General features: G+C 38.4%; 57 protein-coding genes and 1 pseudogene (2 of these 58 only partly in view). 55 read left to right on the forward strand and 3 right to left on the reverse strand.

Annotated elements, in window-relative coordinates:
- From KHA95_RS09390 to KHA95_RS09530, 30 genes and pseudogenes are all read left to right on the forward strand, one after another.
- A protein-coding gene (locus tag KHA95_RS09390) for a hypothetical protein (RefSeq protein ID WP_213137237.1) crosses the window boundary here: on the forward strand, nt 1–1,880 show its 3' portion. It extends 112 nt beyond the left edge of the window; the window shows 1,880 of its 1,992 coding nt (coding positions 113–1,992); its start codon lies off the left edge, out of view; it ends in the stop codon at nt 1,878–1,880.
- Complete coding sequence (locus KHA95_RS09395) at nt 1,877–2,167, forward strand: EscU/YscU/HrcU family type III secretion system export apparatus switch protein (protein WP_213137238.1); 291 nt, start codon at nt 1,877–1,879, stop codon at nt 2,165–2,167. Before KHA95_RS09390 ends, KHA95_RS09395 begins: the two co-directional genes overlap by 4 nt.
- A gap of 69 nt (nt 2,168–2,236) precedes the next feature.
- Entirely contained in the window at nt 2,237–2,665 is a 429-nt protein-coding gene (gene fliS, locus KHA95_RS09400) for a flagellar export chaperone FliS (protein ID WP_213137239.1), read from the forward strand.
- 16 nt (nt 2,666–2,681) lie between these two features.
- On the forward strand, nt 2,682–3,536 hold the full coding sequence (locus KHA95_RS09405; RefSeq protein WP_213137240.1) for a flagellin N-terminal helical domain-containing protein: 855 nt from the start codon (nt 2,682–2,684) through the stop codon (nt 3,534–3,536).
- A gap of 138 nt (nt 3,537–3,674) precedes the next feature.
- Nucleotides 3,675–4,112 carry a YaaR family protein gene (locus KHA95_RS09410; RefSeq protein WP_213137241.1) on the forward strand — a complete coding sequence of 146 codons (438 nt, stop codon included), beginning with the start codon at nt 3,675–3,677 and terminating at the stop codon, nt 4,110–4,112.
- Nucleotides 4,113–4,133: 21 nt separating this feature from the next.
- A complete protein-coding gene (locus tag KHA95_RS09415; protein ID WP_213137242.1) occupies nt 4,134–4,604 on the forward strand; it encodes a flagellar protein FlgN in 471 nt (156 codons plus the stop codon).
- An 11-nt stretch (nt 4,605–4,615) separates the two neighbouring features.
- Nucleotides 4,616–6,124 carry a flagellar hook-associated protein FlgK gene (gene flgK / locus KHA95_RS09420; RefSeq protein ID WP_213137243.1) on the forward strand — a complete coding sequence of 503 codons (1,509 nt, stop codon included), beginning with the start codon at nt 4,616–4,618 and terminating at the stop codon, nt 6,122–6,124.
- 12 nt (nt 6,125–6,136) lie between these two features.
- Complete coding sequence (gene flgL, locus KHA95_RS09425; protein ID WP_213137244.1) at nt 6,137–7,024, forward strand: flagellar hook-associated protein FlgL; 888 nt, start codon at nt 6,137–6,139, stop codon at nt 7,022–7,024.
- 49 nt (nt 7,025–7,073) lie between these two features.
- Nucleotides 7,074–7,637 (forward strand): DUF6470 family protein, encoded by a 564-nt coding sequence (locus tag KHA95_RS09430; protein WP_349305461.1) that lies wholly within the window; start codon nt 7,074–7,076, stop codon nt 7,635–7,637.
- A gap of 16 nt (nt 7,638–7,653) precedes the next feature.
- On the forward strand, nt 7,654–8,091 hold the full coding sequence (fliW, locus tag KHA95_RS09435; RefSeq protein ID WP_213137246.1) for a flagellar assembly protein FliW: 438 nt from the start codon (nt 7,654–7,656) through the stop codon (nt 8,089–8,091).
- Between the two features lie 4 nt (nt 8,092–8,095).
- Nucleotides 8,096–8,320: a carbon storage regulator CsrA gene (gene csrA, locus KHA95_RS09440; protein WP_213137247.1), complete on the forward strand. Its 225-nt coding sequence runs from the start codon at nt 8,096–8,098 to the stop codon at nt 8,318–8,320.
- Between the two features lie 206 nt (nt 8,321–8,526).
- Nucleotides 8,527–9,339 carry a flagellin N-terminal helical domain-containing protein gene (locus KHA95_RS09445; RefSeq protein ID WP_213137248.1) on the forward strand — a complete coding sequence of 271 codons (813 nt, stop codon included), beginning with the start codon at nt 8,527–8,529 and terminating at the stop codon, nt 9,337–9,339.
- A gap of 111 nt (nt 9,340–9,450) precedes the next feature.
- A complete protein-coding gene (locus KHA95_RS09450) occupies nt 9,451–12,525 on the forward strand; it encodes a glycosyltransferase (protein ID WP_213137249.1) in 3,075 nt (1,024 codons plus the stop codon).
- Nucleotides 12,526–12,642: 117 nt separating this feature from the next.
- A complete protein-coding gene (locus tag KHA95_RS23265; RefSeq protein ID WP_349305462.1) occupies nt 12,643–13,671 on the forward strand; it encodes a Gfo/Idh/MocA family oxidoreductase in 1,029 nt (342 codons plus the stop codon).
- A gap of 25 nt (nt 13,672–13,696) precedes the next feature.
- Nucleotides 13,697–14,269, forward strand: coding sequence for an acyltransferase (locus KHA95_RS09460; protein WP_213137251.1), 573 nt, complete (start codon nt 13,697–13,699; stop codon nt 14,267–14,269).
- Complete coding sequence (locus KHA95_RS09465; RefSeq protein WP_213137252.1) at nt 14,269–15,357, forward strand: DegT/DnrJ/EryC1/StrS family aminotransferase; 1,089 nt, start codon at nt 14,269–14,271, stop codon at nt 15,355–15,357. Before KHA95_RS09460 ends, KHA95_RS09465 begins: the two co-directional genes overlap by 1 nt.
- A gap of 422 nt (nt 15,358–15,779) precedes the next feature.
- Complete coding sequence (gene aepY / locus KHA95_RS09470) at nt 15,780–16,910, forward strand: phosphonopyruvate decarboxylase (RefSeq protein ID WP_213137253.1); 1,131 nt, start codon at nt 15,780–15,782, stop codon at nt 16,908–16,910.
- Nucleotides 16,911–17,627: a phosphocholine cytidylyltransferase family protein gene (locus KHA95_RS09475; protein ID WP_213137254.1), complete on the forward strand. Its 717-nt coding sequence runs from the start codon at nt 16,911–16,913 to the stop codon at nt 17,625–17,627.
- A 19-nt stretch (nt 17,628–17,646) separates the two neighbouring features.
- Nucleotides 17,647–18,951: a phosphoenolpyruvate mutase gene (gene aepX / locus KHA95_RS09480; protein WP_213137255.1), complete on the forward strand. Its 1,305-nt coding sequence runs from the start codon at nt 17,647–17,649 to the stop codon at nt 18,949–18,951.
- An 83-nt stretch (nt 18,952–19,034) separates the two neighbouring features.
- Nucleotides 19,035–20,177, forward strand: a complete 1,143-nt coding sequence (locus tag KHA95_RS09485) for a phosphonoacetaldehyde reductase (RefSeq protein ID WP_213137256.1) — start codon at nt 19,035–19,037, stop codon at nt 20,175–20,177.
- A gap of 446 nt (nt 20,178–20,623) precedes the next feature.
- A complete protein-coding gene (locus KHA95_RS09490) occupies nt 20,624–21,391 on the forward strand; it encodes a DeoR/GlpR family DNA-binding transcription regulator (RefSeq protein ID WP_213137257.1) in 768 nt (255 codons plus the stop codon).
- Nucleotides 21,392–21,511: 120 nt separating this feature from the next.
- Complete coding sequence (locus KHA95_RS09495) at nt 21,512–22,468, forward strand: sugar ABC transporter substrate-binding protein (protein ID WP_213137258.1); 957 nt, start codon at nt 21,512–21,514, stop codon at nt 22,466–22,468.
- 147 nt (nt 22,469–22,615) lie between these two features.
- Complete coding sequence (locus KHA95_RS09500; RefSeq protein WP_213137259.1) at nt 22,616–24,106, forward strand: sugar ABC transporter ATP-binding protein; 1,491 nt, start codon at nt 22,616–22,618, stop codon at nt 24,104–24,106.
- Between the two features lies 1 nt (nt 24,107).
- Nucleotides 24,108–25,103, forward strand: a complete 996-nt coding sequence (locus KHA95_RS09505; RefSeq protein WP_213137260.1) for an ABC transporter permease — start codon at nt 24,108–24,110, stop codon at nt 25,101–25,103.
- A gap of 30 nt (nt 25,104–25,133) precedes the next feature.
- Nucleotides 25,134–26,171: a carbohydrate kinase family protein gene (locus KHA95_RS09510; RefSeq protein ID WP_213137261.1), complete on the forward strand. Its 1,038-nt coding sequence runs from the start codon at nt 25,134–25,136 to the stop codon at nt 26,169–26,171.
- The gene (locus tag KHA95_RS09515) at nt 26,165–27,043 is read left to right on the forward strand and encodes a class II fructose-bisphosphate aldolase (protein WP_213137262.1); all 879 of its coding nucleotides are present in this window, start codon (nt 26,165–26,167) and stop codon (nt 27,041–27,043) included. The genes KHA95_RS09510 and KHA95_RS09515 overlap by 7 nt, the downstream gene beginning before the upstream one ends.
- Before the next feature lie 14 nt (nt 27,044–27,057).
- The gene (locus KHA95_RS09520) at nt 27,058–27,597 is read left to right on the forward strand and encodes a D-lyxose/D-mannose family sugar isomerase (protein ID WP_213137263.1); all 540 of its coding nucleotides are present in this window, start codon (nt 27,058–27,060) and stop codon (nt 27,595–27,597) included.
- A 371-nt stretch (nt 27,598–27,968) separates the two neighbouring features.
- A pseudogene (locus tag KHA95_RS23350) lies at nt 27,969–28,949 on the forward strand (HAMP domain-containing protein); the annotation flags it as partial.
- A complete protein-coding gene (locus KHA95_RS23355) occupies nt 28,944–29,891 on the forward strand; it encodes a methyl-accepting chemotaxis protein (protein ID WP_481748433.1) in 948 nt (315 codons plus the stop codon). The pseudogene KHA95_RS23350 and the gene KHA95_RS23355, both read left to right, overlap by 6 nt.
- Nucleotides 29,892–30,017: 126 nt before the next feature.
- Entirely contained in the window at nt 30,018–30,332 is a 315-nt protein-coding gene (locus KHA95_RS09530; RefSeq protein ID WP_213137265.1) for a hypothetical protein, read from the forward strand.
- 238 nt (nt 30,333–30,570) lie between these two features.
- Here KHA95_RS09530 and KHA95_RS09535 read toward each other — a convergent pair whose 3' ends face one another.
- The 3 genes from KHA95_RS09535 to KHA95_RS09545 all read right to left on the reverse strand — a co-directional run bounded on the left by KHA95_RS09535 (nt 30,571) and on the right by KHA95_RS09545 (nt 33,938).
- Nucleotides 30,571–32,064, reverse strand: coding sequence for an aldehyde dehydrogenase family protein (locus tag KHA95_RS09535; RefSeq protein WP_213137266.1), 1,494 nt, complete (start codon nt 32,062–32,064; stop codon nt 30,571–30,573).
- 138 nt (nt 32,065–32,202) lie between these two features.
- A complete protein-coding gene (locus KHA95_RS09540) occupies nt 32,203–33,141 on the reverse strand; it encodes an amidohydrolase family protein (protein ID WP_213137530.1) in 939 nt (312 codons plus the stop codon).
- 20 nt (nt 33,142–33,161) lie between these two features.
- Nucleotides 33,162–33,938 (reverse strand): IclR family transcriptional regulator, encoded by a 777-nt coding sequence (locus tag KHA95_RS09545; RefSeq protein WP_249316742.1) that lies wholly within the window; start codon nt 33,936–33,938, stop codon nt 33,162–33,164.
- A 307-nt stretch (nt 33,939–34,245) separates the two neighbouring features.
- Between KHA95_RS09545 and KHA95_RS09550 the strand changes: the two genes are divergently transcribed.
- The 25 genes from KHA95_RS09550 to KHA95_RS09670 form a co-directional block, all read left to right on the forward strand.
- Nucleotides 34,246–36,006 (forward strand): CocE/NonD family hydrolase, encoded by a 1,761-nt coding sequence (locus KHA95_RS09550; RefSeq protein ID WP_213137267.1) that lies wholly within the window; start codon nt 34,246–34,248, stop codon nt 36,004–36,006.
- A gap of 54 nt (nt 36,007–36,060) precedes the next feature.
- A complete protein-coding gene (locus KHA95_RS09555; protein WP_481748425.1) occupies nt 36,061–37,092 on the forward strand; it encodes a catechol 2,3-dioxygenase in 1,032 nt (343 codons plus the stop codon).
- Between the two features lie 51 nt (nt 37,093–37,143).
- Nucleotides 37,144–38,427 carry an MFS transporter gene (locus tag KHA95_RS09560; RefSeq protein WP_213137268.1) on the forward strand — a complete coding sequence of 428 codons (1,284 nt, stop codon included), beginning with the start codon at nt 37,144–37,146 and terminating at the stop codon, nt 38,425–38,427.
- 222 nt (nt 38,428–38,649) lie between these two features.
- A complete protein-coding gene (locus tag KHA95_RS09565) occupies nt 38,650–39,291 on the forward strand; it encodes an isochorismatase family protein (RefSeq protein WP_213137269.1) in 642 nt (213 codons plus the stop codon).
- A gap of 162 nt (nt 39,292–39,453) precedes the next feature.
- The gene (locus tag KHA95_RS09570) at nt 39,454–40,917 is read left to right on the forward strand and encodes an aldehyde dehydrogenase (RefSeq protein WP_213137270.1); all 1,464 of its coding nucleotides are present in this window, start codon (nt 39,454–39,456) and stop codon (nt 40,915–40,917) included.
- Nucleotides 40,918–40,997: 80 nt separating this feature from the next.
- Nucleotides 40,998–41,711, forward strand: a complete 714-nt coding sequence (locus KHA95_RS09575) for a 2-keto-4-pentenoate hydratase (protein ID WP_213137533.1) — start codon at nt 40,998–41,000, stop codon at nt 41,709–41,711.
- Nucleotides 41,712–41,730: 19 nt separating this feature from the next.
- Nucleotides 41,731–42,615: an acetaldehyde dehydrogenase (acetylating) gene (locus KHA95_RS09580; RefSeq protein WP_213137271.1), complete on the forward strand. Its 885-nt coding sequence runs from the start codon at nt 41,731–41,733 to the stop codon at nt 42,613–42,615.
- Nucleotides 42,616–42,631: 16 nt separating this feature from the next.
- Complete coding sequence (gene dmpG / locus KHA95_RS09585; protein WP_213137272.1) at nt 42,632–43,657, forward strand: 4-hydroxy-2-oxovalerate aldolase; 1,026 nt, start codon at nt 42,632–42,634, stop codon at nt 43,655–43,657.
- 11 nt (nt 43,658–43,668) lie between these two features.
- Complete coding sequence (locus tag KHA95_RS09590; RefSeq protein WP_481748434.1) at nt 43,669–44,460, forward strand: 2-keto-4-pentenoate hydratase; 792 nt, start codon at nt 43,669–43,671, stop codon at nt 44,458–44,460.
- The gene (locus KHA95_RS09595; RefSeq protein ID WP_349305463.1) at nt 44,457–44,699 is read left to right on the forward strand and encodes a 4-oxalocrotonate tautomerase; all 243 of its coding nucleotides are present in this window, start codon (nt 44,457–44,459) and stop codon (nt 44,697–44,699) included. The genes KHA95_RS09590 and KHA95_RS09595 overlap by 4 nt, the downstream gene beginning before the upstream one ends.
- Before the next feature lie 25 nt (nt 44,700–44,724).
- On the forward strand, nt 44,725–45,573 hold the full coding sequence (locus KHA95_RS09600) for a DODA-type extradiol aromatic ring-opening family dioxygenase (protein WP_213137275.1): 849 nt from the start codon (nt 44,725–44,727) through the stop codon (nt 45,571–45,573).
- A 37-nt stretch (nt 45,574–45,610) separates the two neighbouring features.
- Nucleotides 45,611–46,840: a 4-hydroxybenzoate 3-monooxygenase gene (pobA, locus tag KHA95_RS09605; protein WP_213137276.1), complete on the forward strand. Its 1,230-nt coding sequence runs from the start codon at nt 45,611–45,613 to the stop codon at nt 46,838–46,840.
- Nucleotides 46,841–47,029: 189 nt separating this feature from the next.
- On the forward strand, nt 47,030–48,094 hold the full coding sequence (locus KHA95_RS09610) for a TRAP transporter substrate-binding protein (RefSeq protein WP_213137277.1): 1,065 nt from the start codon (nt 47,030–47,032) through the stop codon (nt 48,092–48,094).
- A 26-nt stretch (nt 48,095–48,120) separates the two neighbouring features.
- On the forward strand, nt 48,121–48,705 hold the full coding sequence (locus KHA95_RS09615) for a TRAP transporter small permease (RefSeq protein WP_213137278.1): 585 nt from the start codon (nt 48,121–48,123) through the stop codon (nt 48,703–48,705).
- Entirely contained in the window at nt 48,695–49,999 is a 1,305-nt protein-coding gene (locus tag KHA95_RS09620) for a TRAP transporter large permease (RefSeq protein ID WP_213137279.1), read from the forward strand. Before KHA95_RS09615 ends, KHA95_RS09620 begins: the two co-directional genes overlap by 11 nt.
- A gap of 27 nt (nt 50,000–50,026) precedes the next feature.
- Nucleotides 50,027–51,379, forward strand: coding sequence for an aromatic ring-hydroxylating oxygenase subunit alpha (locus KHA95_RS09625; protein ID WP_213137280.1), 1,353 nt, complete (start codon nt 50,027–50,029; stop codon nt 51,377–51,379).
- Nucleotides 51,376–51,900, forward strand: a complete 525-nt coding sequence (locus KHA95_RS09630) for an aromatic-ring-hydroxylating dioxygenase subunit beta (RefSeq protein WP_213137281.1) — start codon at nt 51,376–51,378, stop codon at nt 51,898–51,900. Before KHA95_RS09625 ends, KHA95_RS09630 begins: the two co-directional genes overlap by 4 nt.
- A gap of 134 nt (nt 51,901–52,034) precedes the next feature.
- Nucleotides 52,035–52,193, forward strand: a complete 159-nt coding sequence (locus tag KHA95_RS09635; RefSeq protein ID WP_213137558.1) for a glycine zipper domain-containing protein — start codon at nt 52,035–52,037, stop codon at nt 52,191–52,193.
- A 182-nt stretch (nt 52,194–52,375) separates the two neighbouring features.
- Entirely contained in the window at nt 52,376–54,454 is a 2,079-nt protein-coding gene (locus tag KHA95_RS09640; protein ID WP_213137282.1) for an ATP-binding protein, read from the forward strand.
- Nucleotides 54,441–55,034, forward strand: coding sequence for a response regulator transcription factor (locus KHA95_RS09645; protein ID WP_213137283.1), 594 nt, complete (start codon nt 54,441–54,443; stop codon nt 55,032–55,034). Before KHA95_RS09640 ends, KHA95_RS09645 begins: the two co-directional genes overlap by 14 nt.
- A 174-nt stretch (nt 55,035–55,208) precedes the next feature.
- Nucleotides 55,209–55,412, forward strand: coding sequence for an anti-repressor SinI family protein (locus tag KHA95_RS09650; protein WP_213137284.1), 204 nt, complete (start codon nt 55,209–55,211; stop codon nt 55,410–55,412).
- A gap of 236 nt (nt 55,413–55,648) precedes the next feature.
- The gene (locus KHA95_RS09655) at nt 55,649–56,164 is read left to right on the forward strand and encodes a DoxX family protein (protein ID WP_213137285.1); all 516 of its coding nucleotides are present in this window, start codon (nt 55,649–55,651) and stop codon (nt 56,162–56,164) included.
- A 118-nt stretch (nt 56,165–56,282) separates the two neighbouring features.
- On the forward strand, nt 56,283–56,675 hold the full coding sequence (locus tag KHA95_RS09660; RefSeq protein ID WP_213137286.1) for a globin domain-containing protein: 393 nt from the start codon (nt 56,283–56,285) through the stop codon (nt 56,673–56,675).
- Between the two features lie 42 nt (nt 56,676–56,717).
- Nucleotides 56,718–57,167, forward strand: coding sequence for a DUF2269 family protein (locus KHA95_RS09665; protein ID WP_349305455.1), 450 nt, complete (start codon nt 56,718–56,720; stop codon nt 57,165–57,167).
- Between the two features lie 82 nt (nt 57,168–57,249).
- Nucleotides 57,250–57,671, forward strand: the 5' portion of a protein-coding gene (locus KHA95_RS09670; protein ID WP_213137288.1) for a hypothetical protein. Its footprint extends 319 nt past the window's final position; 422 of the gene's 741 nt are visible here — the first part of the coding sequence; its start codon is at nt 57,250–57,252; its stop codon lies beyond the right edge, outside the window.

The following is a 57,671-nucleotide window of genomic DNA, read 5'->3' on the forward strand; positions in this document are numbered from 1 at the left end:
ATGAAGCGCTCATCCAAATTAAAGGAGAAGAGCGAGTGGTGAAGATCGAAGGAAATGTTCCGCAAAGTGGAAAAGTAACACTGCAAATGATGGATATGAAACAAAAACCTCCAGTTGCTAAGGTTGTTATGAATGAAAGTCCGTCTGCGAGTCATTCTTCATCACCTAGCTTTCCTGATGGTTTGAAACAAGCGGTCAAGCTTCTTCAAGATCAGAAAACACCGATTACGAGGGATATGCTTCATCAATTGAAAACCTATTTTGAGAAAAGCCCAGGTACAATCGAACAAAAGCTAGAGACGATTGCCAAAATGGTCGCTAAAAAGCTAGATTTTACACCGGCACAAATCAAAGCCGTACATGAAGCATTGCAAGGAAAGCCATTAGGACATGTGTTGCACGAGCTTGTTGAAAATGAATTATTCACAAATCAACATGAACGAATCAAAGATGTAACCATCGAGCTCATAAGACAAGCCGAACAAGCGTCGACGCAATCAAGTCAATCGGATTTGCAATCACTTATCTCCCAAGCAATGAAGCAAGTGAGAACTGCTCCAGATATTGCTAGTGTTATTCAACTAATTAAAGAAAGTGATTGGCTATCTATATCAAGAACAACAATCGATGAAGCGATTCGTAAGGCTGAACAATTTCTGGAAGCTGGAAAGGAACTTGCGGCTCGACAGGAACTGGCTGCTGCCCTAAATGGAATGGCAGTTGAAGCTCCGGCGGAGGAACAAGAAGCAATGTATCGCATTCAAAGTGAAGCATTAACGGCACTTCCGATTGAGTCACGCAATTTTATTGTCACAACAGTTACGAAAAAACTTTCTCAAGCAGCACTTGATTTTAAAGTAGTCAAGCGTGAACTTGCAAATGCATTACAGACAACAGAATCGGTGATCAAACAGATGCCATTACAGGCCCGTCCATCATTGGAAGCAGCCATTAAACAGTTAGACCATGCAATTTTAAAAAGTGATTTCATGCTTTATACCGATATGGGAACGGAAAAAAAGCTTCTGCAAGCGAGCTCACAGCTTCATGAGGCAAGGAAGCTATTAGCAAAAGGTGAATTTTCACGAGCAAGTGAAATCGTTCATCAAGTAAAAACAACGGTAGATCGCTTAATTTTTCAACCGTCCGATGTACGTGTAAAGCATTTCGTTGCTAAAGAGATGCTTCAGCTTGACCAGCCGACACTAAGTAAGCAAATCGCTCATGTACTAGAGGAGCCGTTGCAATTACTTAGGCAGGAGCCAACCCCTAGGCATGCACTTGAATATTTACGCAGCCTTGGAATGATGCATGACAGTGATCTTGCTCACCGCCTTGTTGCTGGTGGAGAAACAAATGAGAATTTGAAAAACCTTTTAATGAAACTTGCACAAACAGAAGCGAATCATTCATTGGGGCAAAAGGCAGAACAAGCATTGCAACATGTAACGGGTCAGCAATTAATGAGCAAGGCGGACTCTTCGGGTTTGCAAACGATGTTATTTTCATTGCCGATTCTGTTAAAAGACCAAGTTGAAAATGTCAAAGTATTTATGAAATCAAACAGTGCAAATCAAAAAATGGATTGGGAAAATTGCAGCTTGTACTTTTTGCTCGAAACAAAAAAAATGGGCGACGTTGGAATCATGCTCACTGCTGTCAATCGCACCCTTTCATTGACGTTCAAGAATGATACGCACGGATTTAAGGAGCGAATAGAACCACTTGTAGACAAAGCAAAGGAACGTCTAGAAGAGATCGGCTATCAAATTGGAACGATGCAATTTTCTGCCTTAACGACGCAAGCTGAGCCGGAAAAGCAGTCTGAAAAAGTGAAACAGCCTGCTTTTACAGAAAGAGGGTATGATTTTAGCGTATGAGACAGCATTACTATAATCAGAAAAATCGCCGCCATCAAAACGGTCCATCCGCCGCAGTCATCCGTTATGACGAAACAGCTGGTGGTGCACCACAGGTTGTTGCCCAGGGGACAGGTGCGCTTGCGGTAAAGATGATGGAACTGGCGAAGCAACACGGCGTTCATATGCAGGAAGACCCATCTTTGGTTGGTCAACTTTTAGATATGGACCTTGGTGAAAACGTTCCGCCCCAATTATATTCGGTCATTGCTGAAATCTTAATCTTATTAGAGGAAATTGATCGCTGAAAATGTGTAAGAAAACCTTAATAAATGATAAAAGAAACCGATATGTAAACTGAACGGAGGCGAAAGCCAGTGGATTTTTTAACGAAAGAATTAATTTATCAAATGACCCCACAAAAAATAACCGGACTTTTATATGAAGTGTGCATTGACCAGTTGGAAGCAGCGATTCAAGCGATTGAGGCGGGGCACCTATTGGAAGCAAACACGAAATGTCAAAAAGTAAATGATATTCTTGAGCGACTCGGCGTTGGCCTAAATTACGAGGCGGGAATTATCGCTGATCAGCTTGATACATTATACAATTATATGGCAAACCAAGTGATTATCGGCAATATGAGGAAGGATCCAGTCGTCCTAAAAGAAGTGCTTGACATTTGCAACCGACTGGCAAGTTCATGGAATGAAGCGATGAGCATGGGAGATGTCGAGGCGCAGCGCCTTCACTATCAGAAAACGAGCGCTTATGACAAAAATGTCATGGTGTTGAATCGCGACTAGAAAGGGGAACAAATATATGAGAATCAACCATAATATTCAAGCATTAAATGCATATAGAAACTTATCACAAACAATGGCAAGCACATCGAAAAGTCTTGAAAAGCTTTCGTCAGGTTTACGGATTAACCGCGCTGCGGACGATGCAGCTGGCCTAGCAATCTCTGAAAAAATGCGTTCGCAAATTCGCGGTCTTGGCATGGCTGAGCGTAATGCACTTGATGCAATCTCATTGATCCAAACGGCCGAAGGTGCATTAAACGAAACGCATGCGATCTTACAAAGAATGCGTGAGCTAAGTGTGCAGGCGGCGAATGGAACGCTTGAAGACGAAGATAGGGTTGCAATCCAAGCGGAAATTAATCAGTTGAATGAGGAAATTGACCGGATCGCAGACACAACTCAATTTAATCAGAAAAAATTGTTGGACGGAGCAAGCGGTGGAAGTGATTTACTATTGCAATTCCAGGTTGGCGCGAATACTGGGGAAACATTGACTGTTGAAATAACAAAACTGGATTCAGTAAGTCTTGGGATTGCGACTTTAGGGGCACCAGGGACACCTAATATCGCTACGAGTGTTAAAACTGCCGCCGATGCAGATGAGGCAATTCAAATATTTGAAAATGCAATTCAAAAAGTTTCCGAACAACGATCCAAACTAGGTGCATACCAAAACCGTTTGGAACACACAGTGACGAATTTACAAACAGCAAACGAAAACTTAACCGCTGCTGAATCACGAATTCGCGACCTTGATATGGCGCTTGAAATGACAAACTTCACTAGAAATAATATTCTAAACCAAGCAGGACAAGCAATGCTCGCTCAAGCAAATCAGTTGCCACAGGGAATCTTGCAATTGTTGCAATAATAAACAGATCGGTAGTAATTAGCAGCTAATCGGTAGTATTTGCTCTACAATCGATAGTAAACTAATTAAAATCGGTAGTAAATCACCAATAATCGGTAGTAAACTTCTACCACGTCACATCACACAGGGGTGATCAATATGGATGTGCGCAGAATTGTAAGTACTGGCGTGCATGCTGCTCGAAATAAGACGCAGCAAGCGACGGAATCGGTTCACTTTACCGAAGTTATGGCAAAAAAACGGGAAAACATCATTTTTGAACGAATGGATAAGCTGCGCCAAGAGATTGAACAACAAGGAGAAAAGCTCGCCAAATCACAGACGATTGAAGACTTTCGAAAATATAAGCAGCTTGTGAAGTCGTTCATGGAAGACGCGGTGAACAACGGTCTGCAGCTGCAGGAGCAACGCGGCTTTGACTGGCGCGGACGCACGAAAGTATACAAGATTGTGAAAGAAGTCGATAAAAAACTAATCGATTTAGCAAATTCGGTGCTCGATAAAGAGAAAAAAGGCTTAGACTTGCTCGGGTTAATTGGTGAAATCGAAGGACTTTTAATTAATATATATACTTGATAGATAGAGGAGGCTCCAACTATGGCGGCCCAATCGCTCATCGAAACAATGAAAGAGTTGCTTCGTTTCCATGAAGCATTGCTTGAATCAGCAGCGGAAAAAGCAGAAGCAATTACACAAAATGATACACAAAAGCTTAGTCATATTTTACGGGAAGAACAAAAGCAGGTGACGGCAATTCAGGTGGCAGAACAGCGCTGTCAAAAAATTACAGCTTCGCTAGCAAGCAAAGAGGCTACGCTATCTGACGTATTATCAATTATCGATGAGCCGGAGCGGCCTCAGCTTCTTTTTTTACAAAAACAGCTTGAACAAGTGATTGACGAATTGAAAAATAAAAATGCATTGAATCAACAGCTGCTTACATATTCATTACAGTTCGTTCATATGAATCTTGATTTGCTCGCACCGGAGCCTGAGCTACCAAACTATTCAAAAGCACGGAATGAAGCAAGTGAACAGAGTCGTTCATTTTTTGATTCCAAAGCATAGGAGGGGAAAATATGCGATCTACTTTTATGGGACTTGAAACGGCCAAGCGTGGCATGTACGCACAGCAAAGCGCAATTTACGTAACCGGCCATAATATTGCTAATAAAAACACACCCGGCTATACACGTCAGCGCGTTAATTTTGTTCCGACCGAGCCATATCCAGCCGCATCGATGAACCGCCCGCAAATTCCTGGTCAGCTAGGGACAGGTGTTAAGGATGGTACGATCCAGAGAATCCGCGAATCGTTCATTGATGAACAATATCGTGGGGAAAATAATAAGTTTGGCTATTATCAAACACTGGCAAGTTCAATTAGTAAAATGGAAGATATTATGAATGAGCCTAGTGATCACGGGTTATCAAAGGCAATGGCGCAATTTTGGCAATCGCTACAAGATTTAAGTACGAACGGGGATAATGAAGGAGCAAGAAGAGTCGTCCTTCAGCGTGGGATTGCTGTGGCGGAGACGTTTAAATATTTGCATACGTCTCTTACGACTGTTCGAAATGATATTAAAAAAGAACTAGACGCATCGGTTACTGAAATTAACTCGCTAGCAACGCAGCTTGCTTCGATTAATCGTCAAATTAGCGAAATTGAACCGCATGGCTATTTGCCGAATGATTTGTACGATGAGCGTGATCGACTACTAGACCAATTATCGAATATCGTCCCGATCGAAATTACGACAATTCCGTATGGCGGAAATTCACTGCCTATTGCTGAAGGTGGTCGAAAAGTCGAGATTGTCCTTGGAGATCAACGTCTTACGCTTGTTGATGAAACGGGCGCACAAGAGGTAGAAATCGAAGGAAATCAATTAAGTGGGATTACATTTGATGAAGGAGCGGAAGGAAAAGGAAGGCTCGCCGCGCTAATTTATGCATATGGCGATCTTGAAGCCGAGACAGGCTTATTTCCTTCGATGCTTGCTGATTTGGATAAATATGCTCATTCCTTTGCGAAAGTCTTTAATGCGGTCCATCAATCTGGTTTTGATCTAAACGAACAATCAGGCGCGTTGTTTTTTAATATCGGTGATCCTGACTCCGATGAATCGTACAAAGGCGCAGCCGGCATGATCAAAGTTGCGATTACTAATCCATCAGAGATTGCGGCTTCTTTAAAAGCAACACATAAAGGTAATGGTGAAAATGCGTTACATTTAGCTGAGATCAAAGACTTAGTTATTGCAGGTGGAACGGTCACGTTACCATCTGGAGCAACACTTTCCGACTTAGACATTGATTCAGGGACATTGCAATCCTTTTTCGAAGGGGTGATCGGTAAAATGGCGGTTGAAGGTCAGCAGGCAAATCGTCTCTATTATAATACCGAAGTGCTCCTGAACTCGGTTGATAACGCACGGAGATCGGTGAGTGAGGTATCATTGGATGAGGAGTTTTCCAATCTCATTCAATATCAACATGCGTACTCAGCCTCAGCAAGGATGATTACAGTCATTGATGAAATGCTTGATAAAATTATTAATGGCATGGGAATTGCCGGAAGGTAAGAGGTGTAATACATGCGTGTAACTGACGGAATGATTGCAAGAAATGTCATGTTTAACATTAACCAAAGTTACTCAAGACTCGATTCGTTATTTGAACAAGTACAAACACAGAAAAAGATTTCGCGTCCTTCTGATGATCCAGTCGTCGCTATGAAAGGGATGTACTATCGAACAAATGTTATAGAAGTCGAACAGTTTAAACGAAATTACTCTGAAGCGCGCAATTGGATCGAAACGACGGACTCGGCAATCGATGAAGCAACCCAGGCGATTCAACGGATTCGCGAGCTTACAGCCCAAGCAAGTAATGAAACGTATGATGAAGGTCAGCTTCAATCCGTTGCGAAAGAAATTGGTCAATTAAAAGAACATTTAAAAACGATTGCTAATGCTAAAGTTGGGGATAAATATATTTTCAACGGAACAAATACATTAAAAGCACCATTTGAAAATATCAATGATGCTTTGCCTACATTCGATACCGATGATGTTACATTTGAATTAGCGAAAGGGATTTACGTTCCTGTTAATATGCAAGGCGCTTCTGTTTTTGGTTCTCCAGATGGCGATAATGTTTTTTCGATGCTTGACCAACTTGAAGCGTCATTGAATGAAGGAAATACAGAAGTGTTAAGCGGGTTCCTCGATGAAATCGATACAAGCATGAATCGATTTTTAGCTTCGCGTTCGGAAATTGGAGCTCGGACGAATCGTCTTGATTTCATGGAAGAGCGGATCGATAACCAAGAAATTATCGCGAAACGAATCATGTCTGACAATGAAGACATTGAATTTGAAAAAGTTGTCATGGAATTTAAAGCACAGGAAGCCGTTCATAACGCCGCCATGGCTGTGGGGGCACGTATTATCCAGCCAACATTGATGGATTACTTAAGATAAACAGCTATATAAAGTGCCTGGCTCCTTGGATGCCTGGCACTTTTTAGGAGTGATACTATTGCAAATTCCACAAATTAGAATGCAATCACAGTCCGCACAAATTGCGATTCAATCACGACCAGCTAATCAGTCGATTCAACAGCCAAATGCAAATCTGCAAATTGAACAGCCGTTAGCTGAAATGAACATTCGCACGACTCCGGGAAAATTAACGATTGATCAATCGCAGGCATGGGAAGATATGGATATAAAGAGTATTTTTAAGCGGGTTGAAGAGAACACGTATCGAGCACAGCAAGCTGTGATGGAAGGAATTGCTCGCGTTGTCCGTGAGGGCGATGAAATGCTTGATATTCGTTCAGGCCGCAACATCATCGTCGAACAAGCGAAACGAAAAGCGAATCCACGACCTGTTCAAACAAACATCGCATGGGTTCCGTCACCATTTTCTGTAAAAACACATTACACCCGCGGGAGTATAGACATCCAATTCCAAGCGAAGAAGCCGAAGATTGACGTACAAATCCGAAAGCCGATCATCTCCTATCATCGTGGCGACGTCGACATTTCTTTACAGCAACGCAATAGCCTAAAGATTGATTTTGTAAAATAAAACGGAGTGTGAACAGATGAACATTCAAACGAAATATCACGGAGAAGTCAACATTAGCGAAGACTCAATCATCACATTTGCCAAAGGCATCCCAGGATTTCCCGATGAAAAACGCTTTACAATGCTGCCACTGCCTGAACAAACATCGATTTCCGTCATGCAATCACTCGATACACCAACACTAGCATTCATCGTTGCCGACCCGTACAGTTTTTTCAAATCGTATGAATTTTCCTTGGATGAACATACCGTTGACCTGCTTGGAATCGAAGGAACCGATGACGTTAGTGCTTTGGTGATCTTAACTGTACAAGACCCGTTCGAAAAGAGCACTGCGAATCTACAAGCGCCTATCGTCATCAATATAAAAACAAACGAAGCAAAACAAGTCATCCTAAACGACGAAAAATACAAAACAAAGCAACCGCTATTTGCGGAAATGGCCACGAGGTGATGAGATGCTCGTACTAACTAGAAAAAAAGGCGAATCAATCCAAATAGGCGAAGACATCGAAATTACCATCACAGGGATTAAAGGCGACCAAGTCAAAATCGGCATTAACGCACCGAAAAATGTGGAAATCCATCGGAAGGAAGTATGGCTTGATATTCGAAACGAAAACACAGCTGCATCCGAAGAAGTCACAAACCTATTTACCATTCTGTCAAAAGCAAACAAATAAATGTACGTGGAAACTGTCAATTGACACGCAAATTGGCAGTTTTTATTTTATTTTGGTGAAAAATAATCAAAAACTATTAAACTTTCCCGAACCATGTCGATATTACTAGTGTAAGCGAAAGCAAGGGGCGGCCGACCTCTGCAATCGCTAAAAATCAAACACGATTCACAAGGACGTGAATCGCAAATTCAGGGAGGAAAATAAACATGATTATCAATCATAATATCGCGGCGTTGAATACGCACCGTCAATTGGCTTCTGCAACAAACGCACAATCAAAATCAATGGAAAAATTAGCTTCAGGTCTTCGCATTAACCGTGCTGGTGACGATGCGGCTGGTTTGGCTATTTCTGAGAAAATGCGTGGTCAAGTTCGCGGATTAGACATGGCGGCTAAAAACTCACAAGATGGTATTTCTCTTATCCAAACAGCTGAAGGTGCATTAAACGAAACACATGCAATCCTTCAACGTATGCGTGAACTAGCTGTACAAGGCGGAAACGATACTAATACAGAGGCAGATCGTAACCAAATTCAAACGGAATTAAACCAATTAATGTCCGAAATTGATCGTATTGCAAATACTACAGAATTTAATACTCAAAACTTATTGAAAGGTAGCTTCTCCGCTACACTTCAAGTCGGTGCAAATGCTGGCCAAGTTATTAACTTTGGAATCAGTGCAATGGGTGCATCTGCTTTATCTTTAGGTTCAAATATTAGTATTTCTTCCAATGCTGCTGCAAGTACTTCAATTTCTACTTTAGATGCAGCAATTGAAAAAGTTTCAACTCAAAGAGCAAACTTAGGTGCTCTACAAAACCGTCTTGAGCATACGATCAACAATTTAAGCACAGCTTCTGAAAACTTAACAGCTGCAGAATCTCGTATTAGAGACGTTGATATGGCGAAAGAAATGATGGAACAAACGAAGAACTCAATTCTTGCACAAGCATCACAAGCAATGCTTGCACAAGCTAACCAAGCTCCACAAGGAGTATTGCAGCTACTTCGTTAAATTATAAGTTTCTCCCTCGATTGAGGGAGATTCAAAAAAATATCCTGATACCTGTAATAATAGGCCAGGATATTTTTTTGAATTTATTGAAACAAAAATGAGGTGTTGAGGATGAATCCTTTTATTTCCTTATGTATGATAGTTAAAAATGAGGAAAAGGTTCTAGAAAGATGTTTAGAATCCGTTAAAGATGCGGTAGATGAAATTGTCATTGTAGATACAGGTTCAACAGATAATACGGTAGAAATCGCTACAAAATATGTTGATGAGGTTTATTTCTTTGAGTGGACGAATAGTTTTGCAGACGCTCGTAACTTTGCACAGTCAAAAGCGACTGGCAGTTGGATTTTAGTATTGGATGCAGATGAATATGTAGACACAAATAATCTTAAAGAGATTATTAATTATATTAAGGACAGTAAGCAAACAGTAGATGGCTATGAGATAAAAGTATATAACTTCACCGGGAATTATGGGGAACGGATAGTTGAACATGTAAGTATAAGGATTTATAGAAATGATGAGAAAATTGGATATTTTAGAGGGATTCATGAGCAAGTAACTAAAAAAGATTCAGCACTTACAACGGATTCAGCAAATTTAATTGTATATCATTCAGGTTATATATCTCATGTAGTGCAAGAAAAAAATAAGTCGGAAAGAAATAAGGCTTTGCTAGAAGTTGAAATGGAACGATCAGGAAACACGGCTTTTGACTATTTTAATTTAGGAAATGAACTATTAGGGATTGGGGAGAAAGAAAAGGCATTAGAAGCCTATGTGAATGCTTATAATAAGAAGCCTGATTTCAAATATAGCTGGGTTTCATTATGTATTATCCAAATTATTAATTGTTTAATTTCTTTGAAAAGGTATCGAGAAGCTTTGCAGGTTATAAATGATGCTGAACAAATTTATGTTCAGTCTCCAGACTTTAAATATTTGAAGGCAAATATTTACTATTTACAGCATCGTTATGATGATGCAATGGAACCATTAATTGAAGTATTAGGAAACGAGGACTTCTATTCAAATTGTATTGCAAGTGTAGATTATAAAAATTATCTTCCACATCAAATGTTAGGGCATTTATATAAAGAACAAGTGAAAAACGAAGAAGCTGTTTTTCACTTAGTAAATGCTTTAAATATTAACCAATATTGTATGAGGTCTTTATATGATTTAATGAACATTTTAGTATCTAAATGTACAGTGGATGAAGTTGATTCATTTATTAAAGATAACGGATTAATTAAAGATACTCGTGATATACGAAAATTTATTCAAACCTTTATCTCGCTTTCACAATTTGAACTTGCAAATACATATATTCAGTTGCTAAATGATGATCCGATGGTGAAAAAAGGTTTTGAACTAAAGGTAGACCTTATTCAAAATGGCGGAACATTACTTGCTGATTTTATTAAAACAGCTACAGTGGAACAATTAAATGAAATCATCGGCTTTGGTTGTTTAAATATTTATGATTTAATTATCTTTTGCATTTCTAATGAAGAGGAACAATTTTTACAGTTGCTTTCGAATTTAATAAAGGAAGAAAAGGAAAAACAATTACTTCTCTTTTTATTAAATGAAAAGGCTGTTACATTAGAAACATCTGAATTTCAAGAGCAGTATTTAACGTTACTTGATAAAGCGTTGCAACAAAATAAATATCAACTTTTTGAAAGCTTGTTTGTAAAGTCACAGGCTTTTGATAATTTATACATACAAATAGGTCAAATATTGTTTGAAAATGATTATAAAGATCAAGCTGTGGCACTTTATGAAAAAATTCAGCCTAGATACTATGATGAACAAACGATCGTTCATTTACTTAAGTTTTATTATGGAAAAGAGGAATTCAAATTAGCATCCAAGCTGATTGAAGAAGCTATTACCCTAGAAAAATATAACTATAAGGTTTTCGAATATGCGTTAGATTTATTGATAAAGAACGAGTTCGATTCAACATTAGATGTTGAAGAAATAATGAATATTGCTTTCAGCTTGTATCCAAACAGTAATAGACTCATTCAACTATATAATCAAATTCCAAAACAAGAATTGGCAAATGGAAGCCAAAGTGAATCAAGTTTGATTGTAGGCTTTTTTGTTGAAACAACATTTCATTACTATGTGTATGAATCCATTATTGATGAATTAGTGAAAAAAGGCGTCAGATGTCATCTTGTCATCAATGATAGTTACAAAGAAAATTCTGAAACGAGTTATATGTATGATGATTTATTGGAATTCATCCAGAATTTAGAGCGTAATGACATCGAAGCTTACACAATATCTACAATTAGAGAAAATCATTTTATTTATGATTGTATGGTTAGTTGTTATTATACGGCATGGCTGCAAGATATAGCTAAGAAACAAGTTCGTGCGATGTATAGCCTGGCCAAAGATTACTGGGCTTATTCTTGGTGGAACGTCTTTTATGATAAAATTCTTTGCTATGGTGAATATGACTATGCAAAATTAAATATATATAATAACTGTTCTGTTGTTGGCATTCCAAAATTCGATTATTGGTATCGAAATGAAATAAAAAATATTAATGAAGTAAAAGAAAAGTTTATTTTAGATAGTAGCAAACAGACAATTCTATACGCCCCAACGTATGGAAACTTAAGTTCAATCGACGAATGGATTGAAGATATAAATAAAATACAAGATGATTTTAATGTTGTTATTAAGTTACACAATGGTACAGCATATCGCGAAAGTGAGCAATATAGAAGAGATTTATTAAATCGAAACTTTCATAATATAACTGGTGACCCGGATGATTTATTTGCACTTCTTTCAATAGCTGATTTTGTCATTACAGATAACAGTGGCATGATATTTGATGCTATGTTGGCAGAACAGAACATTTTGTTGTTAAATCTTGAAAATCAATCTGGTATAGAAAAAAATAGGGTTGAACAACTTGTAAGGGAAAATTTAATAAATATTGATAAAGGAACAGATTTAAAAGAATATTTAAAGAATAGCAAGTTGTTTGATGAGCAGAGAAAAGTTACATCAGAACTAGTAAGACATTATTATAAATGGACGGACGGAAATTCAGGAAAACTTGCTGCAGATGAAATAATACAATTACTAGAGAATGAAGAAAGCGATGAGAACACGTTTTTATTATCACTTAGAAAACAAATCTTTGGTAATTAATCATAGATTCAACAAACGGTCTTCTTTTATGGGAGACCGTTTTGAGAGTTAAGCCGATGATATGCAGTGAGAATTCACTAGAGATTCGTTTATAAGTTAATAAGCAGATTCTTTTCTATACATAGCAAGCAGAAAGAAGGAATATCATTGGGTCTATTAAAAGTTGGGGTTGTTGGAACTGGCACTATGGGTAGACATCATGTAAGAATTTACGATAGTTTACACTATCAAGTCAAGTTAGTAGGTATTTACGATATTGATAAATATTTAGCTAATGATATAGCTAAAAATTATAATATAAAATCGTTCGATAACTTAACTGAGTTATTAAATGAATGTGATGCTATATCAATAGCTGTTCCCTCCGTATATCATTATGAAGTTGCAATGAAAGCATTAGAATTAGGTAAGAATATTTTAATTGAAAAGCCAATCGCCTCCTCGATTGTTGAAGCTAAAAACATAATGGCTCTGGCAAAATCTAAAGGGTTAATTGTGCAAGTGGGACATATTGAAAGGTTTAATCCTGCGATAGTTGAACTTCGTAAGTTGCTTATTGATCAAAAATCAGTAGGGATTGATATAAAAAGACTAAGTCCATTCGATGGAAGAATTGTTGATGTCGATGTCGTACAGGATCTGATGATTCATGATATAGATATTGTGTTGGATTTATTTGGTCACGATATTAAAGAAATAAATGCGTTTGGTAAATCGGTATTTTCGGACAAAGATCTTATTGATTATGCTGTTGCTTCAATACAATTTAATAACGGGATAATAGCTAATTTAACAGCTAGCAGAGTAACTCAGGAGAAAATTAGAAAGCTGGGCTTAACTACAGAAAGTTCGTATATTGATTTAGATTACATGGATAAAAAAATAAGTATTTATCAATGGACAAATATGCTAGAAAACTTAAACTCTAAGGAAGCAACATACAAACAAGAGAGTGTTGTCAGTAGAGTATTTGTTCCAAATGAGGAACCTTTATTAAATGAATTAAAAAGTTTTATTTCAAGTGTGAGAAATAGACAAGAGCCAGTGGTAACGGCATATGATGGATTAAAGTCATTAGAAATTTGTGAAAAGATTCGAGGGAACATTTATAATAAGGAAGATATGAAAAATCTTATTTCGTTATAAGTTTAAGATAAATATGGAGGAAATTATGCAATCCTATGAATACTATTGCCATCCAACAGCAGAAGTAAACCCCAACTCTAAAATTGGTAAAGGGGCAAAAATATGGAATAATGTTCAAATAAGGGAAAATACGTCAATTGGTGAAGGATGTATTTTATCCAAAGATGTGTATGTTGATGAAGGAGTAAGTATCGGCAATTTTTGTAAAATCCAAAATGGGGTTTCAATTTATAAAGGAGTTTCTATCGAGAATAAAGTTTTTTTAGGACCGCATATGGTTTTTACGAATGACCTTTTTCCAAGGGCAACAAATGAAGCTTGGACAATAACTGAAACAGTTGTTAAAACAGGTGCTTCTATTGGGGCTAATGCCACTATAGTATGTGGTAATATAATCGGAATGTATTCAATGGTTGCAGCTGGATCAGTAGTAACAAAAGATGTACCTAACTACGCTTTAGTTGCGGGAAATCCCGCAACAATTATTGGTTATGTCTGCGAGTGCGGCTCAAAAATGACAAGTATTAATGATGAAGTATATGAATGTTTTTCATGTAATAAGGAGATTAACATAAGCATTTCACCGGAGGAAATCTAATGATACCAATCGCAAGCCCCGTAATTACAAAACTTGAAAAAGAACTTGTAAATGAAGTTCTAGAAAGTGGTAATCTAGCTACTGGAGAATATGTTACAAAGTTTGAACAAAATTTTGCAAATTATATAGGTGTTCCATATGCAATTGCAACTTCTTCGGGTACAACCGGTTTACACGCTGCTATAGAATCTTTATCATTACCTGAGGGATCAGAGATCATTACTACGCCGTTTACGTTTATTGCAAGTAGTAATTCAATTCTATATAGTAAACATCAACCGATATTTGTTGATATAGATCCAGAAACTTTTAATATGAATCCAGACTATATAAGGGACTTAGTTAGGAATAATAGAAATATTAAAGCAATTCTAGTAGTACATCTTTACGGATTACCTGCAAATATGAAGGCAATAATGGATATAGCAAAAGAGTTTAATTTAAAAGTGATTGAAGATTGCGCACAAGCTCATGGTGCTGAAATAAATGGAAGAAAAGTAGGTACCTTTGGTGATGTTGGAGTCTTTAGTTTTTACCCAACAAAAAATATGACCACTAGTGAAGGTGGCATGATTGTAACTCATAATGAAGAAATCAATGCTAAAAGTCGTTTGCTAATAAACCATGGATCACCTGAGAGGTACGTACATACAATAATTGGGTATAACTATCGAATGACAAATATTAGTGCAGCAATTGGAATTGGGCAACTAAAACAAATTGAACATTTTACTTCTAAAAGAATAAGTAATGCGAATATGTTAAATAAGGGATTAGGAGACATAAAGTGGCTTCGCACACCGTATGCTCCAGAAGGATTTAAGCATGTTTATCATCAATATACAATTAAAATTGAGGGTAAAGGGAGAACTGAGGTAATTAAAGAATTAGAAAAAGCGAAAATAGGATATGGAGTTCATTATCCGACACCAATACACTTACAGCCTGTATATAAAGAATTAGGATATGGCACTCAAGAACTACCACATTCTGAAAAATTAGCTAATGAGGTTTTATCTCTACCAGTACATCCTGGCTTGAGTGAGTTAGATATAAAGAAAATTGTTAGTGTTTTTACTTCTCTATGATTACTTATTCGATTTTGCTGTTATAAGTAGTTGAGTATCTTTTTGTATTTACTTTCAATTTCTCTTAATCAACCTTTTGCCCAAAATATAACTATATATTAGTTATATTTAGCCAATTTTAGTGGCCAATTTTAAAAAATTATAGATCAAATAAAAAGCATCTATCCTTGTTCAAGTTTCTCAAAAGACTGCTAAAGCAAATAATCAAATGAAGTTCTACCAGCTTCGTTAATTATAAATTCTTTGAAAGGGACTCTAATTTTACAGGGTCCCTTTTCCATATTGCTCAAAGTGTGGCATCAAATAAAGGATCTTAATACTTTCCTAGTTTTCCAGATTAGTAATGAACTATAGTATCAAACCTTGAAAAGGTTGATACATTAACACTGTTAGAATACATACATTAATGGGGGAAATTCCAAATGGACGTAACAAAATTTGTATCTCAACTCCAAAGAAATAAAATTAACTTTTATACTGGTGTTCCTGATTCCCAATTAAAAGCGTTTAATAATTATTTAATGAATGTGTATGGAATATCAGATAACCATATTATAGCAGCTAACGAAGGAAATGCAGTAGCGTTAGCTGCTGGCTATCATTTATCAACGGGTAAAATACCGTGTGTTTACCTTCAAAATAGCGGTCTTGGGAATATTGTTAATCCGGTAACTTCTCTATTAAATGATAAAGTATATGGCATTCCATGCGTTTTTGTCATTGGTTGGAGAGGGGAACCTGGTGTTCCTGACGAGCCACAGCATCGTTTCCAAGGAGAAATAACATTACAGATGCTAGAAGATCTTGAGATCGACAATATGGTCATTGATAAAGATACTACTGAAAATGAGCTTGACGAAAAGATGACTGAATTTAAGTTATTACTTAATGCTGGCAAGAGTGTGGCTTTTATAGTAAAGAAAGGTGGGTTATCTTATAACGAAAAGGTAAGTTATAAAAACGAACACCCTACATCTCGAGAAGATATTATTCGATTTATTACCGATGTAGCAGGTGAGGATATTATTATATCTACTACCGGAAAAACGTCCCGAGAACTATTTGAAATAAGGGAAGAAAAAGGGCAGTTCCATAAGTATGACTTTTTAACAGTAGGTTCAATGGGACATAGTTCTTCAATTGCTTTAGGCGTTGCGCTTAATAAACCAAATAAAAGAGTATGGTGTCTAGATGGAGATGGTGCTGCTTTAATGCATTTGGGAGCAATGGCAGTTATTGGGGAGAAATCACCTGAAAATTATATCCATGTAATCATTAATAATGGAGCACATGAATCAGTTGGTGGACAACCTACTGTTTCTATGAATATGAATCTTGGTCAAATAGCTTTAGGTTGTGGGTATAAAAAAATATATCATGCAGCAAACCTTGACGAGCTTAAGCCAATTTTATCGGAAATAGAAGGTAAACAAGGGCCTATATTTATTGAAATAAAATCTGCCATAGGCTCACGGGATGATCTAGGGCGCCCGACTTCAACACCAATTGAGAACAAAAAAGCATTTATGGAATATCTATTGGGATGTGATTAAATGAAAGCATTAATTCTTAATTCTGGCATGGGCAAAAGGATGGGGGATCTGACAAAGGAGAACCCAAAATGCATGACAGAGATTGCAAAAGATGAGACGATACTTAGCCGCCAACTAAAACTACTACAAGAGCAAGGTATAAGAGAGATCGTAATCACGACAGGACTGTTTGACAAAATAATACGAGATTACTGTCACTCACTAAATTTACAGTTACAATATACATTTGTAAATAACCCTATTTACGATGTAACAAACTATATTTACTCAATCTACCTTGCTAAGCATCATCTAGCTGATGACATTATACTAATGCATGGCGATCTTGTATTTGACAGTTCTGTATTAGTAGATATATTACTAGAGGATAAAAGTTGTATGGCTGTAAGTACGACAATCCCTTTACCTGATAAAGACTTTAAAGCGGTACTTAAAAATGGATACATTGAAAAAGTTGGAATTGATTATTCCGAAAGTGCGATAGCTGCACAGCCGCTCTATAAAATCAATAAAAAAGACTGGGAAATTTGGTTGGATCATATCATTACATTTTGTGAACAAGGACAAGTAAATTGTTATGCAGAAAATGCTTTTAATGAAATATCAGATAAGTGCTACATCTACCCGAAAGATTTTGCCAATCGTCTTTGTGCAGAAATTGATACTCCAGAGGATTTAACATTTATTCAGGAAAGATTAAACAATAGTAAAAACTAACATGAAGGAAGAGATAATAATGACTCAAAAGACTGTTTATATGTGCTTTAGTACCGATGTAATTCATGGAGGTCATACATCAATTATCCAAAAAGCAGCTCAACTTGGTGAGTTAACGATTGGGATGTTAACAGATGAAGTAGTAGCTAATTACCGGCGTTTTCCAGTTTTGAAATATGGGGAAAGAGTAAAACTTCTTGAAAGTATTAAAGGAGTTAGCAAGGTTATACCACAAGAGACATTAAGCTATGCAGAAAATTTACGTACACTTAAACCTGACTATGTTGTTCATGGTGACAACTGGGTAACAGGATTTCAAAGACCAATAAGAGATGAAGTTGAACAAGTACTATTGGAATATGGTGGGGAACTTATAGAGTATCCTTATACTGAAAATGAGGATTATGATAAATTAGAGCGTAGTCAAAGAGAACAACTATCTATACCAGATATTCGTAGAGGTAGATTGAAGCGATTATTAGAAACGAAACCGATAGTGAGTGTACTCGAGGCTCACAGTGGTATTACTGGATTAATCGCAGAAAAATCGACTGTATTAAAGGATGGAAAATCGTATCAATTTGATGCTATGTGGTCTTCTAGTTTATGTGATTCAACTGCTAAGGGTAAGCCTGATATTGAGTTGTTGGATATGTCGAAACGATTCCAATTAATTGACGAAATTATGGATGTCACTACAAAGCCAATTATTGTTGATGGTGATACTGGTGGATTGACAGAGCACTTTGTATATAATATTCGAACTTTAGAACGTATGGGTGCTTCAGCAATGATTATTGAAGACAAGACTGGCCTTAAGAAAAATTCTCTTTTTGGCACGGAAGTGGAACAAACCCAGGATAGCGTTGAAAACTTTTGTGCTAAGATTTCAGCCGGTAGAGCAGCACTAAAAACAAATGACTTTTTCTTGATTGCGAGAATTGAAAGTTTGATACTTGAAAAAGGGATGGTGGATGCATTAACTAGAGCTTTTGCCTATGTGGAAGCAGGTGCTAATGGTATTATGATTCACTCAAGAAAAAAAGACCCAGCAGAGATCTTTGAGTTCTGTGAAAAATTTAGAGAAAAAGATAATTCAACACCATTAGTTGTTGTACCAACATCTTTCAATACCGTAACAGAAGAGGAATTTGCAAGTCATGGTGTTAATATTGTTATATATGCGAATCAACTAACACGTAGTGGATTCCCTGCAATGCAGAAAGTTGCGGAAACTATTTTAACTAATCGCAGGGCAAAAGAGGCAGATGATATGTGTATGTCTATTAAAGAAATACTTACTTTAATCCCTGAAGATTATTAAGCAGAAGTATAATTATTCCTATGGTTTGCTATGAATCTATAAAATGTATAGAGTAGACTGCAGGTTTTTTGAGGGAGAGAATGATGGATATTAAACCATTCTGTAATACAGAAATTATATTTACTAATAAATATGAATTAGAACAACTACTAGTATCTTATCGTTTATCAAATATTGTGTTAGTTATGAGTCATTCCTCATCAATGAGATGGGAATTTGAAGAATTTAATGAAAAACTCAAGAGGAATTGTAATGAACTTAACGGGTCATTTACTTGGATAAAAGAGGTGGATGCAAACCCTACTCAAAGAAGTATAATTAGTTCCTTACAACAAATCGGTAATAAAAAGATTGATGTGATTATTGCTTTCGGTGGAGGCAGTGCGATAGATTTAGCCAAAGGGATAAGTGCTTTCTACAATTCCAATAGAAATTATAATTATACTGTAAAAGAAATTACGATGAATATAAAAAATAAAAGTTATGTTGACGATGAGTTTATTGATATTATTGCGGTACCATCCACAGCTGGAACCGGCTCTGAATTAACACAATGGGCTACTATATGGGATGAGAATAAGTTAGAAAAGTTTTCTATTGACGCACCTGGACTTAGACCCAAAAAGGCAATGATTGTACCTGAGTTAACGCTTACGGTACCTAAAAAAATGACTTTAGCTACGGGTTTAGATGCCATGTGTCAGGCAATAGAATCTTATTGGTCTAAACATACAAATCCAATCGTTCAAGATATTGCATATCGTGCTGTAGAATTAGTAATTCAAAATCTAAGAAAATCATTATATAATCCGAATGACATCGCTAGTAGAGAGAAACTTTGTAGAGCTTCAGTTTTATCGGGGCTAGCATTTTCACAAACGAGAACAACTGCATGCCATTCCATTTCGTATCCATTAACGATGTTATATGGTATTCCCCATGGATTAGCTGTATCATTAACATTAGATGCAGTATCACATATTAATAGAGGGCACTTCCCGAATGATAAAGAATTATTGTCACTATTTAATGAATATGATGGGATAAAAAATTGGATTGATATGGTTTCAGATGGTATCGTTGAAATGAAGTTATCTGCCTTTGGGATAACAGAAAGTGATATCCCGATAATAGTAGATAATGCTTTTACAGGTGGTAGGATGGACAATAATCCCGTAGAATTGTGTAAAAATGACGTGAAGAAAATTTTGGAATCTATTATGTAGTTATTGCTTATAAAGTAAGCCACACAGTCCCCTAAAGAATTTCTTGAACTGAAGAGAAAGGTCTTTGGACTGATAAATTATAGTGACAACATGCTCCCACAATTTCCAATAAAGTGCCCAATCTGGTTTTCCTGCTATTTTTTTGGGGGGAGTATCTGAAAAGCACGAAGTGATGGATATCATGATTCGATAGTTGGCTTCCACTTTCCAACATGGGTGAAGTGGTTTAATTTTCATATTTTTCCCCAAAACCTTTCTAATTTCTTAGAAAGGTTTATTTTTATGATTACATACGATGATTAAATTTTGAAAATTCACTATTTACATTCTAGCATTAATGTTATATATTGTTCATATCAAACAGTAAATGTTAGAAACGAACATCGTGCAACAAATATTTATTAAAACAGGCAGATAAAAGTGATTACATAATGGGAGACGCATACATGATACAAAAAACACGATTGAACAACCGGCAGAATCAAATTTATCAAGAGTTAATGAAAAAAGGAGAGGTCTTTACGAAAGATCTTACAGAACGTTATAGCGTCGTTGAGATGACGATTCGACGTGATTTTGAGAAATTGGAGAATATGGGTTTAATTAAAAGGATATCTGGAGGTGCGATTTTAACAGCCAATCCGGATATAGGTGTGAGTAAACGAGCGAGTCTAAATTTAAAGGCGAAAGAGTCGATTGGCCAAAAGGCAATCGAGTTTGTTCATGAAGGAGAAGCAATTTACATAGATTCAGGTACAACAACCCCATATTTTGCAAAGTATTTACCACAAGAATGGGAATTATCGATTGTTACGAATGCGTTGAATGTTGTGTCGCAAATACAGAAGCCAAATAAAGAAGTCATCATTCCTGGTGGAATTTTTATAGAATCTACTTCATCGCTCGTAGGTCCAATCGCAGAATCAACGTTGGAAGGGCTATCATTTGATAAAGCATTTTTATCGGCCTCTGGATTATCTCTAGACCAAGGGTTTAGCAATGCAAACGCATTTGAGGTTCAGATTAAGCAAAGGGTATTAAGGCAATCGAAGGAAGTTACTGTTTTAATCGATCATAGTAAATTTGGTCAACAATTCCTTTATAAAATTTCCACGTTAAAAGAGGTAGATCGAATTATTACTGAGGTAGAGCCTTCCATTGAATATCAAAAATTAATGAGTGAGTTTGGCGTAGATCTTATCATTTGTAAGTGATTTCTCCAAAAGCTTTAAAAAATGCGCATGATACATGGGTTCATTAGAAAATCTCTTTATCTGGTATTAAATCATTTAAATGATTTTAATATATTTATATTTAAAAGAGGGGGAAGTATAATGAAAAGGTTTACGTTTTTGTTCCTAGTTGCCCTACTAACGATAGGGTTAGTTGCGTGTAACAAGGAAGAGGCAAGTGGTTCAAATGGTAAAGGATCGAAGGATCAACTCGTTTTTGGTTATACGTCTATGACACAAAACAATCCGTTTTTCCAAGTGCTTGAAGAGGCAATACGAGAGAAAGTAGAGGCAAATGGCGATAAGCTTATTACAATGAACCCAGCCATGGATGTCGAGCTCCAAATTAATCAGATTGAAGATTTGATTTCACAAGGGATCGATGCTATCTTTTTAAATCCAGTTGACTGGGAAGGAATTAGGCCAGCATTGGTCATGCTTGAGGAAGCGGGAATCCCAATTATAAACTATGATACAGAAGTGAAAGATTTCGATTATGTCACCGCTTATGTCGGCTCGGATAATAAAAATGCAGGTAGAGTGGTCGGGCAAGATTTAGTTGAAAGATTTCCTGATGGTGGAAAGATTGTCATACTTGATAGCCCAACAATGAATTCAGTAAATGATCGAATTGATGGGTTTTTAGAAGCAATTGAAGGGAAGAATTTTGAGATCGTTGCCCAACAGGATGCTAAAGGAGATTTAGAAATAGCGTTGGGGCTTACAGAGGACATCTTGCAAGCACACTCCGATTTTATTGCGATTATGGGTGGAAATGATCCAACTGGTCTAGGGGCGTTAGCAGCTTTAAAGGCAGCTAATCGTGATGATATTGTCGTTTATGGGGTTGATGGATCACCAGATGCAAAAGCAGCGATCGCTGAAGGAGGACCATTTGTCGGCTCGGGAGCACAATCACCTATTTCGATTGGACAACAATCTGTTGATGTTGCATATAAAATTTTGAACAAAGAAGAATTTGAGAAAAGAATCCCTGTTGAAACTTTTATAATCAATGAAGATAACGTAGAGGAATACGGAGTAGATGGTTGGCAGTAAAAAGTAGATGATAGGTTAGATTATAGGTGACTCATATGTTGGGTGTCTGCTTTCTAAAAAGTGAATGTAAACGCATACATTTGATTCGAACAAAATAAGGAAGCGGACACCGATGGGTCACCTTTTATCATTAAACGGGGTGGGAAAATGGGAAGCAAATTGTTGGAAATGAAGGGAGTTACGAAGAAGTTTCCTGGAGTGTATGCATTAAAGGGAGTTGACTTTAACCTTGAAAGTGGAGAGGTACATGCACTTCTCGGTGAGAATGGTGCGGGTAAATCAACTCTCATGAAAATCTTAAATGGAATATATAGCATCGACGAAGGCGAAATTTTTATAGATGGAAATCAGGTACAAATTCATGACGTAAAAGATGCGCAGCATTATGGAATTAGTATTATTCATCAAGAAATCGTATTAGTACCCTATTTATCGATAGCAGAAAATATTTATTTAGGGAGGGAGCCTTTAACAAAGTCTGGTTTTATTGATATTCATACGATGTATGAAAATGCGCAAACGTTCTTAGATGACTTTGATTTAGGTTTATCAGCCAGAACGCCTGTTAATAAACTGACGGTAGCTCAACAACAAATGGTTGAAATTATTAAGGCGGTATCATTTCATTCGAAGATTGTAGTGATGGATGAACCAACGTCATCGTTAAGTGAGAAAGAGGTAGATTTCTTATTTAAAACGATCAAAAATTTAAAAAGGAAAGGCGTTGGAATGATTTATATATCCCATAGAATGAATGAATTATTTGAGATCTCTGATCGAATTACGGTCATGCGAGATGGAACATATATAGGAACGGTTAAAACAGCCGACACAACAAATGAAAAGCTAATCGCTATGATGGTAGGGCGGGAATTAACGAATTACTATGTCAGGGATTATTTAAAGACAGGTGAAGATGTACTAAAGGTAAGCAATTTATCGAAAAAAGGTGTTTTGAAAAATGCCAGCTTCGAACTAAAGAAAGGGGAGATCCTTGGTTTCGCTGGATTAGTCGGTGCGGGAAGATCGGAACTAATGAAGTGTATTTTTGGACTCGATTCGTTTGACGAAGGGGACGTTTTTGTGAATGGGGAAAAAGTTAGCATTAAAAATCCGAATGACGCAATCAAAAATCGGATCGCTTACGTCACAGAAAATCGGAAAGAAGAGGGCTTATTTTTAATAAGGTCCGTCCAATATAATACAACACTTAAAATTTTACATAAGTTTATGAAGTTCTTTCGGGTCGATTCAGATTATGAAAAAAACGAAACAAATCAATATATAAAGGAATTATCGATTAAGACCCCGAACCCCGATCAATTAGTCGGAAATTTAAGTGGCGGAAACCAGCAGAAGGTTTTAATTTCGAGATGGCTGGCTACCGATCCAAAGGTATTAATGCTCGATGAACCAACAAGAGGCGTCGATGTTGGAGCGAAAGCAGAAATTTATTCAATCATGAACAGATTGGTCAAAGAGGGAGTTTCTATCATTATGATTTCTTCTGAACTGCCGGAAGTGATCAACATGAGTGATAGAGTCGCAGTGATGTGCAAAGGAAAGATTCAAACAATATTAGATAGAGAGCAATTAAGTCAAGAAACGATTATGCATTACGCTACTGGGGGGAATTAATATGGCACAACTCAACCTAGAACCGCGAAAAAATCGCCTGCTACCAAGCTTAGGCTATGAGACAAAAAATTTTATTAAAGATAATATTGGCATTTTAATCGGCTTAATCGTTTTATGTGTAGTCATTACTTTTATTAATCCAAAATTTTTAACATCGGATAATTTATTAAACGTATTGAGGCAAACATCTACTAATTTGTATTTAGCCTTAGCGATGACAATGATCATTATTTTAGGAGGCATTGATCTTTCCGTTGGATCACTCATGGCTGTGACGGGTGTTGTGACAACTTCTTTAATTGCGATTTTCGATATCCCTGTTTTTATTGCAGTCCTTGCTGGTTTATTAGTCGGAATGTTATTTGGGGCGATCAACGGCTATGTGGCAGCCACAACCATCATTCCTCCATTCATTATTACACTTGCTACGATGAATATAGCGAGGGGAGCCGCTTATGTCATAACCGATGGAAAACCGGTTAGGGTGATGTCTGATTCGTTTAACTCGATCGGATCTGGTTATATTGGCGGTGTCCTGCCTACTCCTGTACTCTATTTTATTATCATCCTTATAGTATGTTATTTAATCATGAATAAAACAAAACTTGGCCGCTATATGTATGCCGTTGGAGGAAATGCAGAAGCCGCAAAGTTTTCCGGTATTAATATTAAACGTGTTAAATTTTTTGCTTATACATTTAGTGGACTTATGGCAGCCGTAGCGGGGATTGTTCTTGCTTCAAGGATGTTTTCCGGACAGCCCACAGCAGGAAATGCAGCGGAGCTTGACGCCATCGCTGCCGTTGTACTCGGCGGAACGAGCATGACTGGTGGTTACGGGAGGATTGGCGGGACGGTTATTGGTGCCCTTATTATCGGTGTGTTAAGCAATGGATTAAATTTAATGGGAGTTAGTTCTTTTTGGCAATATATTGTCAAAGGAATTGTCATATTGGTTGCTGTTTATGCAGATGTAATTAAACGGAGAAAATCATAAGTTTTCAATAATTTGGAAGCAGGTGATTGAATGAGAGAGGGGATCGCGATAGCAGGTACGATAGCTGTCGATGAAATTAAGAGAATTGAACAATATCCTAATAAATCTGAGCTTACGACAATTAAAAGTACTCGAAGATCAATAGGCGGAGCCGTAGCGAATTGTTCTGTTACATTGGCAAAAATCGATCCGCATTTGCCAATTAAAGCAGTCACTTTGATTGGCAATGATGAAAAAGGACAGTATTTAAAGGATAGATTAGGAGAATATAAAAATATCGATACAAGTCATATTAAAATAATTGGAGATACACCGTTTACAGATGTGATTCAAGCTGAGGGTGATCATAGCAGGACATTTTTTTCATATAAAGGAAATTCGGACTTAATCGATGAAGATTTTATTCAGTTAGACAAATTGAATTCAAAAATTTTACATATTGCCTATATTTTATTATTGGATTCTCTAGATCGAGAAGATAGTAAACACGGTACAAAGATGGCAAAAGTTTTAAAAGCGGCCCAAGATTTAGGGATAAAAACATCAATAGATATAGTAAGTGAAAATAGCAACAGATATGAAAAGATTGTGCCACCTAGTTTAAAGTATACAAACTACTGCATCATTAATGAACTTGAAGCAGGAAAAACGGTGGGGATTTCTTTAAGGAATCAGGAAGGTAAGCTTTTAGAGGAAAATATAGAGAAGGTTTTAGTTAAATTAAAAGACTTCGGTGTGAAGGATTGGGTTGTCATTCATACACCTGAAGGAAGTTTTGGATATGACGGACTGGAGTTTTACAGTATTCCGTCTTTATTAATAGAAAAACAATATATTAAGGGCACAGTAGGAGCAGGCGATGCCTATGCTTCGGGTGTACTATACGGGACATTATTAGGGCTGAATCTTCCAGAATCTATGAAAATAGGTACCGCATCAGCAGCATCTTCGCTTTTAGAAGAAGATAGTACGTCCGGAGTTAAAAGTTACAATCAATTGATGAAAATGTATGTGGAAATGCCTAAAAGGAAAGTTATTAACTTATTAAAAGGGGGATCATTATGTTAGTAACATTAAGTGAAAATTTAGCAAAAGCCGAAGAAGGAAATTATGCGGTAGGTGCTTTTAATTGTCCGACATTAGAAGCGGCTAGGGCTGTGGTTGAAGCAGCTGAGGAAGTGCAAGCTCCAATCATATTGTCCCACGCAGAAGCACATAATGAAATCATCCCTATTGAAATCATGGGTCCTATTCTCGTCAATTTTGCTAAAAATGCCAGTGTGCCTGTAACGGTTCATCTTGATCATGGTTCGAATCTTGAAATCGTAAAAAAGGCCATTGATATCGGTTTTAGTTCTGTTATGATCGATGCATCCCATATGAATTATGAAGAAAATCTAAGAACGGTAAGGGAAGTTGTTGAGTATGCCCATGAGAATCACGTTTCCGTAGAAGCTGAGCTTGGAATGATGACATCTTCTGGAGTTGGTGGAGATGAAACGGTCGCTGAAGAACCTGCCTTGGGTAATGAAGAGGATTATTTTACGGATCCTATTATGGCAAAGGATTTCGTTAATAGAACCAATATTGATGCTTTAGCTGCATCATTTGGAACGGTGCATGGACTCTACATTAAGAAACCAAATCTTGATTTTGATAGACTAAAAGATATTTATCGAAATATTCAAAAGCCAGTTGTAATGCATGGTGGTTCGGGACTAAGCGAAGAGGAATATGTAACAGCCATCAATTCTGGAGTTAGAAAAATTAATTATTATAGTTACAGTGCAAAAATTGGCGCTGATGCGATAAAGGAATATATAGATGAACATTCAACTGTTTTTTATCATGATCTTACAATCGTTGCAAAAGAAGCGATGAAAAAAGATGTAAAGAAAATAATGGAGATTTTTTTGAACAAAGGAGAAATTGTAAGATAGGAGGAGGGAAAATAGTGAAACGCGAGCAGTTTGAAAAAATAAGAGACCAGGCAATCGGGCTATTCAATAAAGCAAATATTGTTTTAACTGAGGAAGAAAAAGAAAATGTAGAAGTGGCTGATTTTGGTTTAGAAAAAATAGAGGATACAGGGCTGCAACTTATCACATATGTAAACACAGATGCGGTTTGTGCAAAGGAGCTTGCACTGCTCCCTAATCAAACCTGTCCTGAACATAAACATCCAAAGAGAGAGTTTGATGATGGGAAGGAAGAGACGTTTAGATGTCGATATGGAAAAGTATACTTGTATGTTGAAGGAGAAGCGACCGAAGTTCGATCTACCGAGCCACCTCAAGGTGATGAAAAATATTATTCCGTTTTTCACGAGGTAATATTGCGCCCGGGCGAGCAATATACGATTAATCCTAATACACTTCATTGGTTTAAAGCGGGAAGTGAGGGAGCGGTCGTATCAGAATTTTCGACGCGGAGTACAGATGAGGAGGATATTTTTACAGATCCGAGAATAAAAAGAGTGCCGGAAATTGTTTGATGACCTATCTTAAACGCTTAACTTCAGGAAAAATTAGTGTTATCACTAAAGAACTGATTCTAGTACAAAGGAAAATACATGATTTTAACAAAAAAAACAACTACTTTAACCGGTAAGTTGTTTTTTTGTTTGTCCATTTCACACCACGACTAATTCTACTCTATCATGTATTTCGCAAAATTTTATTCAACTTCAAATTCTTAAACAAAAACTTTGCTCGAAAGATTAGCAGATTATAATAAAAACTAAAAAAATGCCGAATTTTGTCGATAAATAAAAGGTGTTCATTTATTTTAGAAAACCATGGGGTGAAGGTTGTGAAGTTGAAAGGAAAACTTGTTGTATTGTTTATTGTTTTAGCGATGGTTACTATGCTTCCGCTCACAATTTTGGGTCTTAGAAGTGTGGAAAAACAGGCGACCCAAAAAATTGATGCACAGCTAACGGGTACTGTTGATACAGTCGCAAATGAGTTAAATGGCTGGATTGATGCGAATACAAAAGTAGTAGAGACGATCGGAACGGTGATCGAGGATGCAGTTCCAAAAGAAGAGTTAAAGGAATCGCATTTACGGGCGTATCAAAAAGAATCGAATGCAAAGAATATTTCTGCACTTTTTGTAGGCTTTTCAGACAATACGTTTATTGATGGATCCGGTTGGGTGCCAGATAGCGATTATGATGTAACGACAAGACCGTGGTATGAAGAGGTTGAAAAGTCGGGGAAGCTCCATTATTCAGATCCATATTTAGAAAAGGTAAATAATACATATACCGTCTCCATTGGTGTACCTTTATTAAATAATCAGGGGAAATTTGAGGGAGTAATCGCTGGAGAGGTGTCGTTAGAGACCATTACTGAGGCGATTCAAAAAATAAATTTAGATGGGAAGGGCTATGCGTTTCTAATTGATAAGCATGGGACCGTTCTTAGCCATCCAAATGAAGAATTGGTTAATACAAATTTAACAACTGATGCGACTTTTAAAGAAGTAGCGACGACGATGTTAACGAATAAGTCTGGTCAAAAAGAGTTTAACGTCGAGAATGAAGATCGTTTGATTATGTTTAAAGAGATTTCCAGCACGGGATGGATTATCGGTGCTTCTGTACCGAAGAGTGCGGCTTATAAGGAACTAAGCGATTTACGGAATCAATATGTGTACATCAGTTTAGGTGTTCTCATTCTTATCGTCATTTTAGCATATGTAATTGCAACGGGATTGAGTAGACCACTTGCTAGATTACAGCAAACAACTCAAGAAATGTCACTAGGTGATTTAACCGCCCATGTAGATGTAAAAGGAAAAGATGAAATGGCAATGCTAGGGTCTTCATTTAACACAATGGCAGATAATATTAGAGGACTCATTCAACAAGTCGCTCATTCGGCAGACAGTGTCGGAGCAACGGCAAAGGATGTATCCAACCATGCAGAAACGACCGGGAAAATTTCTGAACAAATCTCGACGGCCATTGAAGAGCTTGCGAATGGGGCAACCGATCAAGCCCAATCCGTTTATAATGGATCAGAAATGGTTGCAAGCATGACACAATCTGTCCAGCGGATTTCCGAAAGTGTGGAAGAAACCGTCCAGATGATCGATGAAGCAAATGATGCGGTCAAAGATGGAGAAGAAATTGTTGCTAATCAAGTAGTATTGTCAATGAAAGGCAAGGACACAACGGTTGGAGTTAGTAACTCGATTGAATTATTAGTAGAAAAATCTCAAAGAATTGAAGAAATCGTAGGAGTGATCCATAATATTGCGGCGCAAACGAATCTACTCGCTTTGAATGCTGCGATTGAAGCCGCCCGTGCTGGTGAGCATGGAAAAGGGTTTGCGGTAGTGGCAGAAGAAGTTAGGAAATTAGCTGAACAATCAGCGGGTTCAAGTGAGAATATCATTGAATTACTTAAAGAAATTCAACAAGCGAGCTTGAAGAGTGTGAATGAAGTTAAAGCGGCGATCGATGTGGCGACGAAACAAGAAACGGCTGTCAACGAAACGAAAGCCACTTTCCATAAAATTAAGCAATCTATGGAAGGAATTGTCGTTCAGATCCACGGAGTAGCTACATCAGCGGATCAATTAAATACAGACGCATCAAGTATTTCAGATGTCATTTCAGATGTTGCAGCAGTGGCGGAAGAAAGTGCTGCTTCTACTGAAGAAGTTTCTGCATCTACAATCGAACAAACAGAAGCGATTGCAAGAATTACCGAGCTATCCGATGAATTAACAGAGAGTGCTCATGCTTTATTAAAAGAAGTTCAAAAATTTCATATATAATTTGATATGGGAGGGCGTTAAGGCTCTCCCTTTTCGATTTGCCCCATACTTAAAAAATGTAAGTCTATCATTAACACAATGAATACGGTATATTTATAATGTAAGAAAAAGTAAGGTGGTGAAAATATGTCTGTATCTCGTATTCTTAAATGGATCAGCGGAGGATTAGAAGCCCTTTTAGGAATCCCGATACTGGGAGGACTGATTGTCATCGGGTTTTTATGGACTCCTTTAGTAATTATGTTAATTTTACATATTGTGACCTTAATTTTAACGAAACGTGATGGCGGTGCATCGATAGGCAGCATCTTAGGTATTATTACGTCTTGTATCGCATGGATTCCATTTGTAGGGATGATTATGCACATACTTACAGCTGTTTTTCTTATGATTGATGCGGCTAAAAAAGATGAATCTCAAATAGAACATATAGTTAGTTAATATGAACAATGAAATTAAAGCACGACACTTCTTTAAAGTGAGCGTGTTTTTGTTATAACAGCCGTTTTGAAACCAATATGATGTTAAAATCCCGCAGTGTCAGCCACTTCCATGAAAATCATCTTAGATCAAAATATTTAAAAGTGGTTAAATATCAACACGTCCACTAAGTGATGAATTTATTAATCAACCGCCCAAAGAAAAAACCGGGCAATATTCCCCGGTTTTTCCCTTCCCTTTAAAAAGGATATTTCCTATCCACTGTTTGAATCGATACCCATTTTGTCTCTGTAAATTCCTCCACGACCCACGGATTTCCAAATCGTCCTAAGCCGCTAGCTTTTGTTCCGCCGAAAGGAATATTTGGAGCATCATTAACCGTTTGGTCGTTAATATGTGTCATGCCGCTTTCTATTTGCAATGCTAAAGTTTGTCCGCGTTGCAGATCGCTAGTAAAAATGGAGGAACTTAAACCATATTCCGTGTCATTGGCAATTTGAATGGCTTCTTCATCAGATTCTGCTTTAATAATCGTTGCGATCGGGGCAAATAATTCGGTTTGTGCTAATGGACTGGAGTTGTCTACATCCGTAATTACGTATGGGGTTAGTACATTTCCAATACGCTGTCCTTCAAGGGCAACAGTTGCTCCTTGTTGCTTTGCTCTTTCAATATAGCTCAAAGCTTTTTCAATCTGTGTTTCATTTATTAATGGACCGATAATTGTATTTGGATCACTTGGGTCCCCGTATGTTAATGACTTCGCTCGTTCAATGAAAGCTTCTATAAATTGGTCATATACATTCTCGTTAACAATGATTCTATTAATAATCATGCAAATTTGCCCTTGATGAATAAACTTGCCAAAAATCGCCGCATTAACCGCTTGTTCAACATTAGCGTCTGATAATACAATAAATGGACTATTTCCTCCTAGCTCAAGCGCAACCCGCTTTAAATTCCTTCCCGCAAGCGCGCCAATATGGCGGCCAACTGCTGAAGATCCGGTAAAACCGATTAATTTCGTATGTTTATTTGTTAACATACTGTCACCAATCTCTGGAATATCAGTCAATACAACATTTAGCACCCCGTTAGGTAGACCGGCATATTCGAACGCTTTTGCAATAATAGAGCCGCCTGAAAAGGCTACTTGAATGTCGGGCTTATGAACAACACTGTTTCCTAAAGCAATCGCGGGTGCGATCGTTCGCATGGACAAGTTTAACGGAAAGTTGAAAGGGGATATCGATGAAATGACCCCAAGCGGCAGCCGATGAATGTGATGAGTTTTTTCGGCAGTGCCCGAAACTTCCCGTACTTTTTCGAGTTCATCTGCGTATTTGATCGATTCCTCCAAAAATTCCATTGCAAGATGTAGTTCAACACTAGATTTTAATATCGTGCCGCCTGTTTCGTGAACGAGTAATTCAATGATTTCTTCACGATTCACGGTAAAGTACTCCATTGCCTTCCGGAGAACTGCTTTTCTTTCATCTGCGGAAGTTTGTCCCCATGTTTTTTGTGCATTATTTGCTAATTCAAATGTATCTTCTACTTGTTCAGCAGTCGCCAATTTTACAGACGAAATGACAGAACGGTCATAAGGGTTCACAATGTCATAAGTCCGATCACTGTTTCCTTCTGTCCATATACCATTAATATAGCTTTTGTTTAATACATTTTTACACTGGGAGAGTAAACTGGATTTTACCTCTTGATAATTTTGCATGTAAATACTCCTTTCATTTATTGGTAGCGCTGTCATTTTAATTGGGCTTGTCTAAGTAGCTAGTATCTTAAATATAAAGTTCTTTCAGCCGAGCGTATAGGTTACTGTTGCTCTAGACGCAATTTCAACAAAAATATTTTATTCGAATAACAGTGTTTGAATCGCTTTTTTATCGCCAATTTTTGGCGGCCATTGAGCTAAATCAAAAGGGAAATCAGATCCAGGAACGACTCGCTCTGCGCCGACCGTTTTTACTAAAAAATCGATGCTGTCTTCATTCCATAGGACGTTGTCATACCAAAATCGCTTTGCATACTCGCTTGGTGGTGCTTGTAAATTGGCAGAAACTGCTTTCCATTGTTCAAATCCTTTATCCATCCTTCCTAGTTGATAAGGAAGGAACCCGCCTCCATGGGCAAATAATAGTTTTACATTTGGATATGTATCTATGAATCCACTCAATAATAAATCTGTTGCACAAACAGTCGTCTCCCAGGGGACTCCTATTAAATTGGGCATCATTCTTCTTTTTAGCCGAGGATCTTCGCTTAAAAGTGGATGAATAAATACAATCGCTTTTAACTTGTTTGCTTCCTCAAAAAACGGTTTAAAAAAGTCATCTGATAACATATGTCCAGGTAATCCCGGTCCAATAACTACTCCGTTTAATCCACTTTTCATCACGTCTTGTAATATCATAGCAGCCTTCTCCGGATGCTGAAGGGGAACGGTGCCAAGTGCCGAAAAAAGATCATATGAAGATTCAGTGATTTGGGACAGTGCATTATTATATACTTGTGAAAGCTCATTTGTAAGTGAGAGTTCAGCATCATACATAAAAAGCTGCGGAATTGGTGAGATCAAAGAATGCGTAATTCCAGCCTTTCCCTGTTCTTCTTTGTACAAAGACAAGTCGATAAACGTTTGTTTAAGCTCAAATCCCCATTTCTCATTGACGATTAAAAATTCATTTGTTGCTGACTCTTTCTTCGTCCATTTTGCATTTGCTTTTTTCTGATTGTCTTTTAGCCAAGTTAACACATCATTTGGAATGAAATGTGTATGGAAATCATGCATCATTATTTGCCCCTTTTCTTTTAATTCCAATAGCCTAATCGACTTGAAACATCAGCACTTGCTTGCATAACTTGTTTGGCGATTCTCTGAAGTTTATCGCCATATATTCGTTGTTTAGGACCGACGACGGATAGAGCAGCAACTACCTGACCTTTGTAATTATAAACAGGTGCAGCGACTGAGTTTACTCCTTCGGTGAATTCTTCGATACTGAAAGTGTAACCATTTTTTCGTATTTGTCGTAAATGTTGACGAAGTTTCTGTGGATCGGTAATGGTGTTTTTGGTGAATGGTTGCAGTCCTTTTTGAATGATGGTTTCGGTTACATCGTCATTAGAGTAAGCGAGCAATATTTTCCCTGAGCTAGTACAATAGGTTGGATTTCTTTTTCCGACATGTGTTAAAAAACGTACCGGATGGTTACATTCCACTTTTTGCAAATATATCACTTCATAATTATCTAAAATGGATATATGGCTCGTTTCCCCGCTCGTTTCCACGAGCTTATTTAAGACAGGCATCGACTCCTTATATATATCCATCGTACTATTAACAACACCGCCTAATGAAACGATCGATAAACCAAGTCTATATTTTTGTGTTTCGGGATCTTTAAATACAAAGCCTTCATTTGCTAAAGTCGCCATTGTTCTGCTTACTGTACTTTTATTGATTCCAAGCGACTGTGATAAATCGCTCACTTTTTTCTCGGGCTCATCCATTGAAAAACTCCGTAAAATTCTTAGAGCATTTCTTACTGACGATAATTGATTTCCTCCTTGCTTTTTTGTCGGCAAACGACTTCTCCTCCTCTCAATTTGTGTTTCATTAGGAAAAACATAGTTGCCCTATATTAGACAGCAAAGGTGGAAATTGTCAATAGTAGTATGCTGAATATTTTAAATGTTATGAGTTTAATGGAGGAAAATTATTTTTAGTTCGTTTCACCTAGCGCAACAATAAGGTTGTGGGGGAAAAGATTCGTTGATATTCTAATATTGCGAAAAGATAGTAAATTTAATTCGGGAGGTGGCTCACGGATAGTTTCATATTGAAATCCTACTTTAAATTGTTAAACCTTTATAGAAAAAAAGGAGGGACAGGGTGCTGAAACAAGTGAAAGATCGATTTATGCGGATAGAAGTAGTTGATGGTATGCGTATTATGTGGCAAGTCCCGATTACGATGAAGGACGGAAACGTGTTGCGAGCGGATGTATTTCTTCCAATTGAGAAAGGGGCTTATCCAACAATTATGAACTACGGTCCTTATGCAAAAGGGCAATCTTTTCAGGAAGGATACGAAGGTCAATGGAACCGGATGGTCGAGGATTTCCCGGAGATTATGGAAGATACGACGAATAAATACCAAAACTGGGAAGCGACTGACCCAGAGAGGTGGGTTCCTCATGGATATGCAATCATTCGGGTTGATTCTCGTGGGGCAGGTTGGTCTGAAGGGATTCAGGAATTCTGGTCAAAAAAGGAAATTCATGATTTTTATGAATGTATTGAATGGGCAGCTATTCAGTCTTGGAGTAACGGCAACATTGGATTATTAGGTATATCTTATTACGCGGCAAATCAGTGGCTGGTAGCTGCAATGCAACCACCACACTTAAAAGCAATGATTCCGTGGGAGGGAACGTCTGATTGGTATCGAGAACTTTTCTACCATGGAGGCATTAGATGTACATTCCTTGATAGCTGGGTTCCTAGACAATTGCCTATGCAGCATGGATATGGAAGTCGAGCTAGGAAAAACCCGAATACATGGGAATCAATTGCAGGTCCAGCAACTTTTTCAGAAGAGGAGCTTTATCGAAATCGGAAGGATGTTGTAGCTGATGTAAAAGCCCATCCCCTTTTTGATGAATATTATGAGGAGACCAAGGTTGATTGGTCGAAGGTAACAGTGCCGTTTCTCTCAGCGGCCAACTGGGGTGGACAAGGTTTACATCTACGGGGAAATATAGAAGGGTATTTGCAAGCGGCGTCTGAGCAGAAATGGCTCGAGGTTCACGGATTAGAGCATTGGACTCATTTTTATACGCCGTATGGAGTAGAATTGCAAAAACGATTTTTTGATTATTTCCTAAAGGATGAAAAAAACGATTGGGACAAAGAGCCTAGAGTACGTATTCAGGTTAGGCATATTAATAATCAATTTGTTGAGCGTACTGAAGCTGAGTGGCCAATACCGAGAACAAAATGGACGAAGTATTTCTTAGATGCAGGCGAGAATGTTTTGAAAAAAGATGCTCCACAACTTGCTGCATCAGCGACTTATATGGCATTGAATGAAAGCGTTACCTTCGTCGCGCCGAAAATGGAGGAAGAGATTGAAATAACGGGTCCGCTTGCGGCTAAACTTTTTATAAGCTCAGAAACAACGGACGCTGATCTTTTTTTAACCTTACGTCTCTTTTCTCCAACAGATGAGGAAGTAATTTTTCGAGGAGCTATGGACGCACATACTCCGGTAGCTCAAGGATGGTTACGTGCTTCACATCGTAAACTGGATGAGGAAAAAACTTTACCATATCGTCCATATTATACACATAGGGAGATTAATCTCCTTGAACCTGGAAAAATCTATGAATTGGATATAGAGATATGGCCAACATCTATCGTAATCCCTAAGGGGTATCGGTTGGCACTTACGATTGGAGGAAAAGATTATGAGTATGGAGGTGAAATCAAGGAGGAAACGAGAAAATTTCATCGTTACCCGTCCCGAGGATGCGGACCATTTTTACATAACGACACGAACAATCGGCCGCCAGAAATTTACGGACGGGGGGTCACAATTTATACGGGAGGGGAAAGAAATTCCTATCTTTTATTGCCGATTATTCCGGAATGATTACTGGCTTTTGGGTAAGAAGTTGCAAAATCAATAGTAGGAGGGAAAATAAACGTGCAAAAGTATAAACCAGTCTTTTCATACAAATCGCCCCAAGAAGTAGAAATGGTTGGTCGTTTTGAAGAACCCATTTTTGATGTTGCACAACTAGCCCATGTGGAGATTTTTTCGCCTAAGCCAGAAGAAACGGTAAATTTTTTCACTCAACTGCTAGGTATGGAAGTGACGGGACGTGCAGGGCAATCGGTTTATCTTAGAGCATATGAAGATCATTATCATCACACTTTAAAAATAACGGAAGATCATCAGGCAGGGCTTGGACATGCTAGTTGGCGAGCGACCTCCCCACAAGCATTGGTACGTAGGGTCAACGCCATAAAGGAAAGTGGTTTAGGGATTGGATGGATAGAAGGTGATCTTGGGCATGGTCCAGCCTATCAGTTTACGACTCCTGATGGACATCTTATGGAAATATTATGGGATGTCGAATATAACGAGGTGTCGGAAGAGCAGAAAACTGTGCTTTTGAATCGCGCTTCAAAGCGGCCAAATCGAGGTGTTCCAGTTCGCCGAATTGATCATATTAACTTGATGGCATCTAACCCAGAAAAAAATTCGAAATTTATGATGGACACATTAGGATTCCGTTTGACTGAGAAAATAGTTGACGAGTCTGGCTATATCCTTGGCACATGGCTCAGTGTTTCCAATCTTGTTCACGAAACGGCGTTTATGAATGATCCTACTGGTTTACAGGGAAGATTTCATCACATTTGTTATTGGTATGGGACCCCGCAACATCTTTATGATATTGCCGATTTATGTAAGGAAAATGATATTTTCATAGAATTAGGACCGAGAAAGCATTCGATCAGCCAAGCGCACTGTTTATATGTGTATGAGCCAGGAGGAAATCGTGTGGAATTGTTTGGAGATGCGGGCTATTTGATTTTTGATCCCGCTTGGAAACCGGTTGTTTGGGATGATTTGGAGACGGTTTCCGCAAGGGGAATTGGAGCAGGATTTACAGAGTCTTATTGGGTTTATGGAACGCCACGGGAAGTGACTATCGCGGTAGAAAAATAATACATGTAGCAGTGCAATTTTTCAAAAAAAAAGAAAAGGAAGTGATTATTGATGAAGGATCCACTAAAGCAATCGTTTTTTCGGTATGAAAATGCTATTGTTCTTATGATGTTCTTTACGTTTGGGATTGTTTTTATGGAAAGATTAAGTATCGTGTTCTTATTCCCGTTTATTGGACCAGATTTAAATTTAACGAATGCGGATTTAGGAATGATCGTATCTGTCCTTGCCGTTACTTGGGCGCTATCGGGATGGGTGTTTAGTGCGCTATCCGATGTGATTGGGTCCAAGAGAAAAGTGCTTCTTCCTGCAACATTAATATTTTCGCTCTGCTCGTTTTTATCTGGAATGGTAGGCAATCTTTGGAGTATGATGTTTGTTCGCGGTGCAATGGGGCTAGCGGAAGGCCCAGTGCTGCCGATTGCGCAGGCTACAGTTTTGGCGGAATCAACTCCAAAACGTCGCGGGTTTAATGCTGGCTTCATGCAAAGCTCAGTCGGGCTGATTGGCTCAACGTTAACCCCAATTATTGTTGTAGCCATTGCAACCCAGCTATCTTGGCAATGGGCATTTTATATCGCTGGTATTCCTGGATTGATCATGTTTCTTCTACTTGCTAAGTACATGCGCGAGCCGAAAAATATGGAAGCAGAGAAAGGGCAAAAACGAAAAAAGATTACGAAACAGGAATATATTGAAATTTATAAAAATCGCAATACATTATTATGCACATTGATCTCGATTGTTTTCATGACATGGTTATTCGTATTTACAACTTTTGCTCCGGTATATCTTACTTCCAAAGGATACACGGCTGGAGAAATGGGATTGATTATGGCTGCGCTTGGATTTGGTTCATTTGTATGGGGATTTGGAGGTCCAGCCATCTCCGATAAAATTGGAAGAAAACCAACGTTAATTATTTTTAGTTTAATTGCATGTCTTTCGCCGCTCGTTTTGGCATTAATACAGGGATCACTTGCTGTTATGATGCTGCTCGGTTTCCTAACTGCTGTTGGACAGGCGTGCTTCCCATTATTTATGGCTATTATTCCAGGCGAATCAATGCCAGCAATCTTAGCTGCTAGTGCGATTTCTGTCACGCAACTTGTTGGGGAAATATTTGGTGGCGCAATTATGCCAATAATCGCAGGAATTGCCGCAGATGCATGGGGATTAGAAGCTCCTCTCTATATTGCTTTTGCGGGTGCTTTAATCGCGGCTTTCATTGCACTTGGTATTAAAGAAACCGCGCCAATCAAACTGCAAAAACTTCAAGTACCTCAGCCGGTGATCGCCGTAGGAGCGGAGCAAAATATAAAACAAATAGAATGATGTAAGCGCTTTTACGATCGGGTGCTAGGAAAATTTACTTTGTCTAAGAAGATGAACTCATCCAATAAAAAATAAGGGAATCGCTGAATTCATATTTGGTATAGGGAGATATGCTACGACAGCTAAGATGCTTTCATCTCCTTTGCTAGGAATGATTTGCCGTCTTACATTTCAGAGTAATGGTGCAAGTGAAATAAAAATATGAAGAGGAGATGGAATCGAATGCCTTGGACTTTTGATGCAAATAAAGCGGTTTTGTTAGTCATTGATATGCAAAATGATTTTGTAAATGAAGGAGCTCCTATGGAAGTCCCTATGGCGAGGGAGTTATTGCCTAATATGCAGCGCATTGTGCAACGTTGCCGCGAAGAAAATATACCGATAATCTATTCTCAACATACATTATGGGATCATACAGAGATTTCTGCATTGGAAACGGCTTATAATCCGAAGCTGCAAACGACGGGTTTGCGGAAAGGGACATACGGTGTTCAGATCATAGATGCGCTTGCTCCCCAGCCTAATGAGACGGTCATTGAAAAGCATCGCTATGATGCTTTCCACAACACTTCCCTTGAAACAGTGATTAACAATATTCGCGGTATGAATACAGTCGATACCGTTATTATTATTGGTACAGTTACAAATATTTGTTGTGAATCTACTGCGCGCAGTGCGTTTATGAGAGATTATAAAGTGTTGATGGTTAGCGATGCAAACGGAGGACTGGATGAAGAGTCACAAAAAGCAACATTAACGATTATAAAAAAAGTCTTTGGAAGAGTGATGAATACGGAGGAGTTAATTGAAGAAATATCAAAACAGAATGTGGAGGCAAAACAAGGTGAAGAGACAATTGCTTAAGCATATGTGTAGAAAACAAGGTGAAGTCCCGCCTTGTTTTCTTTTTTCTTGAAAATTATTTCCCTTTGTTGCTTCTGAAGCAACAGTGACGTTGTATACGCAATTTATAAGTGTTAACTTAATATTTAGAAAATAAAACCAATCATCAAGGGAGGATGTTTCATGCAAACGAAAACAAAAATACAAGCAATAGATTGCCTGCATTTTATAAATGGGCAGTTTGTTGAATCTCAAAACCAATCTTTCTTTGAAAATATTAATCCGGCAACTGAAGAAGTATTGGGAACTGTGGCTGAGGGAGGAAAAAAAGAAGTAGACTTTGCGGTAGCTGCTGCTAGGAGAGCCTTAGATGGACCATGGAAATCTATGACACTCCAGGAACGTTCTAAAATACTTCGGAGAATTGGTGATTTAATTCTTGAGAGGCAAGAGGAGCTTGCTCATTTGGAATGTTTAGATACCGGCAAACCATTCTCACTCGCCAACACAATCGATATTCCAAGGGCAGCATATAATTTTCACTTTTTTGCGGATTATATCACATCTGTTGGAACTGATGCATACCAGCAAGATCAGCAAGCCCTTCACTATACGCATCGCAGGCCGGTTGGGGTCGTGGGCATCATTAAACCGTGGAATTTGCCTCTTTTATTATTAACTTGGAAATTGGCCCCATGCTTAGGGATGGGTAATACTGCTATCGTTAAACCAGCAGAATGGACACCAATGACTGCAACTGTCCTAATGGAGATTATTAAAGAAGCAGGTGTTCCGGATGGTGTTGTCAATCTTGTCCATGGATTTGGACCGAATTCCGCTGGCGGTGCAATTGCTGAACATCCGGATATCGATGCCATTTCTTTTATCGGTGAGCCGGGGACTGGGTCAGCTATTATGAAATCAGCGGCAGATTCATTGAAAAAGCTTTCTTATGAGCTAGGTGGAAAGAACCCGAATATTATATTTGCAGACTCGGATCTGGATGAAGTGATAGAGACGACCGTAAGATCTAGTTTTATTAATCAAGGAGAAGTGTGCTTATGCGGCTCGCGAATTTATGTGGAAAGACCTGCCTATAATCAATTTTTAGAGCAATTTACTAAAAAGACAAAGGGACTAAAGGTTGGAGATCCATACGATACAGAAACGAATGTTGGTGCTTTGATAAGTAAAGAGCATTATGATCGTGTGAACAGCTATCTTGAGATTGCACGTGAGGATGGGGCAACGATTTTAACAGGTGGGCGACGTCCAGAAGGATTTGAAAAAGGCTATTATTTAGAACCGACAATTATAACTGGATTGGATCGGAATTCCCGCTGTGTTCGTGAAGAAATCTTTGGGCCTGTCGTAACGGTCATCCCATTTGATACAGAGGAAGAAGTGATTATGCAGGCCAATGATACACATTATGGGCTTAGTGCAACGATCTGGACAAATGATTTAAGGCGGGCTCATCGCGTGGCTCATCAAATTGAAGCAGGGATTATTTGGGTAAATACATGGTTCCTTCGCGATTTAAGAACGCCATTTGGAGGCATGAAAAATAGTGGAATAGGAAGAACGGGAGGGATGCATAGCATTGATTTTTATTCGGAACTATCAAATATAACAATCAAATTGTAGGAAAGGGATGGGGAAGCTTGTCAAATAAGACGATACAATTTGCAAATCAATTGGCCGAAGCGGAGGAGAGTCGGATTGGCATGTCGCCTATTACCTCAATAGAACCGATGCTCTCTATTCATGAAGCCTACGATATACAATTAGAAAATATTGAAAGAAAAGTGGCCCAGGGCCAGAAAATTGTCGGAAAAAAAATCGGGTTAACATCAAAAGCAATGCAAGCATTGCTTGGGGTAGATGAGCCTGATTACGGTCATTTACTAGATAGTATGGTTGTTGAAAATGGAGGCGCTGTCCAGATGCAGAATGTGCTTCAGCCGAAGGTCGAAGCTGAAATTGCGTTTATTTTAAAAAAGGATTTACGAGGACCGAACGTGACAGCACTTGATGTCATTCGAGCTACCGATTATATTCTGCCTGCAATTGAAATTGTAGATAGTCGAATAAAGGATTGGAAGATTCAGCTTCCGGACACGATTGCTGACAATGCTTCCTCAGCGTTTTATGTACTTGGCGGGAAACCAACAAAAATTGAGGATGTCGATCTTGAGTTAATTGGAATGGTGTTAATGAAAAATGGCAAGGTTGTCAATACTGGCGTAGGTGCAGCAGCCCTTGGTAATCCTGTTCATTGTGTAGCATGGCTTGCCAATCGATTGGCTGATTTTGATATTCCGCTTCGTGCCGGGGAAGTCATTTTGTCTGGTGCTCTATCTGCGGCAGTGGATGCGGCAGAAGGAGATTCCTTCACCGCTCGTTTTGCACATTTAGGACAAGTGAGCGTTCACTTCTAAAAACGAAAGGGGGAAAATGATGAGTAAAGTAAAAGTGGCCATTTTAGGATCAGGGAACATCGGAACGGATTTAATGTTGAAATTAGGCAGATCTCCCATTTTGGAATTAACGGCAGTGATTGGGATTGATGCACAATCAGATGGATTAAAAAAAGCTCGGGAACTAGGATACGAAACGATCGATTCAGGTATTGATGGTTTCTTGGAAAAACCAGAGCTTGCGGATATTGTCTTTGATGCAACTTCTGCAAAAGCGCATAGTAGGCATGCGAAGTTACTAAAGGAAGCTGGGAAACAGGTGCTAGATTTAACACCGGCTGCCATTGGTCCGCTCGTTGTGCCACCCGTAAATCTTGGCGCACATATGGATGCTGAAAATATTAATCTTATTACATGTGGCGGGCAAGCAACGATCCCGATTGTTCATGCAATCAACCGAGTGCAACAAGTGGAATACGCCGAGATTGTTGCAACGATTTCTAGTAAAAGTGCGGGACCTAGCACGAGAGCGAATATCGATGAATTTACTCAAACAACCGCCCGAGGAATAGAAAAAATTGGCGGAGCGAAAAAAGGGAAAGCGATCATTATTTTAAATCCAGCGGAACCTCCAATACTTATGAGAAATACGATTCATATCATCATTGAAGGCAAGGAAGCGAAGCAAGAAGAAATTTTTGCTTCTATTAAAAAAATGGAAAAGCAGGTTCGAGCGTATGTACCAGGTTACAGACTAAGACAAGATCCAATTATTGATGGTAGCAACGTAACTGTTTTTCTTGAAGTGGAAGGTGCAGGTGATTATTTACCTGTCTATTCTGGTAACCTCGACATTATGACAGCTGCGGCAGTGAAAGTGGCTGAGGAGTGGGCGAAGCATAAAGTTTCCAAAGTTATGGTTTAAAAAAGGGGTGAAAAAGATGGATCAAACGAGAGACGTTTATATAACAGAAGTCGCTTTAAGAGATGGGAGCCATGCAATTAGCCATCAATTTACCGTTGATCAAGTAGTAAGTATAGCGAAAGGCTTAGACGAGGCTAATGTCCCATACATTGAAGTATCGCATGGCGATGGGCTTGGAGGCTCTTCTTTACAATATGGCCTGTCATTGACAAATGAGCTAGAACTTATTGAAGCAGCGGCATCTGTCGTTAAGCAGGCAAAAATTGCCGTCCTTCTATTGCCAGGGATCGGAACGATGCCGGAGTTAAAGGAGGCCGCTCGATTAGGAGCAAAAATGGCAAGAATTGCGACCCATGTGACTGAGGCCGATGTATCGCGGCAACATATTGCGTTGGCAAAAGAACTCGGTTTAGAAACCGTTGGATTTTTAATGATGTCTCATATGGCGCCACCTGAAAAGCTTGTTGAACAGGCAAAACTAATGGAAAGCTATGGGGCAGATACAGTATATGTTGTTGACTCTGCAGGAGCATTGCTTCCACATGAAGTGAAGGAAAGGATACGTGCCCTGCGAGATAATCTCGGCATTCACGTTGGATTTCATGCACATAATAATTTGTCATTAGCGATGGCAAACACATTAGCTGCGATTGAAGAGGGGGCTACTCGAATAGACGGAAGTGTTCGCTGTCTCGGAGCGGGTGCGGGAAACACGCAGACGGAAGTAGCGGTTGCTGTCCTTGATAAACTAAACATTCGTACAGGAATTGATGTGTTTAAAATGATGGATGTAGCCGAAGAATTAGTTGCCCCCATTTTAGAAAAACCTCAGGAAATTACGAGAGATGGACTCGTGTTAGGATATGCCGGTGTATATTCAAGCTTCATTTTACACGCTCAGCGTGCCGCGCGGATGTTTGATATCGATTCGCGAACAATTTTAATAGAAGTAGGGAAAAGAAATGCAGTTGGTGGCCAGGAAGATATGATTATGGATGTCGCCGCTGAGCTTTCTAGGAAAAAGGCAGGATCGGGTGTGTAAAGGGGGAATTGATAGTGGATGAAAAACAAATAAAAGAAATTGCCAGCTATTTGGTTGATGCTGAGATTGAAAAGCGAGAGGTTGAGAAAGTTACCGCGAAACTGAAACCAGATTTATCGGTGGAAGAAGGCTACCTTATTCAAGAAGAAATCGTATCTATAAAACTAGTAGAAGGTAATAAAATTGTCGGGCCGAAAATGGGATTAACAAGTAACGCAAAAATGAAGCAAATGAATGTAAATGAACCGATCTATGGATATGTGTTTGATTATATGCTCATTGAAAATGGCGGGATTGTTTCTTTACAAGATCTGATTCATCCGAAGGTGGAGGCGGAAATTGCTTTTGTCATTGGCGGGGATATTGAGGGTCCTGGTGTAACGGGTGCGCAAGTGTTAGCGAAAACCGAATCCGTTCTCCCGGCATTAGAAATCATTGATAGCCGTTATGAAAACTTTAATTTCACCCTTCCAGATGTTGTTGCAGACAATGCTTCAACTTCTAGGGTCGTATTTGGAACGAGTATTAAGAAACCTGACCAGCTTGAGCTCGATTTAGTTGGTGCGACTCTTTCTATCAACGGAAAGATTAAGGAATTAGGAGCGGGAGCTGCGGTTCTCGGCCATCCTGCCAATGCGATCGCAATGCTGGCAAATATGCTTGCCAGAAAAGGAGATAAAATTCGCAAGGGAGATGTGATTTTATCAGGTGCCTTAACGGGTGCGGTTTTATTGGAAAAAGGAGATATTGTTAGTGGGAAATTTGATGGATTGGGTGAAGTCATATTTACGGTTGCTGAATAGGTAGTGAAACGGAGCGATGTTCAAACGAAAGGAGGCTTTTTATGCCGATTATTCATGTTCAATTGATAGAAGGTAGACCGAAAGAGAAGGTTGCTGAAGTGATTCATAATATTACGAAAACGGTCTCTGAGACATTGGATGCCCCAGCAGAAAATATACGAGTCCTCGTTACAGAAATTCCGAAAACGCATTGGGGGAAGGCTGGTACACCGATTTCTGAAATTGCTAAAACAAAATAAATTTTATTAGGAGGTTCAGATTCCAATGACTATTGAATTGAGTATGCTCGTTCCTCATGTCCCGAGTATTTGTCATGAAGATCAAGTTCCAGACTTCCAACAAGATATTGTAACAGCTATGAAGCAGGTGGCTAAACAAATTGAACATATTAAACCGGATGTGATTGTCATCGTTTCTTGCCATTGGCCAAGTACTTTCTTTCACTATGTGGACGGTACACCTGTTCACAAAGGGATATTAACTTCGTTCGAAGCACCTGATTTAATTAAGGAAGTACCTTATTATTATCCTGGTGATGAGCAATTGGCACAGGAGCTTGTGAAAGCCGGTCAAGATGCAGGGCTTCAAGTACAAGGCGTTAATGATCCATACTATATATGGGATTATGGAACAGTTGTGCCTCTGCGTTATCTCGTTCCAAAAGAAGATATCCCGGTTATTAATTTATCTGTCACATTGGCTGCCTCCCTTGAAGAAACCTATACATGGGGGCAGAAAATTGCCAAAGTGTTACGAGAAAGTGAAAAAAAGATCATATTCCTTTCCAGTGGCGCCTTATCCCATCGATTAGTTCGGGGACGAGAAAATATGCCTACTGTATCTGAACATGCGATGGATAAGCAATTTATAGAATTCATTATGAATAAAGATTATCAATCCGCATATGAAATGCTTCCTCAGTATGCGAGATTGGCGGGAGTGGAATCCGGTGGCAGACATTTAGCTATGTTGATTAGCATGCTTGAGGATGGTACTGAGCCTAAATATTTGGCAGACGGCCAATCGTCAGGCAGCTGGAATGCGCTCATCACATTTGAAAATAACCCAGTTTCTCATGTAGATGAAACAAAGGAAGAAGAATGCGCAAATTAACGAAAAATGACATGCAATGCAGCGAGGAGGTATGGCGATGCGAACGCAAGTTGGGATCATCGGAGCTGGGCCGGCAGGACTTATGCTGGCTCATATGCTACATTTGCAAGGGATCGAATCTATTATTATAGAAAAGCGAAGTCGAGAAGAGATTGAAGGGAGAATTCGTGCCGGTGTTTTGGAGCAAGGGACGGTCGATTTATTGAATGCAACCGGTGTTGGAAACCGAATGATGAAAGAAGGGCAAATCCATCATGGCATTGAACTCCAATTTAATAGGAAAAGACATAGAATTAATATGCATGATTTGACAGATGGTAAAAAGATTATGCTTTATGCCCAGCATGAAGTTGTTAAGGATTTACTAGAGGCTCGAATGAAAGCAGGCGGGAAAATATTATTTGACGTTTCAGATGTATGTTTGAATGAGATTCATAGTAATTCACCGAAAATAGGATTTTCACATAAAGGTGTCCGTGAGGAAATTGAGTGTGACTTTATTGCAGGATGTGATGGGTTTCATGGACCAAGCCGAAAAGCTATTCCAGAAAGTATTCGTAAAGAGCATATAAAGGAATATCCGTTTGGCTGGCTTGGAATTTTAACGAAAACACCTCCAGTTCACCCTGAATTAATTTATGCGTCCCATGAACGCGGCTTTGCTTTACTAAGTACAAGGTCACCTTCCGTTCAACGCCACTACTTACAAGTTAATCCAAATGATCGAATGGAAGAATGGTCGGATGATCGTATTTGGAGTGAATTAACTTTGCGCACTCAAACAGATGACGGCTGGAAAATAAAAGAAGGGGAAATTTTCCAAAAAAACATTGTCACGATGAGAAGCTTTGTTTGTGAAACGATGCAATATGGCCGCTTGTTCCTTGCAGGTGATGCAGCTCATATTGTACCACCAACGGGTGCGAAAGGATTGAATTTGGCTATTTCAGATATACGTGTATTAACGCAGGCTTTTATAGAATTTTATCAAGGTGGAAAAGAAGAACTAATCAATCGATATTCTGATATTTGTTTGCGACGAGTTTGGAAAGCCCAAAGATTCTCTAAGTGGATGACGACCATGCTACATAGAAATTTTGATCATAGCACTTTTGAATACCGCATCCAATTGGCAGAACTTGATTATGTTACTTCATCTCGCGCAGCTTCAGAAAGCCTTGCAGAAAATTATGTTGGTTTGCCTTTGCAGTGGGGGAATGATCATCAGAAAAAGGAATATGATTTTGCTTCGATTTCGAATATGTAAAATAAAATAGTTACCCTTGTTGCTGATAGTGAAATAGCGATATTGTAGTTGAATTATATAAGGGATAATGTATAAGTGATCGTTTAGCAAATAAACGAAAGGAGGGATGATGATAACGCCCCATTTTTATGAAAAAATGAAAGCGCTTTATTTAAAAGGGGGTTAAAAATATGAGGGAGGTCGTATTTTATGGGCAGAAAATGGATTAATCGATCGTTTGCAGGAATGTTGCTTTGTTTGCTGCTCCTTTTTAGTGCATGTTCGAATGATTCGGCTGGAGGAAGTAAAGACAATTCAGCAGACGGAAATTCTATTGAATTTAAAATAGGGCATATGAACTCGCCTGACCATGTTCAGGATAAATGGTCATTAGCACCGTTTAGTGATGATGCTGAAAAGGCAACTGATAGCCGTGTTACGTTTCAAATCTATCCGGGTGGGGCTTTAGGAGGACCAAAGGATACTTATGATAATATTATGACGGGAATCATGGATATTGGCTGGGGGCTGCAAGGTTATAATGCAGGGAAATTTCCTATACATTCTGTTCTTCAATTACCATTTCTAGCGGACGGGACGGGTGAGGAGCTAAGTGTTGTTGCTCAGAAATTATACGATACCTTCCCTGAAATTCAGAAGGAATATGACGATATAAAACTTTTGTGGATTCATGCTGCTGATCCTTATGCAATTATTACAAAAGGAAAAGCTGTAAGAAGCTTTGATGATGTAAAGGGACTAAAATTACGAACTCCATCGGTTGAAGCGGGAGAAATGATTAAGTCTTGGGGAGCCACCCCGGTTTCCTTGCCAGCACCAGAAATATATGATTCTATTCAAAAAGGGGTTATTGATGGCGGGGTTCTTCCGGTAGCGGCGATTAAAGATTTTAACTTGTTTGATGTAGTGGACTATGTTACCTTAGGGAATTTTAATACAAGTATATTTTATGTTGCCATGAATAAATCGAGCTGGGATAAGATTTCTCCGGACGATCAAAAGAAGATCGAGGAATTAATCGGAGTCCCGATGGCTCAAAAATCCGGAGAAGCATTTGACAGACAAAAGGAGCTTGCGGAGAAAGAAGCAAAGGATGGCGGTACTGAATTTATTGAATTGCCTGATGCCGAACTGCAAAAATTTAAAGATGTATCTACTGGAGTGGCAGAAAACTGGCTCTCAGAGATGGAGAAAAAGGGCATTGATGGACAAAAAATTTACGATGAAACGATTAAGTTCATTAATGAAAAATAGGTAGATCACAAGAGAGGTGATGACCAATGAAGCAAGAGATTCAAGATGTTCAACAGGATCATGTTTTGTTGAGGGCTCCAGCTCTCAACAAAACCTCCTTTTTGCTCAAAATAACAAATGGCTTGGAGAAAATTACGTTAATGTTAAACAATATTCTTCATAAAATTTCGAGTGGTCTCCTATTTTTCCTTATGTTGCTGACTACAGCTGATGTAATTGGCAGGAATCTATTTAACAAGCCCATTACCGGTACGTATGAACTGACTGGTTTAGCGCTTGCGATCATTATTTTCTTCAGTCTTGGAACAGCTCAAATAAAGGGAGATCATATCGAGATAGACTTTCTAACAAATAAATTTCCTGAAAAACTCCAAGACGGTCTGTATGCATTTACATCTTTTCTTTTATTTATTTTAGTTTCGTTAACGACTTGGCAATTATTTGAGTTTGGGAAAAGAATTTGGATGGGGCATGAGACAAGTGGAGATTTAGGATTACCCCTTTATATATTTGTCGGTGCTACTGTATTAGGGGCATTTGTTTTTGCACTCACCTATTTATTACATTCATTAAAATTCATTCTCAAGGTGGTGCATGGGCATGAGTCCTGAAATAATCGGTGTGATCGGAATCATTCTCTTGCTTGTCTTACTTATGTTGAAGGTATCTGTCGGACTTTCGTTATTTTTAGTAGGATTTCTTGGAGTTGCTTTATTATCCGATATTAATGTCGGTTTAGCGCAATTAGGTACTTCAGCATTTGGAACTTCAAATAATTACGGTTTAAGTGTCATTCCTTTGTTTATTTTAATGGGAATGTTTATGTCTAATACAGGCTTGGGAAAAGACTTATTTAATGCGGTCGATAAGTGGATTGGCCATTTTCGTGGAGGTCTTGCCATTGCAACTGTTGGAGCCAGCTCGATTTTTGCATCGATTTCAGGATCAACGAATGCTACTACTGCGACCTTGGCAAAAATCGCGATTCCGGAAATGAACGAATATAAATACAAAACGACATTTTCAACAGCGGCCGTTGCTGCTGGCGGGACCTTGGGAATCTTAATTCCACCGAGCGTCATTCTTATTTTATATGGTGCTTTAACATCTGAGCCGATTGGTCCTTTATTAATTGGCGGGCTTATACCTGGGATTATTATGACAATCCTTTTTATGATGATGATTAATATCCAAGTGCGCTTAGACCCATCAATAGCTCCGAGGAGAAAAGAAGTATTTTCCCTATCAGAAAGGTTTCTTTCATTAAAAAGCATATGGCCGTTTTTACTTATTTTTATTATAAGTATCGGCGGTATTTATTTCGGGATTTTCACGCCTAGTGAAGCTGGGGGGATTGGAGCAATAGGTGCCTTCTTATTAACTTTATTTACTAAAAAACTTAATTTTAAAAAGTTGTTTTCTTCATTAGATGAGACATTAAGATTAACAGTAATGCTCTTTTTAATATTGATTGGTGCCTCGCTTTTTGGCAAATTTTTGGCATTGAGTAAAATCCCAATGTATTTAACAGGTTCGGTTGCATCGCTTGATGTTTCTCCGTATGTAATTATGGCGCTTATTCTCATCGTTTACTTTATATTAGGAATGTTTTTAGAAGGAATTGCAATCATGGTTCTAACACTGCCGATTGTATATCCGCTCATTACCCAGTTAGGCTTTGACGGCCTCTGGTTTGGAATTATTATGGTTATGGTCTTGAATGTTGGTGTTCTGACACCACCACTCGGACTTAGTGTTTACATTATTAGCGGAGTGGTAAAAGATGTTCCGATTGAAAAAATCTTTAAAGGGGTTATTCCCGCAATCTTCACGATGATCGCATTTACGATTATTCTTGTTATTTTTCCTGAGATCGTAACGTTTTTACCAAGTTTAATTAAGTGAATTCTTAGTTGAAGGAGGTTGATGGCAATGATAAAAAAAACGATAGATAAGAAGGCTTTTCATCTTCTAAAAGAGAAAATGAGTGAGGGGTTGCTGCCCCAATGGGTGCTTACGGATCCTGATATATTTGATTTGGAGATTGAAAAGATATATGGACGGACGTGGCAGTTTTTGGCACATGAAACGGAGCTAAAGGGACCGGGGAGTTACGTAACGCGCTGGATGGCGAATGATCCCGTTTTGTTATTAAAAAATAGAAATGGAGAAATCAAAGCATTTTTGAATTCCTGCACACACCGTGGAACGCAATTATGCACTGCGGATCGAGGCAATAAAAAAGTTTTTACATGTCCTTACCATGGTTGGAGTTACAACCTCGATGGTGATTTAATTGGCATTGTAGCGGGCAATAAAGTGTACGGTGAAGAAATGGATAAGTCTGAGTGGGGGCTTAGGCCAATTCCTCAAGTTGGAATGTATCGTGGGATGATTTTTGCTAGTTTAGATCATCATGCCATGCCGCTAGAAGAATATTTAGGAGATATGAAATGGTATTTTGATATTTTATTAGGCAGAAGTGATGGAGGAATGGAAGTAAGGGGTCTTCCCCAGCGTTGGGTCGCAAAGGCGAATTGGAAAGCAACGGCTGAAAACTTTGCTGCCGACCCTTACCATGTACAGACAACCCATCGATCGACAGTCGAATTAGGGATAAGTCCGTCGGATCCGTTGTATGCGGGATACGGGCACCAAATCGTATTAGATAACGGTCACGGGATTAATGTGATTACTTCAAAAACAGGAGAAGCAAGAGTTCCTTTTCAAGGAATGCCGGAATCGATGTGGCCAATGTTTAAGGAAAACTTAACGCCGGAGCAATTACATGTGTTATCAAAAGTTACCGTTTTTGTTGGAGGAGTGTACCCGAATCTCTCGTTTGTTAGTCCGATTCATGGTACGGAAGGAGACTTGCACAATTACTTGAATTTTCGGATGTGGCGGCCGATATCTCCAGAGCAAGTAGAAGTATGGAGCTGGTTTTTAATCGATAAAGCTGCACCTGAAGAATATAAGGAAGCGGCGTACAAAGGATACTTAGGTTCTTTCGGTCCTTCTGGTACTTTGGAGCAGGATGATACAGAAACTTGGTCGAGAATAGTGGAAGTAAGCAAAGGTCTAATGATGCGAGATAAGCATTTAAATTATAATAGTGTAAGCAATTATTTAATGGGTTTCAATCGTGTAGAACCAGATGAGAATTTCCCTGGTCCAGGCAAGGCTTACCCAACAACATATTTGGATGCAATTTCGAGAAGCATGCATGAAAATTGGCTGGAGCTCATTTCAGCAGGTATGTTTGAAGAGGAGGTGATCAAATGAATTCCGAAGTAGGTGTTCAAATTACAGCGGAATTGTACTTTGAAATTACAAATTTCCTTTATTTAGAAGCCTACTATTTGGATCATGGCCAATACAATGAATGGCTCGATTTATTAACAGATGACATAAAATACCGCATGCCGTTAAGAGAAACGGTAGAGGGAGTAGGGGCAAATAATATATCGGAGGATATGGCATTTTTTGATGAATCAAAAGCGGCCATGACAACCCGAGTAAAGCGGTTGTATACGAAGTCTGCTTGGGTGGAAAATCCTGCAACCCGTCAGCGGCATTTCATTTCAAATATTATGGTGAAAGCTAGCTCACTTTCTGACGAGTATGAGGTGAGAAGCTACTTTTTATTTAAACGAAGCCGCGGATCAGGTCATCAAACGGAGGAGCTATTCGGAGAGCGAAATGACGTGATTAGAAAAGTAAACGGCGAATGGAAAATAGCTGCACGAACAATTATTCCAGATCAGTCTGTGATTACACTAATGAATATGAGTATGTTTTTATAAAATGCATGATTGAACCGCTATTTCAAGGGATAGCGGTATTTTTTATTCCTTTAGCAGGTAAAATATGTTTTTTGAAACCAATGTGAGGTTGATCCGTAATCATAAATAAAGATAACATAATGGAGATGGTAGTCATGTCTAAAAAAAGTAAAAATGGGATGGCAAGTGGCCTCGCGATCGGTATTGCACTAGGCGTCGCTTTAGGTCTTGCTCTTGATAATATCACGCTAGGTATTGCGATCGGAATCGCAATTGGAGCGGGAATTGGCAGTGCTAATTCAAAAAAGAAATGAATCATTTTGCAAGCAAACTCATATTTTTCCATCAACCTTACTCCTGCTCAAGTAAGGTTTTTTGCCTATCTTAAAAAGACCGAGTTTAATTTTCTGAAATATTAGAAATGTTATAGGCGAACGTAGTATAATGATCCTATGTAAATACATCAGACAAAACATCTTGGTGAAGGTGATCAGCAATGAAAATAAAAGTGAGCGTGTTTTTGATTGTCTTTGTGCTTGTTATCGTGACGCTTTGGAATATAGCTGGGGGCAAGCAACGTGCAAATGAAGAGAAAGAACAGCTGGCGGTTACGGGGCAAATGGATTTACAAACGAAATCGCTTACTGAGGTGGGACCACTAAAATTGAATGGTACGTGGGAGTTTTATTGGGGGCAATTCATTTATCCGGAAGATAGGATTGCCTCTTCGCCATACTTCGTATCTGTTCCAAATACATGGAATCATTATATGATTGATGATCAAACACTCCCCAAACACGGGTTTGCGACTTATCGGTTAACAATTATGTTAGATAAGGATGATAAAGGGGAGGTAGTCTCCCTCTATGTTCCAAGTATAGCAACGGCTTATCAGTTATGGGCGAACGGGCAATTAATTGCGGAAAATGGACAAGTTGGCAAATCACGGTCGCAAATGATTCCGAAGAATTATCCCCAAATTGCAACATTTATCGCTGATGAACAACAAATTGAGCTCGTTCTTCACGTTTCCAATTTTGATTATCATAAAGCGGGAATGTGGGAGCCGATGATATTTGGAACAGTGGAACAAATCATTGAAACGAGAGAGAACAATCTGCTATTGCAGATGTTTGTTATCGGCTGTATTTTTATTATTAGTTTCTATCATTTATTGCTATTTTTTCAGCGACCAAAAGAATTATCACCGCTCTTTTTGGCGCTTGCTTGCTTTTTTGTTGTGCTACGAACATTGCTATTAAAGGATACCTTATTGGTTTATTTATTTCCGAAAATAAGTTGGGAAATTGCCGTTCATCTTCAACATTTGGCCGGTATTATGGCTTTACTCTTTTTCTTATTGTTTACGAGACGTGAACTATCTTTTGATATGCCAAAAATGATCACCAAATGCTTTTCTACTATTTTAATTTTGTACAGTATGTTTGTGGCGGTCACACCTGTACGTATTTTATCACATGCCTTCCTATTCTTTAAAATCATGGCCTTCCTCATCATGTTATGCATCGTAATTGTATCTTTTGTAAGAATGGTGCGAAAGCGTGAAGGGGCTACTTTAAATGTAATGGCGATGCTCATATTATTTACTGCACTTTTAAATGATATTTTTTATTATAGCCATTGGATTACGACGAATGAATTTGTTTCGTTTGGAATCCTCTTTTATCTATTTATTCAGTCGATTCACTTATCACGGCGCTTTTCACTTTCCTTTGAAAAAGTTGAAAGTCTCTCAGAAAAATACCAAAGGCTAAACCATTCGTTAGAAGAAAAAGTAGAAAAGCGTACAGAGGAATTGCGTGACGCAAATGACAAAATGCAAAAAATTGAAAAAGCACGCCGCCGTTTGCTCGCCAGTGTTTCACATGAGCTGAATACGCCACTAACCTTTATTCAAGGATATATAAAAGCGATGATTGATGGTGTCATTTCCAAAGATGATTCAACCTATTTACGGACAATTTATAGTGATACAAAAATGATGGCCCATATTATTCGGGACCTTCAGGAATTATCTAAATTGGAAGCGGGACAAGTCCGTTTTCAGTTTAAAGAAGTTGAAATGGCCTCGTTTTTTTGTCAGTTGTACGAGGAACATCAATCAGTTGTAGAGGAAAAAGGGTTTCAATTTTACTTAAAGGAATATCTACCTGATGAGGAGATTATTTGTTTAATTGATCCAGTTCGAATAAAGCAAGTGTATATGAATGTGATGACGAATGCCCGGAAATTCACACCCGTTGGCGGGACGATCACGCTTGAAATGGATTTGCTTTCAAGAGTGAACGAGGAAATGATAAAAATAAGTGTCCATGATACGGGTGCTGGAATCGCTCAAGAAGATTTGCCATTTGTATTCGATCGTTTTTACAAGTCGAAGCAACGAGATGAAGGAGAACAAAGGGGAGCTGGTCTTGGACTAGCGATAGCTAAAGAAATTATCGAACAGCATCATGGTTCTATGTGGGTGGAAAGCCAGCAAGGAAAAGGCAGTACTTTTTCCTTTTCGCTACCTGTTCAACAACGAGGAGGAGATCGGGATGACCAAGGGTAAAGTGTTAGTTGTAGATGATGAGTATAAAATTCGCTCTTTATTAACATTATATTTGCTTGAACATGAATATGAAGTCATTACTGCTGGTAATGGAAAGGAAGCATTAAGCCTAATTGAACAGCAAAATCCAGATATCGTTGTATTAGATATTATCTTACCTGATATAAGCGGGTTAAATCTATGTAAGCATATACGTAAGTATAAAGAAATACCTGTTATCTATTTAAGCTGTCTACAAGAATCAGAAACGATCATTACAGGACTTGAATATGGCGGTGATGATTATTTAACGAAACCGTTTGATCCTAATGTGTTAATTGCAAGGATTAACGCCCTTTTGCGTAGAGCGAGAGGGAAAGGATTACTGAAAAAAAATGAGGAGCAGATGGAGTCATTAACCTCTCAAGAGAAATTAATTTTACAATGGATTGAAAAAGGATACACAAATAAAGAGATTGCACAAAAGCTCAAGTTAAAAGAAGGAACGATAAAGGTATACAATCATACGATTTTTCAAAAATTACAAGTGAAAAATCGTACGCAAGCAATTGTGAGAGCAAAGGAAGAGAAGATTATTTAAATAGTTCCCATAATGTAATGGTCTTTTTCAAAAAAATAACAAAAACCTTAACTTTAGTTAATATGAAAAAGTAATTGTGCATAGTAAAATACGAATAGGTAAAATTTCATATGCTCCAAAAGTGATACATAATTTTGTATCTCGAGAAAATAAAGAGATGGAGGAAATATGAGTATGAGTGTGGATAATCGTCAAGCACATTTGCAAGTGGATCCTGAGTGGACAGACTTAATACGTGAAGCATTATCTCTTGGTTTAGAGCCAGCGGAAATTAGAAGATTCCTAAACTCGAAAAAATTTTCGGTAGATGAGATGCAAATGTATAAAAAGCCAATGACGACAGAAACACTATATAATTCAAAGGTCGATTTTTCATAATAAGCTTGCATCCCTGAATTCAAACGATAGTTAGGCAACTATCGTTTGGGACAGGATATTTTTTTGTTTATGGACAAAATGTGAAATATTGAACAAACTACTTGCTAAAGATAAAAAAACGATGTATCTTATAAGTAAGAAATAAATGTGAATTAGTTCACAATGAGAAAGAGCAATTATATTTTTTTGAGTTATCATGTGAACAGATTCACAATTGAATAAAAGGAGTGGTTAAGATGAGAAAATGGTTCGAGAACAAAGTCGTTGCTGTTGTTTGGACAGTGCTAAGGGTATGGCTTGGTATTCAATGGCTGCAAGCTGGTTGGGGAAAAGTGACAGGTGGATTTGATGCAGGCGGGTATTTACAAGGAGCGATTGCAAAAGCAGGCGGTGAGACACCGATTGTCGCTGCGTGGTATGGAAACTTCCTAGAGACGGTTGCCCTGCCGAACGCAAAGCTGTTTAGCTTCGTTGTTGCTTGGGGAGAGTTATTAGTTGGGCTCGGGTTGATCGTTGGAGCTCTAACAATCCCAGCTTTGATCGCAGCTGCATTTATGAACTTAAACTTCTTATGGGCAGGAACAGTAAGCACAAACCCTACTTTCTTGTTAGCGGCAGTCGTTCTTCTCTTCGTTTGGAAAGGCACAACATATTACGGAGTAGACAGATTCTTCCTTCCATTCATGAGAAACAAACTGCAAGAACGAAAAAATAAACAAACGAATAAAATGATTGCTGAAGGTGCGGCATAAGAGAAAACTTCTGAAAAGAGGTTTTTTTCTTTTTACATATTTCAGTGACCTGCATCACAGTTAGATATTATTTTACTCGATAAAATAATAAGGTAGAATGGATGGAGAGGTGTAGACGATGAATAAACCACGATTACAAACATTATATGATGAAATTGGACCGAGTAAAATCGATCAATTGGTTAAGGCGTTTTATCCAAAGGTCTATGCAGATCCGAATTTAATTCCGCTATTTGACGGGGATATTCATGAAATTATGCGTAAACAGCGCATGTTTTTAACGCAATTTTTAGGTGGTCCACCACTTTATAGTGAAGAATTTGGTCCGCCTGCCATGAGATACCGTCATCTTCCGTTTGAAATAACACCCGAGCGTGCTCGAAGCTGGCTGCGTTGTATGAAAGAAGCTTTCGAAGACGTAGGGTTGAATGAGCTTGAAGCCGGAGAATTGTTTTATGAACGATTAACACAAGTTGCTGCGATCATGGTGAATGTTGAAGAGGATGCGTAACCAACGATTTGGTTACGCGTTGTTATGAATGGAGGTTCACAGTTGTTTTATAAAATTCTCGTATTTATTCATATTCTTTCCGCCATTCTTGGAATGGGACCTGGATTTATATTAAGTTTAATTGCAAAATCGGCCAAAACAATGACCGAATTGCGTAATGCATATGTAATTAAGAATCGTTTGCATCTATTTGTTATGATCGGTGGATTGCTTCTCATCACAACTGGGTTACTAATGGGAGCGATCAATCCGATTTTATTTCGTATGGGCTGGTACGTTGTCAGTTTGCTACTCTTTTTAATAGGATTAGCGATGGGTCCATTATTATTTGCTCCTTTGTCAAAACCGATTAAAGAATTACTGAAAACGCATCAAGGCGATGAAATACCTGATCAATACTTCCGGTTATCCAAAAAACTCGATCTCTATGAAAACATCGGCAATGGTATTTTCTTAGTTATTATTATTTTAATGATTTTAAAACCGTTTTAATGGACTTTTGCGTTTACATACATATATTCAGGCAATCTCGTGGAAAATAAAATGATTATCATTTTATTCGGAGGTTGTTCAGATGGCAAAAAAATGGTCATTGATTTCAATGCTTATGATTTGTTGCTTCCTATTTTCGGGCGAATTCGTATTGGCTAAGGGCTCAGTCGTTATCGCTGAATACCAGCATGATGTAACAGGGGATGGAAAACGTGAAATGATCACATTACATGGTATTCCTTACTCTAACGACACAAAGTTTTTTGAAAAAATATGGGCAACAATTCAACATGGCGATAAGCAGATAAAGATTGAATATGAAGGTGGCTATGAACCAAAATTGGATTTCGCCGATTTAAACCATGACGGTGTCGATGATATTCTCTATTCAAGCGCAACCGGCGGAAGTGGTGGTTTGTACAATTACGCATTGCATTCTTTGAAAAATTTTAAAGTACAGGAAATTCCATTACCTACTCAGCATATTGAAGGTTATTTTGAAAA

It is taken from the genome of Bacillus sp. FJAT-50079 (genome assembly GCF_018343515.1).
Classification (GTDB): Bacteria; Bacillota; Bacilli; order Bacillales; family Bacillaceae_C; genus Lederbergia.

What these genes read in the sequence shown, in the direction of transcription:
- KHA95_RS09615 (WP_213137278.1), top strand. Translation starts at nt 48,121, where the DNA reads ATGAAGCAAGAGATTCAAGATGTTCAACAGGATCATGTTTTGTTGAGG.
- KHA95_RS09415 (WP_213137242.1), top strand. Translation starts at nt 4,134, where the DNA reads ATGGCGGCCCAATCGCTCATCGAAACAATGAAAGAGTTGCTTCGTTTC.
- KHA95_RS09600 (WP_213137275.1), top strand. Translation starts at nt 44,725, where the DNA reads ATGACTATTGAATTGAGTATGCTCGTTCCTCATGTCCCGAGTATTTGT.
- KHA95_RS09510 (WP_213137261.1), top strand. Translation starts at nt 25,134, where the DNA reads ATGAGAGAGGGGATCGCGATAGCAGGTACGATAGCTGTCGATGAAATT.
- KHA95_RS09450 (WP_213137249.1), top strand. Translation starts at nt 9,451, where the DNA reads ATGAATCCTTTTATTTCCTTATGTATGATAGTTAAAAATGAGGAAAAG.
- KHA95_RS09640 (WP_213137282.1), top strand. Translation starts at nt 52,376, where the DNA reads ATGAAAATAAAAGTGAGCGTGTTTTTGATTGTCTTTGTGCTTGTTATC.
- KHA95_RS09395 (WP_213137238.1), top strand. Translation starts at nt 1,877, where the DNA reads ATGAGACAGCATTACTATAATCAGAAAAATCGCCGCCATCAAAACGGT.
- KHA95_RS09490 (WP_213137257.1), top strand. Translation starts at nt 20,624, where the DNA reads ATGATACAAAAAACACGATTGAACAACCGGCAGAATCAAATTTATCAA.
- KHA95_RS09625 (WP_213137280.1), top strand. Translation starts at nt 50,027, where the DNA reads ATGATAAAAAAAACGATAGATAAGAAGGCTTTTCATCTTCTAAAAGAG.
- KHA95_RS09660 (WP_213137286.1), top strand. Translation starts at nt 56,283, where the DNA reads ATGAATAAACCACGATTACAAACATTATATGATGAAATTGGACCGAGT.
- KHA95_RS09500 (WP_213137259.1), top strand. Translation starts at nt 22,616, where the DNA reads ATGGGAAGCAAATTGTTGGAAATGAAGGGAGTTACGAAGAAGTTTCCT.
- KHA95_RS23355 (WP_481748433.1), top strand. Translation starts at nt 28,944, where the DNA reads ATGGCAGATAATATTAGAGGACTCATTCAACAAGTCGCTCATTCGGCA.
- KHA95_RS09505 (WP_213137260.1), top strand. Translation starts at nt 24,108, where the DNA reads ATGGCACAACTCAACCTAGAACCGCGAAAAAATCGCCTGCTACCAAGC.
- KHA95_RS09620 (WP_213137279.1), top strand. Translation starts at nt 48,695, where the DNA reads ATGAGTCCTGAAATAATCGGTGTGATCGGAATCATTCTCTTGCTTGTC.
- KHA95_RS09565 (WP_213137269.1), top strand. Translation starts at nt 38,650, where the DNA reads ATGCCTTGGACTTTTGATGCAAATAAAGCGGTTTTGTTAGTCATTGAT.
- KHA95_RS09645 (WP_213137283.1), top strand. Translation starts at nt 54,441, where the DNA reads ATGACCAAGGGTAAAGTGTTAGTTGTAGATGATGAGTATAAAATTCGC.
- fliW (WP_213137246.1), top strand. Translation starts at nt 7,654, where the DNA reads ATGAACATTCAAACGAAATATCACGGAGAAGTCAACATTAGCGAAGAC.
- KHA95_RS09575 (WP_213137533.1), top strand. Translation starts at nt 40,998, where the DNA reads ATGTCGCCTATTACCTCAATAGAACCGATGCTCTCTATTCATGAAGCC.
- KHA95_RS09650 (WP_213137284.1), top strand. Translation starts at nt 55,209, where the DNA reads ATGAGTGTGGATAATCGTCAAGCACATTTGCAAGTGGATCCTGAGTGG.
- KHA95_RS09405 (WP_213137240.1), top strand. Translation starts at nt 2,682, where the DNA reads ATGAGAATCAACCATAATATTCAAGCATTAAATGCATATAGAAACTTA.
- KHA95_RS09515 (WP_213137262.1), top strand. Translation starts at nt 26,165, where the DNA reads ATGTTAGTAACATTAAGTGAAAATTTAGCAAAAGCCGAAGAAGGAAAT.
- flgL (WP_213137244.1), top strand. Translation starts at nt 6,137, where the DNA reads ATGCGTGTAACTGACGGAATGATTGCAAGAAATGTCATGTTTAACATT.
- aepX (WP_213137255.1), top strand. Translation starts at nt 17,647, where the DNA reads ATGACTCAAAAGACTGTTTATATGTGCTTTAGTACCGATGTAATTCAT.
- dmpG (WP_213137272.1), top strand. Translation starts at nt 42,632, where the DNA reads ATGGATCAAACGAGAGACGTTTATATAACAGAAGTCGCTTTAAGAGAT.
- KHA95_RS09445 (WP_213137248.1), top strand. Translation starts at nt 8,527, where the DNA reads ATGATTATCAATCATAATATCGCGGCGTTGAATACGCACCGTCAATTG.
- KHA95_RS09610 (WP_213137277.1), top strand. Translation starts at nt 47,030, where the DNA reads ATGGGCAGAAAATGGATTAATCGATCGTTTGCAGGAATGTTGCTTTGT.
- csrA (WP_213137247.1), top strand. Translation starts at nt 8,096, where the DNA reads ATGCTCGTACTAACTAGAAAAAAAGGCGAATCAATCCAAATAGGCGAA.
- KHA95_RS09580 (WP_213137271.1), top strand. Translation starts at nt 41,731, where the DNA reads ATGAGTAAAGTAAAAGTGGCCATTTTAGGATCAGGGAACATCGGAACG.
- KHA95_RS09570 (WP_213137270.1), top strand. Translation starts at nt 39,454, where the DNA reads ATGCAAACGAAAACAAAAATACAAGCAATAGATTGCCTGCATTTTATA.
- aepY (WP_213137253.1), top strand. Translation starts at nt 15,780, where the DNA reads ATGGACGTAACAAAATTTGTATCTCAACTCCAAAGAAATAAAATTAAC.
- KHA95_RS09655 (WP_213137285.1), top strand. Translation starts at nt 55,649, where the DNA reads ATGAGAAAATGGTTCGAGAACAAAGTCGTTGCTGTTGTTTGGACAGTG.
- KHA95_RS09485 (WP_213137256.1), top strand. Translation starts at nt 19,035, where the DNA reads ATGGATATTAAACCATTCTGTAATACAGAAATTATATTTACTAATAAA.
- KHA95_RS09495 (WP_213137258.1), top strand. Translation starts at nt 21,512, where the DNA reads ATGAAAAGGTTTACGTTTTTGTTCCTAGTTGCCCTACTAACGATAGGG.
- KHA95_RS09465 (WP_213137252.1), top strand. Translation starts at nt 14,269, where the DNA reads ATGATACCAATCGCAAGCCCCGTAATTACAAAACTTGAAAAAGAACTT.
- KHA95_RS09530 (WP_213137265.1), top strand. Translation starts at nt 30,018, where the DNA reads ATGTCTGTATCTCGTATTCTTAAATGGATCAGCGGAGGATTAGAAGCC.
- KHA95_RS09410 (WP_213137241.1), top strand. Translation starts at nt 3,675, where the DNA reads ATGGATGTGCGCAGAATTGTAAGTACTGGCGTGCATGCTGCTCGAAAT.
- KHA95_RS09475 (WP_213137254.1), top strand. Translation starts at nt 16,911, where the DNA reads ATGAAAGCATTAATTCTTAATTCTGGCATGGGCAAAAGGATGGGGGAT.
- pobA (WP_213137276.1), top strand. Translation starts at nt 45,611, where the DNA reads ATGCGAACGCAAGTTGGGATCATCGGAGCTGGGCCGGCAGGACTTATG.
- KHA95_RS09560 (WP_213137268.1), top strand. Translation starts at nt 37,144, where the DNA reads ATGAAGGATCCACTAAAGCAATCGTTTTTTCGGTATGAAAATGCTATT.
- KHA95_RS09630 (WP_213137281.1), top strand. Translation starts at nt 51,376, where the DNA reads ATGAATTCCGAAGTAGGTGTTCAAATTACAGCGGAATTGTACTTTGAA.
- KHA95_RS09460 (WP_213137251.1), top strand. Translation starts at nt 13,697, where the DNA reads ATGCAATCCTATGAATACTATTGCCATCCAACAGCAGAAGTAAACCCC.
- KHA95_RS09535 (WP_213137266.1), bottom strand. Translation starts at nt 32,064, where the DNA reads ATGCAAAATTATCAAGAGGTAAAATCCAGTTTACTCTCCCAGTGTAAA.
- KHA95_RS09540 (WP_213137530.1), bottom strand. Translation starts at nt 33,141, where the DNA reads ATGCATGATTTCCATACACATTTCATTCCAAATGATGTGTTAACTTGG.
- flgK (WP_213137243.1), top strand. Translation starts at nt 4,616, where the DNA reads ATGCGATCTACTTTTATGGGACTTGAAACGGCCAAGCGTGGCATGTAC.
- KHA95_RS09635 (WP_213137558.1), top strand. Translation starts at nt 52,035, where the DNA reads ATGTCTAAAAAAAGTAAAAATGGGATGGCAAGTGGCCTCGCGATCGGT.